This is a genomic window from Fervidobacterium pennivorans (assembly GCF_001644665.1).
GTDB lineage: Bacteria > Thermotogota > Thermotogae > Thermotogales > Fervidobacteriaceae > Fervidobacterium > Fervidobacterium ngatamarikiense.
This window is the reverse complement of record NZ_CP011393.1, coordinates 1-55,102: the sequence shown is the minus strand read 5'-3', so window position 1 is coordinate 55,102 and position 55,102 is coordinate 1. Positions and strand designations below refer to the sequence as shown.

Sequence of the window (55,102 nt, the reverse complement as noted above, 5' to 3'; positions counted from 1 at the left end):
TTATCGACGAGGCGAGAAAGAACGGATTGGAAGTATACGTTGGAATCAACGGTGTTACTGGTATTTTGAAGGAGAAGTTTTTGAATGCAACGGAGCTCGATATAGAATTTTTGAAGTACACACCAGCCGGCGCGTTTGGTTCTTGTAGAAAGAAGTTAAAAAGTGACGCTGATATAGAGAAGCTTTTTGAGATTTTTAGGAAAAATGATATTAGGTATTTCTTCTACAACGGTGGCAACGATTCTATGGATACGGCATGGAGATTGCAGGTCGAAGCACAAAAAAGAGGTTACGAACTGAAAGTTGTTGGGGTTCCCAAGACGATTGATAATGACCTTCCGCATACAGACCATTGTCCCGGCTATGGCTCCGCTGCGAAATATATCGCAACAGCTATGATGGAGGCAGCACTTGATTTAAGAAGCATGTATGTAGACTCCACTCAAGTTTTTGTCATGGAAATCATGGGAAGACATGCTGGTTGGTTAGCAGCTGCCGCTGCATTGGGCTGGGTAAACGGTATCGGTGCAGATATTGTGCTGTTACCAGAAGAGCCGTTTAATAAAGATGAATTTATTTCCGCGGTTGATAATATCGTTTCCAAGAAAGGTTACTGTGCCATCGCTGTTGCGGAGGGTTTGAAATATCCGGACGGGTTCTTTGTTTCCGATATGGGATTCACCGATAGTTTTGGTAATCGCCAACTTGGAGGTGTTGGGTTCACGATTGCCGGTATGGTTAGGTCTGAGTTGGGGTTAAAAACTCACGTAGCAATTCCTGATTATTTGCAAAGAAGTGGAAGACATATTGCAAGTGCGACAGATGTTCAAGAAGCTGAGATGTGCGGAAGAATGGCCGTCAGGTATGCACTGGAAGATAACTATGGTGTAATGGTTACGATGGAGCGCGTTTCAGATGAACCGTATGAAATTAAATATTCTTCAGTTCCGTTAAACTTGGTTGCGGAACAGACAAGGATGCTTCCAAAAGATTATTTCGACAAGTTCATGGTGACAGAAAAGTTCTTCAAATACGCATTACCATTGATACAAGGAGAACCGTATCCACCGTTCAGAAACGGACTGCCGGATTACAAGCTGTTGGATTTAAAATAATTACTTAGGAAAAGAGGGAAAAACCATGTGGATATTCACACTTATAGGTATTTTGGTTGTTGCGTTAATAGTGATTTCGTTACTTCCATTTTTGACACCTTTGCTGGTTTGGATAATAGGTATCGTTATTTTTCTATTAATGCTTGTTCTCTCATCCCTTTTCTTGGCTGCACTTGTACCTATCATAGCCATAGGTTTTTTGGTTTGGATAATCTACAGTGCAGTTAAAGGATGGAAGAAGAAATAGGATAAACAGAATATATACATAAAGCCCAGGGATTAAAAAACCTGGGCTTTTTATTTGTAAATTTCATGTTAACAGCCCATCTGTCGTAGATACATCTCATTGCCTGCGCAGGCAAGAACGTAAATGCAACTTTTAGTAAGCTTTAGTGATAGTGTTAACTTGTAGTGATGAAAGAGTGTAAGTGTGAAAGAATGAGATTGATATTACCATTGTGCGTTTTCCAAAGATTCTTCACTACACAAAATCCTTGAATATATTTCGCTAAGTTCTTCGTATTCTTCAGCCCTCGCTTGAGTCGGAAAAAGTCTTTCAACAATGAAAACTTAGATTCACATTGATTGTTTTTACCGAGCGGTACTACTACGTGATTGATATTTCTAAACAACAGCTTTACTGCACTTTCATATGCACCAAGTCCATCAGTAATAAGTTCAATGTTTTTAGGTTTTGAATCACCAAAGAACTTCTCGAGTAATACTTTGACTTGTCCCATATCACGATACTTTGAGACATGCCAACAAAGGATAAAATTAGTTTCGTGATCAACTAATAGCCAAACATAGTACTTTTGTTCTTTGAACACAAGAACAGTTTCATCAGCATGAACTGAGAAAACATTTTCGATGGTAAATGTTGGGAAAAGTACAGAGAATAAAGTACACAATTTAATAACCCATTTGTATATGGTGACATGAGATACTTTGATATTAAGAGAATGAGCAAGAGAGCGATAAGACATATTGTGTTTCATATACAAAACGAAAGCTTTTAAGATGAAGTAGATAGGAAAACGGAAATATTTAAATTTCTCAGGAATAAGAGTGACTGGTTCAGGAAGGTTAAAAGGAACTCTATCTTTGGTATGACAAGTTCTACAACGGAAGACAACGAAAGAGCGACGGACTTTGTAAATTTGCATAGATTTACCACAAGAAGTGCATTTGGGATAAGGGAAAGGGAAGTTTTTGCGTTTGTGAGAATGGGAGAGTTTGAAAGAATGATGGCAGAGTTTGCAAAGGAATTGTTGGTTACCGTATTTGTCATGACCATTTTTGTACAAGCTGGTGGAACCGCATTTGGGACAAGAGAGCATTGAGTTGTTCATATCGGGGAACCTGCTTTGTCAAGAGATGGTTGGGGGGTGTCCCCTCTTTATAAGGATAATGCGGTTTTTGGAAAGTTTCAATACTTTTAGTTAACATTATCGCTTTAGTAAGCGGAGGTGTATTTATGAAGAGATTGGTTTTGAGATGGGTAGTAGGGTTTGATGAAAACAACGAGCCTATCTATAGAAGGCAAAACATAACAGTTTCGGATGATTTTAGTCCAGAAAATGCGCAAACGGTTGTTTCGATACTTGACAAGTATTCAAAATACATGTGTGAAAGCGCTCAGATTGTCACGACCGAAAGTGTGGGTGATGAGTTATGAAAAGACTCACATTAATGTTTAGGAAAAGTGAAGGAACTCGAACGAGAACTTACAGGTTGAATATTCCAGAACCTATTGACAACATTAATCCTGCAGAACTTGAACAAGACATGCAACAACTTAAGCAAATCGGTGTGATACCTGAGGGATTTGAACCAGATGAAGCAAGACTAACGGAAACCAATGTGCAGGTTTTGGTTAATTTGATTCTCTAAGAGTTTGAAAATAGTGGGTGAGTGGGATGAAGTGGGTATGGGACATTCTTAAACTTTTCATGTATCTTGTTGAAAGACCTGGCGAAGGAGAAAAGAAGAAAGCTGAAGTCATGGAACTTATGGATGAGCTTTACGATGAACTGAACATCCAAATTCCAAGGGAAGTCTACCACTTAATCGTATCTTCTGCAATAGATTACTTGGCGTTGGTGTTATTCTGATAGGTTTTGTACTTGAATTTGTTTGCATTAAACCAAGATTAAAAAAGCCCTGAGGGTGATAAATCCTCAGGGCTTTTTTTCGTTGGATTATTAAAACACCTGTCTCCATTTTTCTTCTTCATTGATATGTATAAATTTGATTCCTACCTTTTCGCAAGCCATGTCAAATTCTGTATCACCTATCATCACACATTCATCTGGCGAGATATTTAGCTTTGTCGTTATCTCTTTGAAGAACATGGGATTTGGTTTAGCATACGTGCTATTTTCCATATGAGCGACATATAAAAACATTTCAGGTTCCAAACCAGCGAACTTTATACGTTTGTAAGTTGCAATCTTTGGGAAGAGCGGGTTAGAAGCGAATATCAACTTTTTATCGGTCTTTCTCATCAGTTCAATTAGTTCTTTCTTAGGTTTAACAATTTTTGAGAGCTGGTCGAATTCGTTTTCATAAAAATCGTAAAAGAGTTTTACCCAATACTCTCGAGATTTTCCTGAACATTGAGAAATCGCTATGCTGAACTTTTCAAAAAGGTTCTTATCATTTGCTGTATTTTTGATACTTCCTTCAACAGAGGACATGATCAATTGCAAGAGCTGATTAAATTCGATACCAGATTTTTTCGAAAGTAAAGTGAAATATTCTTTCAAAAACTCAGATTCAGCGTTTTCTATGATAGTTCCGTCGTAATCCAAGAATATGTATTTTATATAATCGGAGAATTTATTCCCCATTCTTTTTTGATACCTCCTTAATTTCTTAGACAACAGCTTTCTTCCAATTTGAGAACCTGAAAAAGGCGTAAGTTACGAAAAAAACTATCAAATTGCTTATTATCATACCCACAAAAATTCCCTTGAACCCCATAGTTGTTGCAAGCACGGCAATTATCGGAATTCTAATCCCCCACAGCCTTAGTATATCACCTATCATTGTCAGCACGGTCTTGCCGGCACCTACAAGTGCGTTGTTGTATATCATGTAGGATGTGAATATCGGCATTGAGAATGAGATGTACTTAAAAAATATGTCTCCCATCTTTATAACTTCAGGGTCGTTGATAAAAAATTTCGTTACTTGCTTTGCGTAAGCGAATGTGAGGATAGAAAGGAAACCTATAATTATAACATTCCAAAAGAAGGCAGTCCTAACCGTTCTCTCGGCATCTTCAAATCTTCTTGCTCCTATGAATTGCCCAACCATGGTTGATACTGCTCCAGCTAAACCAAAGGAAATCATTGATACAAGGTTAATAACTCTGTTCCCTATACCGTATGCACTTATTACTGCAGGTCCAAACATCGCTACGTATTTCATGATAACCGCAAAACCGGCAGACGTAACAGACATACCTATTGCACTGGGAAGTCCAAGCTTCAAGATTAAAGATATCATCCTCCATTCGGGTTTGAAATCCTTCCTCTCGATTCTTACAACAGCCCTTTCTGAAAAAACGTGATTAACGCTAATTGCTGCTGCCACAAGTCTGCCAATATTCGATGCCCATGCTGCTCCGGCAACACCAAGCCTGGGGAATGGACCTATTCCGAAAATCAAAAGAGGGTCGAAAATCATGTTTATAACGTTCATGTAAAGTATCATGCGCATTCCGAATTGTGAGTCTCCTATCGCACGCATAATGGAAGTAGTCGTGTTGAGTATGAATACAAGGGGCAGACCTATTATGTCAACAACATAATAGCTAATCGCGTATGGAATAACTTGAGGGTTTTTAGAACCGACAATGCCGTAAATAATAGGTTTTGTGAAGGCAAGTCCCAAGACTGTAGATAGAAGCCCCGTTATAATCGTTACTAAATACAATTGACCGGATGATTTCCTTACACCTAAGACATCTTTTTTTCCAGCATATTGGGAGACAATTGCTATGCCTGCCTGTGAAAAACCCATCGCGAGGGAAATGAATGTGAAAATAACAGGCCAAGTGACGGTTGACGCGGAGAATTGGATTGGTCCAAGTTTACCAAGAAAGTAAGAATCTACAATGTTGTAAATAGTTTGAAATGAATTTGAGATTATCAATGGCCAAGCTAAATGAAAAATGGAGTATTCTATTCGTTCGTTCAACACATCAACACGAGCCATTTAAAGAACACGCCCCTTGTATCAAAAATTTTAGATAATTCGTATTACGAACAATGCGTTTTTATTCTAACATAAGTTATGGGAGATGGTAAAGTCCTTTTGATGTTGAAAAGCCAGCAATGACGAAAGATATATCGCTAGAAAATACTATTAAAGCAGTCTAAAAAGCATTTTTCTTGAATTATTGATGAGGACGATATATAATTATTCGGGTTTGAAGAAATGAGTATAATAAAAAGTTCCGAGGGGAGCGGACAGGCGCGGGCAGCCGCACATGGCTGACCTGAGGAAAGTCCGGACTCCGTGGGCAGGATGCTGGCTAACGGCCAGGTGGCGCGAGCCACGGATAGGGCCATAGAAACGGAAACCGCCCTTTTGTAGGGCAAGGGTGGAAAGGTGAGGTAAGAGCTCACCAGCGGTGCAGCGATGCACCGGCTTGGCAACCCCCATCCGGAGCAAGGCCAAGCAGGGGGTCGGGTGGCTCCGCCCATATTCCCCCGGGTAGGCCGCAAAGACAGATGCCTGTCTAAACAGAATCCGGCTTACAGCTCCCCTCGGGTAAGTTAATAATCTTAGGGGTATAAAATAAAAGAGGGTGCCGTACACCCCGCTTCGACTTGTCCAGACCCGGCCGTACACATCCTGCATGGCTCCAGCCGGGCACCCCCACGGCACACACTTACCTACTTAGGGCTGCTTCCTTCCGGACCTGACCCGGTTCGTAGGCAGTTGTTGCGTGGGACCCAACCTTCGTTGCCACCGGATGTGCCGGTACCGAACCCGGACAGCCTCAGTCGGGGAATTCAGCCCCGCTAAGGTGGGTTTCGGGTTACAGGGGACCACCAACCCCCCGCTTAGTACGGCACCCTAATGAATTGTATCACGTTTTTTAGATTTTTCAATTGTACATTTTGTGGTATAATGTTTTTGTATGAAGAAGTCGTTTTTACAGTCACTATCAAAAAAGGAGGGGGCAAGGCTATGGATATTGATATCAGAAAATTAACAGTTGAGGAACTTTGTAATAAAGTGAAGGAAAAAAACCCTGTTCCTGGTGGCGGAGCAGTTGGTGCTGTTGTTGCTGCACTTGGAGCTGCACTAAATTCAATGGTTGCTAATCTTACACTCGGAAAGAAAAAATACGAAAATTACGAGGGGCTTATGCAAGAAGTATTGGAAAACATGGAGCTTGTTCTTGAGAAGACTCTGAGATTGGCTTCTGAAGATGTCAAAGCTTTTGATAAAGTTATGGAAGCTTACAAGTTACCGAAAGAGGACCCCGAGAGAGAATTAAAGATTCAAGAAGCCCTAAAAAAAGCTGTTGAAACACCTTTTGAACTCGTTGAGTGCGCAAGAGATATTCTAAAATACAGTGAAATTGTTGCAAAATGGGGTAACCAAAATGCGGTATCTGATGCGTACAGTGCTGCGGAATTAGCAAGGGCTGCATGTAAAATTGGTGAGTACAATGTAGTAATCAACCTTAAATCAATAACAGATGAAGAATTCAAAAACAAAGTACTTGATGAGATGTACGAAGTTATGGGAGAAGCAAAAGTTTACTACGAAAGAATACAGGAGTTGATAAAAGAAAATGGGTTCACTAAGATTTGAAGTTTTAAAAACTGTTGGTAACGCAAGACGTGGGAGGATGCACCTCCCACATGGTATTGTTGAAACACCTACATTCATGCCGGTTGGTACGAACGCAAATGTGAAGTTGGTAACCCCGCATATATTAAAAGAAAACAACGTTCAAATAATTCTCTCGAATGCATTTCACCTATATTTGAAACCAGGATTAGATGTCATCCGAGAATTTGGCGGACTTCACAACTTCATGAACTGGGACAGACCGATTTTAACCGATAGTGGTGGTTTTCAAGTATTCAGTCTCAAGAAGGGTCAGAAGATTACGGACGATGGCGTATGGATTATGTCTCCAATAGACGGTTCAAGGCATTATATAACCCCAGAGTTATCGATGGAGATACAAGCTACCCTTGGTTCTGATATTGTTATGGCATTTGATTATTGTGCTGACCCAAAGGATGGATACGATGAGGCAAAAAGGTCTGTTAAGCTTACAACAAAATGGGCTAAGCGAAGTTTGGAACATTTGAGACGGATTTCTCATCAAGCGATTTTTGGCATAATCCAAGGTGCTATTTACGAAGACCTCAGAGAGATGAGTTTGAAAGAGATTACCGAATTTGATTTCGATGGATTTGCTATAGGTGGGTTAAGTGTCGGTGAACCTCACGAAGTAACGTTAAAGATGGTTGAGTTTATAGGTCCAAGAATGCCTTCAGATAAACCCAGGTATTTCATGGGCGGTGGTTCTCCGGACTTGTTGGTTGACTTGGTAGCAAATGGCGTTGATATCTTTGACAGTGTCTTTCCAACACGAGTTGCTCGGCATGGACTTGCGGTTACTTGGAATGGAAAGTTCAATATCCGTTCAGCTAGATACAAATACGACAAAACGCCCATAGATGAAAACTGCACATGTTACACATGTCGTAATTTTTCGAAAGGATACATAAGGCATCTCTTTGACAGAGAAGAAGTATTGGGACAGATACTTCTAACAATCCACGATATACATTTCATGATGGAATTTGGAGAAAAGATGCGTGAAAGCATAGAAAACGGAACGTTTTACGAATTTCGAGAGAAGGTGAAGAAGGCGTATGAAAAGCAAGCTTCAGAAGGGTAAGTTTTACCAAAATGTGGTTGTTTTGTCTTTACTAATTTTAGCATCTATTGGATACTCGTACTTTAATGAAAATCCTGTCTATTTCTTATCTGGTAATAGCTCGTTTGCGTTTTCGGTCACAGTGCAGGAACATGCGAGTTGGAATTTAGGAGTTTTTTGGAGACAAATAGAGCGGACGCTTTTTGGAGAGCTTGGCTACACTACGGATTCAACCTATGCGACTGGTGTTGTCAATTACAGACTGGTGGATATTTCAAAATTCTATGCGCTGAATATTAAGTTCAAAATACTTCCACTCGATGCAAAAATGTTGAGTTTGGACGCAGGCGGATTAATCAAGGTGTCGGATTCTTCAATTCTAAGTTTTGCAGTATACAACTTGGTTCTCTATTCTGAAAAGCAAGAGAACTCTTTACCTAGTTTGGAGGCGGTCTTCAACCAGTCCGTAACAAATCAAACTGGCGTGAAGATTGGTGTCAGTAACATCGGGGTTGATTATTTGAGATTCACATTGGGCATAGCCATATCTAAAATAGCACCTTTCAACGAAATAATTTTTTCATACGTGCCAGTGTATTCATTGTCGGGTGGAACGCTATACCACAGTATCTATGGTAAGACTAATGTGATAGTTGATAACTACATATTTGAACTAAGCGGTTTTTACAACCTAAGCGAGAATATTTCAAATTACGAAGAACTGAAATCAAAATACGGACTGAAGATAACCTTTGCATTCAATATGTAAGACATAAGATAAATATGCAGATACGGGAAGTGAGAAAGCATGGTGAAAATACTCGGTGAAGATGATATAAGAAGGTCGTTGATGCGTATATCACACGAGATTTTGGAAAAGAACAAAGGTGCCGAAGATTTGGTCATTATAGGTATCATCACACGCGGATGGTATCTTGCTAAGAGGATAGCTAAAAATATATCGATGATAGAAGGTGCGGAATTACCTGTTGGAGCATTAGATGTTGCACCGTTTAGAGATGATGAAAAGAGAACTTCAAAGGAAGAAGATAAGAGTATCATAAATTTCAGTTTGCAAGGCAAAAAGGTAGTTCTTGTTGATGATGTCCTTTTTACAGGTAGAACGGTTAGGGCGGCAATGGATGCTATTATCTCGCGTGGTAGACCAAAATCCATTCAGCTTGCTGTACTTATCGATAGAGGACATAGGGAGTTTCCAATACGACCAGATTACGTAGGTAAGAATATTCCAAGTTCAAAAGAATTGGAAATTGTCAAAGTCAGGTTGAAAGAGGTTGATGGTGAAGACGGCGTTTATATATTGAAAGTGGGGGAAGATGTATGAGAGGCGAGATAGAATTTAGAGGTAGTTATGCACTCTTGAAAGTATATCTTGGACCTGGTGAACGAGTAAAGGTAGAACCTGGTGCGATGGTTTATATGAAGGGCCCTGTTAATGTTGAAACGTCGACAGGTGGTGTTTGGAAAGCTTTGAAACGAGCTGTTCTTGGTGGGGAAAGCTTTTTCATGAACACGTATTATTCATCCGGTGACGGAGAAATTGGTATAGCTCCAGAATTGCCTGGTGATATAGAGACCGTTCATGTGAATGGTACATTATTTGTTCAGTCAACATCATTTTTGGCTTGTGATGCTCAGGTGGATTTAGATGTTTCATTCGGAGGTTTTAAATCCTTCTTTGCAGGTGAAGGAATATTCTTGCTTAAGCTTCAAGGATACGGTGATGCTGCCATTTCTTCCTTTGGGGCTATCAAGATACTAGAATTGCAAGTTGGGGAAAAGATAACAATTGATACGGGACACGTCGTAGCCTTTGATGGGAGTGTTAACTACAGTGTTAGAACTTTTGGCGGGATAAAGTCTACACTTTTTGGTGGTGAAGGTCTTGTCTGCGATTTTACAGGACCTGGGAGAATATATGTTCAAACAAGAAATTATCCTGCGTTTGTAGAATGGATAAAATCACTAGTTCCTCGCGAGACTGGAAGTAGGTGATACAACAAATGAAAATATGTTCAAGGGAGGACTTCTTATGAAACTGTTTGGGACAGATGGAATAAGGGGAGTTGTTAACGAGGAGCTTACTCCGGAAATAGCGTTCAGGTTGGGGAATGCGCTTGGAAAATACGTTAGCAACAGGATATTTATAGCCAAAGATACAAGGGCAAGTGGGGATATGTTGGAAGCAGCTATTATAGCTGGTGCGACGGCTGCAGGTGCAACAGTTTACCGGTGTGGTGTGCTTCCAACTCCTGCACTGGCGATTATAACCAAACTCGAGGATGCCGTAGGGGTAATGATTTCTGCTTCACACAATCCTCCTGAATTCAATGGATTAAAGGTTATCTCGAAAGGTTTTAAGTTGCCAGATGAGGTAGAGGACAATTTGGAAAAACGGATGAAAGAGCTTCATTATGTTTCTTACAGTGAGATAGGTTGCGTAGTTGACTACAAGCTTGCTTTTGAGGAATATGCAAACTACGTTATTCAACAATTCCCAAATTTAGATTTGTCAGGTTTGAAGATATTGGTTGATGCCGGAAATGGAGCAGCGTATGAAACAACACCTTATGTTTTAAAACAACTCGGAGCAAAAGTAGAAGTGATTAATAATAATCCGGATGGTTATAATATAAACGTAGATTGCGGTTCTACAAACCCGGAACAAGCCATGAAACGGATGACCAATCACAATCTTGCGATACTCCACGATGGGGATGCTGACAGGTGTATCTTGTTAGATGAGAGAAAACAGGAAGTCCATGGGGATAAGATAATGGGAATGTGCGCAGTTCAAATGAAAAACGAAGGTCGATTGAAAAACGACATCGTTGTAGGAACTGTACTTTCCAATATGGGACTCGAGGTCTTCCTTAGAAAACACGGCGTTAAGCTTCTGAGAGCTAAGGTTGGGGACAGATACGTCCTTGAACAAATGCTTGAGCATGGAGCAAATCTTGGTGGTGAAAGAAGCGGGCACATAATCTTCTTGGATAAGTCTACGACAGGTGACGGGTTAATAACTGCGTTGGAGACGATAAGAACTATGGTTTTAAGTGGTAAGGAGCTTTCGGAATTAGCTGATGAGGTTCCAGATTATCCACAAGTAATGCTTAATATCAAATGCAAAAACAAACTCGTCGTGGAACACAAGGATGTGAAAGAACTTATTGAAAAATACAAGCGAGAGGATACCGATATAATTGTCAGACCTTCTGGGACAGAACCACTTGTCAGAGTCTTTGTCCAGGGACCGGACGAAGAATATATCAACAACGTGGCATATGAGATAGCTGGAAAGATAGAGGAACTTGTGAAAGGAGAGGAAAACGCATGACAAAAGAAGAATTGAAAACAGCGGTGTGGAACAAGCTTAAAGAGGTCATTGATTGGGAAATAGGACTTGACGTAGTAACACTTGGTCTTGTTTACGATATCCAGGTCGATGACCAAAACAACGTCAAAGTGCTTATGACGATGACAACCCCTATGTGTCCACTTGCTGGTGGGATTATGAGCGATGCAGAGATGAAAATAAGAACAATCGAAGGCGTGAACAATGTTGAAGTCGAGTTAACATTTGACCCACCATGGACACCAGATAGGATAGACCCTATCATACGAAAACAACTCGGGATTTAGTAAAGCACGCCGTAGACCTGTATTCAAATTCAGAATTTCAAGTGTTGAGAAGTCCCTATGAAATTTTCTCAAATCGTGCAGGCTTACAAAGACAAAGGGCTTCCCGAGCGGGAGGCTCTTCTTTTGATTGCAAAAGTGCTAGGAAAGAAAAAAGAATACGTAATTGCACATTTCTATGACGAATGTCCAGAGGAGTTCCTTGAGTCTGTAATAACACTGTTTGAAAAGCGACTCACAGGATACCCACTCCAATATATCATAGGAGAAGTCGAGTTCTACGGTAGGACTTTCTACATAGAAGAAGGCGTTCTCATTCCCAGGTGGGAAACGGAAGGGCTTGTTGAGTTGAGTTTGGAATACATAAGAAAGTACAAGCTGAGAAAAGTTTTGGATATCGGAGTTGGGAGTGGAGTTATTGCGATAACGATAGCCTTAGAATGCACTAATGACAAAGAGCTTTCCGCACTAGGAGTGGAGGTTTTTGGAACAGATGTAAACGAAAAGGCTATAGCGTTGGCAAGGAAGAATGCAATGCGATACTCAATAAAATGCGATTTTAGATTAGGGGAATACGCAGAACCTTTCAAGGATGATTGGGATAGTATAGATATTATAGTTTCCAATCCACCATATGTGAGAAAAGGTACGCAACTTCAAAAAGAACTTGAATTTGAGCCACAAGAAGCACTTTTCGGTGGTGAAGATGGATTGGAGTTTTACAAAGAATTCTTCAAACGTTACGAAACCTCAGGTAAAATTGTTATAATGGAGATAGGTGAAGACCAAGGCGAGAAGTTGAAAGCACTAACAGGTGGTGAGGTGTTGAAAGACCTCGCAGGGAAAGATAGGTATTTGATAGTGAACAAGAGGGGTTAAGCAAGGTAAGTGACAAGACTAGAAAAAAGGAGGTAAATCGTGTATGAAAATTGTTCTAATGCAGGATGTTCCCAAACTTGGCAAGAAGGGACAAATTGTCAATGTCTCTGATGGATATGCAAGGAACTTCCTTATCCCAAAAGGTTTAGCTAAAGAAGCTACACCAGAGGTTATTAAGGAGTTGGAAAGGCAAAAAGAAGAGGAGAGAAAAAGACAAGAAGAACAAAGAAAGGCAAGTGAAGAACTGCTTTCCGAACTTCAAAAGCATGTTTTCAAAATCAAAGTAAAAGCTGGAGAAGGTGGCAAATTATTTGGCTCACTGACCAATTCAAACATCGCAGAAGAGATAGAAAAGGTGTTAGGAAAGGAATTTGATAAAAGATGGATATCTCTTGAATCTAATATAAAAAGCGTGGGGCTTTATGACGTAGTCGTTAAACTACCAGGCGGTGTTTCTGGAAAGATAAAGGTGGAGGTAGTAAAGAGCGAAGATTAAGAAAGCTCATGCAAAAAGGAGTTGAAGAGTCGAAATATGAATATAATAGCTTTTTCCAAGGCACTCTATTCCACGTGGATTTATTATTCACCTGAGCGCATTCTTTTCGATGCTGGTGAAGGCGTCGCAACGATGCTAACAAACAAAATTTATGCGGTTAGACACGTGTTTTTAACGCATGGACACGTCGACCATATAGCAGGCTTATGGTCAATAATCAATACCAGAAACAACGCAATGGGAGATAGAGAAAAACCTCTGACCGTTTATTATCCTTCTGGTAACAAGGGAATTGAATTATATGCGGACTTCCTTAGGAAAGCAAATAGCGAGCTACGGTTCAAACTTGATTTTGTCCCATTGAAAGATGGAGAAAAGGTGTTTTTGAGAAATTCGACAACAACTAATCGTTACATAAAACCATTCAGTGTCGTTCATACCTACAGTGAAACAGCTTTTGGATATCACCTAATCGAAGTCCGCAGGAGATTGAAGGAAGAATACAGAAACCTTCCGAAAGAAGAAATAACAAGGCTTGTAAAATCATACGGAAGCGAGAGTGTAACGGAAACTTATGAAAAGAAAATTCTCACCATATCTGGTGACACCATTTTACTAAAAAAGGAAGATGTAGCAGATACAGAAATTCTCTTTCATGAGTGTACCTTTTTGAAAAAAGAAGATAGGAAATTCAACAACCATGCCTCTTTGGACGAAGTGATAGAGCTCGTTCAAGATGCAAACGTTCAAACACTCATTTTGTATCACATATCCTCAAGGTACATAAGGAGCATAGAAAAGGTCATTAGGAAAATGCAAATTCCCGGCACAAAGATTTTGTATGTTCATCCTGAAAGAGTGTTTGAGTTTTGAAAAATACACGTGGTGAGTCTTCAAGTGTAAAAGGGGTTGAGGCTGAGCGTTGAGAAACATAATATTCATAAGTGACTTACACATCGGTGATGGGAATAGTAAAGATGATTTCAGCCAAGATGAGCTTTTCAACAATTTCATAAACGAGTGGAATGATTTGGAAAACCCAGAGCTTGTAATCGTAGGTGACGGATTTGAAATTCTCGAATCCGAAATAGTTCGTCATGCAGGTTTAAAACCGTTCTGGGAGATTGTTCATTCACTCGACGGGAAGCTCATAACACTTATAGAACGTGCTCATCCAAAGGTATTCGAAGCCCTATCAAAATTCAAGGGGAAGATTAAATACGTAATTGGTAACCATGATTATTATATTTTGAAAAACCAAAAATTGCAAGAAAACTTGAAAGAACGAATAAAGAATTTGGAAATCGTTCCGTATTACTATGATGAACAAACACACATCCTGGCAGTTCACGGTAACCAATTCGATGCTATCAACAGGTTTTTGGAAGTAAACGGCGAGATAATACCACCGCTTGGGGATTTTATATCAAGGTATATGATGGTAAACTTCGACGATGTCTTGAAAGAATACTTACCTGACGATGTGGTTAGTGATTACGATAATGTTAGACCTACCCTTGACGTTTTCCAATGGCTCGAACAAATCTCAAAGGTGTATGAGACGAGTGTTGACTTGCTTAAATTGTGGATAGACAATTTTATAACAATGATGCGTGAGGAAGAAGCTAAATACTGGATGAAAAAGAATTATCCGTTCTTGAGTAAGTTATCGATACTCTTTTTGAACAAAATTGGTGGTATAAAACTGGGCGAACTATTAGTACGTGCTGTTATGAAGACCAGAAACTTAAAGAAAACCGATTATCTAAAAAAGGCGGCAGTTAAGATATTTGAAGAACCAGGATGGCTTTTCAGGAATATGGATGGGTATTTGGATAAAGGTAACGCAATTGGGACTCAATACCTTAAAGATATACAAGGAATTGTTATGGGACATAACCATAAGCCAGGTTTTGAGCTGATTAAGATAAAAAATGATGTGAAATTCTATGTTAACTGTGGTTCTTGGAAACCAGTAGTTGAGAGAAAATCAAGGAATATCTTTCAAAGATACTTTGAGATATTTTACGCCATAGCACGTGTTGAAAATTCTGGAGAAATAGAGATTATTACAGGCTCTGTTAACAAGCTTAGGAAAAAGGAAGTGATTAGTTGAAGGTTATAACCACCCACAATAATCCTGATTTCGATGGTTTTGCTTCTTGCGTGGGAATGAAAAAACTCCATCCCGATTTTGAAATTGTCATCTCAGGGGTTCCAATGCAAAATCTCAAAGAATACCTCCGATTGTACGAGGATGCGTTCCCTTATTTAACAAGTGAGCAAATTGCGAAAGTTGAGGAGGGAATAGAAGAGTTAATTATCGTCGATACTCCTGGACTGGAGAGAATTGGTGATGAGATAAAAAGAAAACTTAAGCCTGGTGCCAAAATAACGATAGTTGACCACCACCCGGATATCAGAAGTGATGAAGATTCAGAAAGCACAGTTAATAATGCAGCTTACAACGTCACCAAAATTATCCAGCAGTCAGGTGCGGCTACAAGTATAGTAACAAAAATGATGAAGGAACGTGGAATCAAACCAAATAAAATGGAGTCAACGTTACTTGGAATCGGTATATACGAGGACACGGGTAGCTTGTTATTTTCAAGTACTACTTTAGATGATATTGATGCGATAAGGTATTTATTCGAACATGGGTTGGAAGTAGAGATAGTAGCCGAATACGTGAAATTCGACCTGACAATTGACCAGAAGTTACTGCTCCAAAATCTTCTGCAGAATACACAAGTTTATACAATTGACAATCATGTAATCACAATCACGTATGCAGAAACCGAAAAATTCATAGGTGGGCTTTCAGCAGTCGTTGCAAAATACTGGTATGCACAAGAACCAGAAACACTCATCACTGTGGTGAGAATGGGTAAGAAAGTCTTTATTGTAGGAAGGACGAAATCACCTGACGTGGACATAAGAGGATTGGTAAGTGAGTTTGGAGGCGGTGGGCACAGGCAAGCAGCTTCCGCTACTCTTTCGATGGTGGCCGTTGAAGAGGTTATACACAAAGTGTTGAGCCTGCTTCCAAAGTATATTTCCTCAGGCCTCAAGGCAAAAGATATAATGTCTTCTCCTGTTAGAACAGCTTTGGCTTTTGAGACTATAGAACAGGTGAATAAAATAATGGAAGTAACAGGTCATAATGGCATACCGATTGTTGAAGGAGACCGACTTGTTGGAATCGTAACTAAAAAAACAATAGAAAAGGCAATTAACCATGGTCTAGGTAAAAGACCCGTAAAATCGGTGATGACTTCGAAACTTATCACGGCAAAAACAGATACACCCGTGAGTACTCTAAAAAAACTCATGATTGAACACGATGTTGGAAGAATTCCGATTTTGGATGAAAACAATATACTCGTTGGAATAGTTACAAGGTCCGATATCATAAGGGCAAGTCAAAAACAGCTTGTGCAAACGTCTCAAGAACACGAACCCAGCTTTAATTTCAAAAACATTACCGAGATTATCTATGAAAGACTCGATAGAAGGATTATCAATTTATTAAGACTCATCGGTGTGTACGGAAATGAAATAAAAATGCCTGTTTACGTGGTTGGAGGATTTGTTAGGGATTTGCTTTTGAATATTCCAAACTACGACATCGACGTAGTAGTGGAAGGGAACGGAATAGAATTTGCAAAGTACGTTGGGAAGCAGCTCGACGCGATTGTTGTTCCGTACGAGAAATTTTACACAGCAACGCTTGTTTTCAAAGATGGGTTCAAAATAGACGTAGCTACAGCTCGAACAGAATACTATGAGAAACCTGGAGAATTACCACAAGTTGATGTGAGCACGATAAAGAAAGACCTTTACAGAAGAGATTTCACGATAAATGCGATGGCTATAAAATTAAATCCTAATGAGTTCGGTGTACTTTATGACTTCTTCAACTGTCAGAAGGACTTGGAAGAAGGCATCATTAGAATTTTGCACAACCTTAGCTTCATCGAAGATCCAACACGGATGATTCGAGCTGTTAGATTTGAATCAAGGTACAACTTCAAAATAGAAGAGCATACGCTCGAGATTTTGAAAAGAAACTTAGAAGCAAATTACTTAGAAAGGGTATCTGGTGCAAGGATAAGACAGGAGATAGAGAAAATATTGGAAGAAAGGCAGCCTTTAATTGCGATAAGGCGCTTGGCAGAACTTGGCATTTTGAAACATATCTTTCCAAAAACGTACTACACACCCACGATGGACGAGAAGTTGGAAAGAGTTTTCAGATTTTTGCCGTTGGTTAAGCAGAGGTATCAGAATATAAGCGATTTCTATGCGATATCAACTGTGCTCTTGGAATTTTACGACAAGGAAACGTTAGATTTTATGAGAAATCGTTACGGATATCCAAAGAAGTTCATAGAGAGTCTGAAATTCACTGAGAATATGATGTTACCACTGAAATCAATGATTGAATCCCAACTGAGTTTTTCAGATATTTACAAGGTAATTGGCAAGGGCAATCCTTATATATTTATCCATCTTTCGGCATACTTAGACGACGAAGGTCAACAATACCTTCTAAGGTACATCGATGCCATTCTCAATACGAAACTCGAAAAAGTCACCGGAAAATACGTTATGGAGAAATTCAACCTTAAATCAGGTCCGGTTATAAACGAAATTCTTGAAACGTTATATGCGATGAAATTGGATAACCCAAATCTTGATGAAATTTTGACTGTTGAAAAGATATTCGAAGAAACTCAAAATAAAATAAATAAAGCAGAAGTTTCTGAAAATACGAATCGATAAAGGTTACCTTAATTGATGCGGGTGATTACCAATGGCTGGGAGCTCGATGAGGCGATATATACCGTTCTTCATATTCTTTATCATGTTTTTCTACATAATTTTTGGGCTTGTGAAAGTTCAAATAATAGACCAGCCGAAACACGTAGCACTCTTGAACTCCCTACTTGCTCGAAGCTTTTACAACAGAGGACTTCGCGGGACGATATATTCCTCAGATGGGGTCAAACTTGCTTGGAGTGAAAGGATACCAACACTTGTTTTGAAGAAATACACAGAGGAAGATGAGAAACAACTGAGAAAGTACATCGACGACTCTCAAATTGCTGTTTTAAAAAACAGTGGTAGTGTAGAAATTACATGGGAACAAGCGTTTATTTTGCAAAGCAAAGGCTATCAAATAATTCCTGTTGAAAAACGCAAATCATACGGGTTTCTTTATCACATCGTTGGTAGTGTAAATAAGGATGGCGAAGGTATTGCGGGACTTGAGTATGTTTATAATGATGTACTCAAAGGTAAATTGTCAGTATCATACGGTATTAGGTCACCGGGTGGAAAGTATAGCCAAAACATCTTAGAGAATCTTGGAGAAAATGGTCTGGACCTCCAGACTACAATCAATTTTAAGCTTCAGAAGTATGCATATGACTTACTTACGGGACTTGCTACACCCTCTGTTATCATAGTAAGTGATGTCCGAACAGGTGATATTCTTGCAATGGTTTCCTATCCTTCACCGGATGTGGACTTAAACGAGGTTGATACACTTACATGGGAGAAACTGGTTAGTGACCCACTCAACCCCTTGCTTAACAGAGCCATATCAAACGTTTATCCCCCCGGTTCTACTTTTAAGGTAATTACGGCCATTGCTCAGATGCTTTATGGTCATCCATCTACACTTTCTTGTGGGGGAGTTTTTCACTACAGAGATTCAAAAGGAAGGATTACCGCAAGCTATAAAGATTGGCTTACCACAGGGCATGGTGTTGTAGATTTAAGAAAAGCAATACGTGTGTCCTGTAATGTGTATTTCTATAATGCAGCTCTAGATGTTGGGATTGATAAGCTTGTTAGTGTTTCAAGGACATTTTACCTTGACCAGAGAACTGGTATCAGTTTACCAGGAGAAGTTGCCGGGACTCTACCATCACCCGAGTGGAAATTAAAAAAATTCGGTGAAAAATGGTACCCTGGTGACACAGTTCTTTTTGGGATTGGCCAAGGTTTTCTTGATTTTACCCCCATTCAAATTCTCAGTCTTTACAACACAATAGCTAACAAAGGCATGTTTGTCAAACCAAGGCTGGTTTTGAACGAGGAAGTTTCAACTAAGAAAGTAGCACTAAATATTCCTGAATCTGTGTGGGATGCATTAATAGACGGATTAGAACAGGTAACAACTATTCAAGGACCGGCCACCAGTGGTGGAACAGCTGCGAAAAGTTTCAGAGATTTTAAAATCACCGTTGCAGGTAAAACAGGTACAGCCCAAACGCACAGCGGTCCTCCTCATGCTTGGTTTGTAGGGTTTGCACCTTCCAGAAATCCAAAGTATTCTGTTGTTGTGCTGATAGAAAATGGAGAAAGTGGTGGACATAATGCAGCACCGGTGGCTCGTAAAGTATTTGACTTTATGCTGGAAAATGGTTTCTTTGATGAAGAAAAAAACGAAAAACAGGAAAAGTAGGAGGGAAATCTAAAGGTTATGAAAATAAGAGCATGGTATTTCAAAAACGATAAATGTGGTGTATGTGTTGCTTTTTTACCAAAAATGAAGAGAATAGCCGGGGACTACAATCTTGATCTGGAAGTTGTAGATGTGATTGAAAACCCCGAGATAGCTGGTCAGAACATGGTTTTCACAGTGCCAACAATAATATTCGTGGACAGTGAGGGAAATGAGTTGAAAAGATTTGCAAGAAACTTTTCTGAATTTGAAATAAGAGAACACATTCAAAGGATGTATGATATACTTGGTATAGAAGTAGATGAGAAGTAAAACACAACTTATCACTCTTCACAAGGGGGTGTGGTTTATGGAGAAAGTGGTAGGTATCTTGAGATTTGCATTGATGCGAGAAATCGAAGGAAGAGAATTTTACAAAGAAAAGGCGAAAAAGGTATCAAGTAAAGAAATCAAAGACCTTCTGGAAGGACTTGCGTACATGGAGGAGGACCATGTCAGGTTTATTGAGAATTTAATGAAGAAAGTAGAAAACAATGTAGAAGTGACTCTTGACGATGCACAACAAGCAATAGTTCGAACAGACTTCTTTGAAGGAAGAGAAAAATCAGAGATGGTGAATGGCTCATTAGACCAGTTGGCAAATGACCTTGCGATATTGAGAATGGCTTACCTTATTGAAGAAGACTTTGAGAAATTTTACAAAGAGAGCGCAGAGAAAGTATCAGACCCTGAAATGAAAAAGATTTTGAATTTACTTGGAACTTGGGAAAACGGTCACAAAAAAGCTTTAGAAGAAGCTTACGAGGAAGCGAAAAGAAGTTATTGGAACCAGCAAGGTTTTGAACCTCTCTTCTAATTTAAAAAATGAAAAAATGACTCTCGAACAAGAGGCTCAGGTTATCCTGAGCCTCTTGTTTGTGCACTCAGCATGAGCGATAGCTCGGCAGTGAAAGTTTTGTTATGGGCTTGGTAGTGGGAACGTAAAATGTGGCGAGTACATAGGATGAAAGCGGTCGTTCTTACCCCCAGGACGGATACACCTATTGGTAACCCACTCAGTGATGGGTAGCTGAACAGAATGCCATCAACGACAGTTCCAGAAACACAAGCCAGTGCGCAATAGCGCAAGTCAACTAAAGAACCGCTGTATACCGGACGGTACGTACGGTGGTGTGAAAGAATGCTGGGTAAACTAACTAATTACCCAACTTCTACTCTATTTAAACGAGTATATTAGACGTTTAAAGGTTTTGAATTTGTCCTATTGGAATTGAATGTTCTTTTGATTTTAAAATCTGGATTATGATATAATACTATCGAATCTTTTGAGGTCTTTGTTTTTACTCTTCAGAAGCTGATATAAATGCATAATATATGGGGGGAAACTTATGGAGGAGGTTTTGAAAGAGAGAAGAAGGATAGTACTTTTTCTTTTTTTATTGCTTGTGATACTGAATGCTGACCAGATGGTCATGAGCCCTGTGATTGGGATGATAGAAAAAGAATTCAATATCACAGATTCTCACATAGGTCTTATCGGTGGAGTTTTCAGCATAGTTGGTGCTTTGATTAGTCTTATATGGGGTTATCTTACAGACAAATACAGCAGGAAATGGCTCTTGGTTTCTTCCATACTTGTAGGAGAGATTCCCTGTCTTTTGACTGCTATTTCAGGTTCTTACGGTGAATTTTTCTTTTGGAGAGTGCTAACTGGAATTGGGATTGGAGCTTCGTTCCCTATATCTTACTCACTTGTTGGAGACCTTTTTAGCCATAAAGAAAGAGGTAAAGTGGTATCTATATTGGGCCTTGCTGCAACCGTTGGTAGCATAATTGGAATGCTAGTTGCGGGTTACACGGCTAATATTTTTGGTTGGAGGATACCTTTCATCCTCGTATCTGCACCAAATCTTCTTTTAATACCTTTGATAATCAACGTCCTTGAAGAACCAAGACGTGGAGCAAGTGAAGAAGGTTTTTCTGAAGCTGGTGTGGAGTATTCGTACGTGACAAAGCTCTCAGATTACGCGCAGTTGGTCAGGGTGAAAACCAATTTACTCCTGTTTTTGCAAGGTATTGCTGGAACGATACCATGGGGCGCAATTCCATATTTTATGATAGAGTTCTTTAGGCGGGAAAAATCTATGGACTTGAATCAAGCTACTACAATGTTTCTGCTCTTTGCTTTAGGTAGTATTGTTGGAAATATCGTAGGTGGCTTTACCGGTGAGAAAATATATAGACGTTCAAAAAAAATGGTTCCATTCGTATCTGCAATTACAACCATATTAGGAGTTTTCCTAACTGTGAGTGTCTTCAGATATCCTTACACCTCCGGTGTATCTAACGGAGCGTTAGGGTTTTTAACTTTCGGGATGTTAGGATTTATCGCAGCTGCTATGGATTCATACACTGGACCTAACGTGAAAATGATGTTACTAAACGTAAATGAACCAAAAGACAGAGGACGTATCTTCTCAATCTTTAACCTTACCGACTCGGTGGGAACTGGAATTGGCAGGTTTGTTGGAGGTTCCTTGTCCGTAGCGTTAGGAACGCTTGGAGCAGCTTTGGAAGTTACAGCGTATTTTTGGCTCGCCTGTGGATTTTTGCTCATGCTCTCAGCATGGTATTTTGAAATAGAAGTTGAGGCTCTTAACAAAAAGATGAGGGCACTTGCCATGGAAAGAGCTAATCAGGTAGTTAATGCGCAGGCAGGGGATGAACAAAGAGAGTAATAGACAATAAAAAATGGCGGAGGCGGTGGGACTCGAACCCACACGGTGGTTTGACCACCACCGATTTTCAAGACCGGCTCCTTAGCCAGTTCGGACACGCCTCCGTCCAGCACGAAAGATTATACAACAAGTCTTTGGTATCGTCAATAGCTGTGCTATATAAACAAAAACTGCTTGTGGATAAAGGAGGTATAAAAATGAAAGAGCTTAGGGAACTGAGCAAGTATCTCAAAAGAAAAATTACTGGTAAGACACTGTATGCCTTACCGCGTCAGTGGATTATTCCCAATTATTCTGGAAAGCTTTCCATGAAGGATGGAAGGTACTTTGTTGACCCTTATGAATATTACTCGATAATTATCGACACGATATTAGAAAACGACAAAGGTTTAGATTATTCAAAATCACTTGCGATGCTAAACGGCGAAAAGGATGCAACCTGGCTAAGAAAAGCAAAGATGTATGGTGCTCTGCCAAGAGCGACAACAGCTTATAACCACAAGGGATTTGGTGCCTTTGAACCTGAAGACATCTTCGGTTACAAAGAATCTGGAACATTCCTTAAAATGATAGGACTTTTACCCTATCTAAAAGAAATGGGAATAAACGTACTTTACATGCTTCCTATCTCCAAAATGAGCGATGTTTTCAAAAAAGGTGAGGTTGGTTCGCCATACGCTGTAAAAAACCCAATAGAATTAGATGAAAGTTACGCCGATCCACTCCTTGAAGGAATTAAGTTGGAAGAACAATTCAAAGCATTGGTGCAGGCTGCGCATATGCTTGGGATAAGAGTTGTACTGGATTTCATCCCACGCACAGCAGCAAGAGACAGCGATTTAATAAAGTCGCATCCTGATTGGTTTTACTGGATTAAAATTGAAGAAGCGGCGAGTTACAAACCGCCACGCATACCACAGCTTTCGTTTAAAATACCAGACCCCGAAGACTTAGAGGTTATATATTCATCGGAGGAAGTTAAAACACACCTGACCAAATTCACGTTCTCGCCAGATAAGATTGACAAAGAGAAATGGGAAAAAGTTAAGAAAATGGAAGGAGATATACTTTCAAACATAGCTAGAGAATTTGGAATCATAACACCTCCGGGTTTCTCAGACTGGGTCAACGACCCACAACCGACGTGGGACGATGTGACATTCCTTAGACTTTACCTTGACCATCCAGAAGCAAGTGCAAAGTATGTAAGTAAAGACCAACCACCATACGTACTATTTGATGTCATAAAATCAAGTAAATTCCCTGGTAGGAAGCCAAACAAAAAACTTTGGGAATACATAGCGAACATTATACCAACTTATCAGAAAAAATATGGCATCGATGGTGCAAGAATAGACATGGGACATGCACTACCTTCAGAGCTTCAGAATATGATAATCTCAGCTGCCAGAGAAATAGACCCGGCTTTTGGATTCATTGCCGAAGAATTAGAAATGAAAAACGACAAGAAAGCAAGAGCAGAAGGTTACGACTGTATTCTTGGAAATAGTTGGTATGCAGTTGCAAGACCTTCGGAATTCTACAGATTCATTGAAGAAATAATACCTAATCTTGAAGTTCCTTACATAGCTTCATGCGAAACACCTGACACTCCAAGAATCGTTGCAAGAGAAAATGGGAACAAGCTTAAATACCTCGCACCTGCTTTGCTGTATTTGTCACCAAATTCAATAGCTTACATCAACAGTGGTCAGGAAATAGAGGAGATTCAGCCTATGAATCTCGGGCTCGACAACACAATTTATGGAAAAACGCTATTACCACCTGATGACCAATTTTATGGAAAACTTGCCTTCTTTGATTATTACGCTCTGCACTGGGACAAAGCTAAAGAGGATATGTACAACTTTCTAAAATGGGTGTTGCTGATAAGGGATGAGATTTCTGAATTCATGGATTCTGAGTTCAGATACGTCTATTTAAATTACCAAGATGGAACAACTGCCAATTACAGTTATTGGAAAGGTGGTAAGGGAGTCATAGTACTTGGGAACCTTGATTTCGTACACGAAAAATATATAGAGATTCTTGTAAACGAAACAGTTGGTAGAAACGTAGAAGTAAAAAGTGTAACTGTAGTAACAAGACATGGAAAAAGGAAAATGGGTTTTTCATTTGGTAACAACATTCCTGTGAAACTGATGCCCGGCGATTTTGTAGTTCTGCTTGTTAATTGGGAGTAAATGATTATAACAGGTAAATCAGGTAAATGTTGTGAGGCGCACTCATTCGAGTGCGCCTTTTTGTATTTTTATAGATTTTTTATAGATTGTATTTTTATAGATTCCAGGCCAATCTTTAAATTAGATAGCCCTAAGTGACGTAGTGTGATATAATTATAGTAAAGAACAATTATGTAAAATTCTATAACTTTCTGCCCACAGGTGCTGGAGGTGATAAGCATGAAAGTTAGCATATATGGAGCTGGGCGTGTAGGAATTAGCGTAGCATTTTCTTTACTTCATTACGGTATTGTAGATGAACTGGTAATTGTTGATATTGACAAAAACAGGGCTGAAGGCGAGGCTTTAGATTTACTTCACGCATCAGCTGTTTTCAAATATTGCAACATCTACGCTGGAAAGCCGGAGGATACCAAAGATAGTGATTTTATTATCATCACCGCTGGTAGGGCGCAGAGACCAGGCGAAACAAGACTAGAGCTTCTTGCTGATAATGTTAGGATAATTAAAGGAATATCGGAGAATATCGTAAAGTATTCAAAAGATAGCTTGGTTATAAACATAACAAACCCCGTGGATGTTTTAACCTACTTTATTTGGAAATTCTCTGGATTACACTCTTCCAAAGTATTTGGTACTGGCACAACACTTGATACGGCAAGATTGAGAGCTTTGTTGGCAAAGCATTTAGACATTTCCCCGGCCAGTATTCATGCTTATGTTATTGGCGAGCATGGCGATAGTGAATTTATTCCGCTTTCGAACGCTATGGTTGGTGGAGTGCCTCTCACAGACTTTTGTGAAAAGTGCGAGAAAAAAGCAAGTGATACGATTCCATGCATCTCTTTCGAAAAAATAGCAAATGAGGTGAAAACGGCAGCTTATAAAATAATTGAGAAAAAGGGAGCAACAAATCTTGCTATAGGTGCCGTTACCGCAAAACTAATAGATAGCATTTGGAAAAACGAGCGACGAGTCTGGACACCTTCAGTATATATAGAGGATGTATATATTGGGTATCCAGCAGTTTTAGGAAGGAAAGGCGTCGAAAAGGTTATGCATCTAAAGTTAGAAAAAGACGAAAAAGAAAAGCTTGAACACTCAAAGGCGGTTATAAGAAGAGCCATAAAAGAGATAGAAGCTGCGATGTTAATTTAATTTCCGGATTGTCAAAAAATCCCCTTGACAGATTTATAGTGTCATAGTAAAATGTGTATCGCTTGACGAAGTGTGGGTGCGTAGCTCAGTGGGAGAGCGCTTCCTTGACGCGGAAGAGGTCGTAGGTTCAATCCCTGCCGCACCCACCAGTTTTTTATGAGCATTTAAAAACAAAGCGCTGGGGCGTCGTCTAATTGGCAGGACCCTGGACTTTGGCTCCAGTTGTGTAGGTTCGAGTCCTACCGCCCCAGCCAATTTCTCAAATTAAGCTTAGAGATGTTGGGCGCGTTTGCGCCCTTTATTTTGGATTTCTTGTTTTGTAGCCAGATATATTTTATATTCTCGCCAAAAACGCCCGACTTAGTGTTCGAAACAAAAAATTCACACGGGCTTTATTGTATTTTTGAAAATACGTGGTTATAATATCTCACGAATGTAGAGTTTGAAGGGAGGGTTAAGATGCCAACGATTAATCAGTTAGTGAGACACGGTAGGCAGAAAGTTAAGGAAAAATCCAAGTCACCAGCGCTTCAAGGACACCCACAGAAAAGAGGAGTTTGTGTTAGGGTTTCCACAATGACCCCAAAGAAACCAAACTCCGCTTTGAGAAAGATTGCAAAGGTTAGACTTTCAAACGGTATAGAAGTTACTGCATACATTCCCGGTATAGGACACAACCTACAAGAGCACTCTATCGTGCTTGTAAGAGGTGGAAGGGTTAAGGACTTGCCAGGTGTTAGATACAAGATAATCCGTGGAACCCTTGACGCAGCTGGTGTTGAGAACAGGCGCCAAAGCAGAAGTAAGTACGGTGCTAAGAGACCAAAAGCGGGTGCAGCTGCGGCAGCTAAGGGTAAGAAATAAGGAGGGAATTAGATGAGGCGAAGAAGAGCCGAAGTTAGGGTAGTCCCACCAGACCCAGTTTACGGTGAAGTACTTGTAACTAAGATGATTAATAAAGTTATGTGGGATGGAAAGAAGTCAATCGCTCAGAAAATAGTGTACGGTGCTATCGAAATTCTTGAGCAAAAAACAGGAAAGAGTGGTATCGAAGTTTTCAAGCAGGCGGTAGAAAATGTCAAGCCTGTTGTTGAAGTTAGACCAAGAAGGGTTGGCGGTGCAACGTATCAAGTCCCTGTTGAAGTCCAGGAACCAAGAAAGACAGCACTTGCAATTAGATGGATAGTCGAAGCCGCAAGGTCGAAGAAAGGTAAACCAATGAAAGAGAAACTTGCAGAGGAGCTTTTAAACGCTTACAACAATACGGGTGCTGCAATTAAGAAGAGAGACGACGTCCACAAAATGGCGGAAGCTAACAGAGCATTTGCACACTTTAGATGGTAATTTAAAACGAAAAAGAAAGTGCCTTCGAGGAGGAAACTATGGAAGAGATAAAGGCTTTATATGTCGACTTGGATAAGCTTAGAAACATCGGAATAATGGCTCACATTGACGCCGGTAAGACAACAACAACCGAGCGTATTCTCTTTTTCACTGGAAGAAAACACACCATCGGAAGTGTTGATGATGGAACCGCTACGATGGACTGGATGATACAGGAAAAGGAAAGAGGTATAACCATAACATCAGCAGCAACAACGTGTTTCTGGAAAGGTCACAGGATAAACATAATCGATACTCCAGGTCACGTTGACTTTACAATCGAAGTGGAAAGGTCACTAAGGGTTCTGGACGGAGCTATTGCTGTTTTCGACGCGACTGCCGGTGTTGAACCACAGTCTGAAACCGTCTGGAGACAAGCTGATAAGTACAACGTTCCAAGAATCGCGTTCATGAACAAAATGGATAAGACAGGTGCAGATTTCGAAATGGCTGTCCAGACTATGGTTGAAAGGCTCGGAGCTCATCCTATTCCAGTCCAAATACCGATGGGTGCTGAAAGTGATTTCAAGGGTATCATTGACCTGATACAGATGAAAGCCATCAGGTGGTTGAATCCAGAAGGTACGGAATATGTTTATGAAGAGATACCGGAAGAATGGCGTGAAAAAGCAGAAGAAGCCAGGGAAGATATGATTGAAAAAATAGCCGAAGTAGATGACGAAATAATGATGCTCTATCTTGAAGGGGAAGAACCTACGGAAGAGCAGATTCACGACGCCCTAAGAAGAATCACGATAGGGAACCTTGGAACACCTGTGTTTTGTGGTTCTGCCAAGATGAATGTAGGCATTCAGCCACTATTGGATGGTGTTATCAGGTATCTTCCATCTCCACTTGATTTGCCACCTGTTAGAGGCTACGATAAAAACGGAAACGAAGTACAAGTATTTCCAAAAGAAGATGCACCTTTTGTTGCCTATGCATTTAAGATACAGACTGATCCATACGTTGGTAAACTTACATTCTTACGTGTTTACAGTGGACGTTTGGAAAAAGGAAGTTATGTTATCAACACTACAAAAGGTGTAAAAGAACGTGTTTCAAGGTTGATATTCTTACATGCAGATAAGAGAGAAGACGTTGAATATGTCAGGGCTGGAGACATTGTTGGTGTCATCGGAATGAAGAGCACAATCACAGGTGATACTGTGTGTGAAGAAGGAACATACGTGATACTTGAGAAGATGGAATTTCCTGAACCGGTCATTTCCATCGCTATAGAGCCGGAAACTAAAGATGACGAAACAAAGCTTTCAAAAGCACTGCAAGCACTTCTTGAAGAAGATCCTTCGCTTAGAGAATATGTTGACCAAGAGACTGGAGAAACAATTCTTGCAGGCATGGGTGAACTCCACTTAGAAATCATTGTGGATAGGCTCAAAAGAGAATTCAACGTAAACGTCAGGGTTGGTAAACCACAGGTTGCTTACAGGGAAACGATAACCAGACCTGTGAGAGCGGAAGGTAAATACATTAGACAGAGCGGTGGTAGAGGTCAATACGGACACGTTGTTGTTGAATTCGAACCTCTAAGCCTTGACAAGACATTTGAATTTGAAGACAGAACAGTTGGTGGTGTGATACCAAAACAATACATTCCGGCAATTGAAGAAGGCATTAGAGAAGCAATGCAAGTTGGTGTTCTTGCAGGCTATCCAGTAGTTGGAGTAAAAGCTACGCTTGTTGATGGTTCTTACCACGAAGTTGACTCATCAGAAATGGCATTTAAGATAGCAGCAAGCATGGCATTTAAGGAAGCGATGGAAAAAGGTGCACCAGTTCTTTTGGAACCAATAATGAAAGTTGAAGTTACGACACCAGAAGAATACATGGGTAACATCATTGCAGATTTGAATTCCAGAAGAGCGCATATTGATGCACTTGAGAACAGAGGACACTTGAGAGTTATAAGGGCACTTGTACCATTAAGTGAAATGTTTGGTTACGCAACAACACTCAGGTCACTTTCTCAAGGAAGGGCGAACTACGTAATGGTCCTTTCGCACTACGACAAAGTACCTGACAAAGTTGCGGAAAAGATACTGAAGGGTGTTTAATTTACGAACAATTAACAAAAAAACTATACTCCACCATAGGTGAAGAAGGAGGGTCAAAGGTATGGCAAAGGAAAAATTTGTAAGAACCAAGCCTCACATGAACGTCGGTACGATTGGACACATTGACCACGGAAAGACAACACTTACAGCAGCTATCACAAAGTACTGTTCATTCTTTGGATGGGCAGAGTACACACCATACGAAATGATTGACAAGGCACCAGAAGAAAGAGCAAGAGGTATTACCATCAACATAACACACGTTGAATACCAAACAGAGAAGAGACACTACGCACACATCGACTGCCCAGGCCACGCTGACTACATCAAGAACATGATTACAGGTGCAGCTCAGATGGATGGAGCAATTCTTGTTGTTGCAGCAACAGACGGTCCAATGCCACAAACAAGAGAACACGTCCTTCTTGCAAGGCAAGTTAACGTTCCAGCAATGATAGTTTTCATTAACAAAGTTGACATGGTAGACGACCCAGAACTTGTTGACCTTGTTGAAATGGAAGTCAGAGACCTTCTCAGCAAATACGAATTCCCTGGTGACGAAGTTCCTGTAATCAGAGGTTCTGCTCTCAAAGCAGTTGAAGCAAACGATCCAAATGACCCAGCATTCAAACCAATTAAGGAACTTCTCGATGCAATGGACAACTACTTCCCAGAACCAGTTCGTGAAGTTGACAAACCATTCCTTATGCCTGTTGAAGACGTTTTCTCAATCACAGGTAGGGGTACGGTTGTCACAGGAAGAATTGAACGTGGTGTAATTAAACCAGGTGTTGAAGCTGAAATTATCGGTATGAGCTACGAAATCAAGAAGACAGTTATCACAAGCGTTGAAATGTTCAGAAAAGAACTCGATGAAGCAATCGCTGGTGACAACGTCGGATGTCTGCTCAGAGGTATCGACAAGGACGAAGTAGAAAGAGGACAAGTTCTTGCAAAACCAGGTTCCATTACACCACACAAGAAGTTCAAAGCGAACATCTACGTTTTGAAGAAAGAAGAAGGTGGACGCCATACGCCATTTACAAAAGGTTACAAACCACAATTCTACATCAGAACAGCTGATGTTACAGGCGAAATTGTTGACCTCCCAGCTGGTGTAGAAATGGTTATGCCTGGTGATAACGTCGAAATGACAATCGAACTCATTTACCCAGTTGCTATTGAAAAAGGTATGAGGTTTGCAGTTCGTGAAGGTGGAAAAACGGTTGGAGCAGGCGTTGTTTCTGAAATAATTGAATAATCTCATTTTTCAAGACCTGATTATGTAAATAGAGTAATTGGCTCTTTGACAAAACGGTAATCGGGGGGGTTCCCCCCCTTTTCTAAGAAGGAGGGTAAGACATGCCAGGACAGAAAATTAGAATCAGACTCAGGGCATATGACCATAGATTACTAGATGAATCTGCTAAGAAGATAGTGGAAGTAGCTAAGCAAACAAATGCAAAGGTTTCCGGACCAATTCCACTACCAACGGAAAGAACGCTTTACGTTGTTCTCAGGTCACCATTGAAACATAAAGACTCACGTGAGCAATTTGAAAAGAAAATACACAAGAGACTTATAGATATCATTGAACCCAATTCAAAAACGATTGACGCTCTGATGAAGATAAATCTTCCAGCAGGTGTCGACGTTGAAATCAATCTGTGAGTCCTCGGAGGTGTTTTATGATGAAATTTATAATTGCTAGAAAAATCGGAATGACCCGCTTGTGGAAAGATGACAAGGTTGTTCCAGTGACGGTTTTGAAGGCTGGTCCATGCGTTGTTGTTCAGAAGAAAACCGTTGATAAAGATGGTTACAATGCTGTCCAGCTTGGATTTGAAGAAGTCAGTGAGAAGAAACTCACAAAGCCACTTCTTGGAGTTTTCAAGAAAGCAAACGTGAAACCTATGAGAGTATTAAAAGAATTTAGAGTAGACAACGTAGACGAATACTCCGTCGGACAAGAAATCACAGTTGCAATTTTCCAAGAAGGCGATAAAATTGACATTACGGGTTGGACCAAAGGTAGAGGTTTCGCAGGTGCAATGAAGAGATGGAACTTCCAGGGTGGTCCAAAATCACATGGTGCGAAATTCCACAGAGAACTTGGTTCTGTCGGTCAGCACACCGAACCAGCAAGGATTTTCAAAGGTAAGAGGATGCCTGGAAGGTATGGAAATGAAAGGGTCACAATACTCAATTCGGAAGTTGTGAAAGTTGACCCCGAAAATAACCTTATAGCGGTTAAAGGTGGAGTGCCAGGAGCGAGGGGCAGCCTTGTTCTCATCAGAAGCGCTGTGAAAGTGGATAAGTGATTATTCTAAATATTATTAAATATTATTTTGAAGCATGGCGCTTTCTGATAGAGTTCAGGGACGTGCTCCGAAAACGGAGTAAGGGAGGAAGAAGAACATGGCACATGTGGCACTTTGGAACATAAAAGGTGAGAAGATTGGAACAATCGAAGTTAGTGACGAAGTTTTTAACATCGAACCAAACCTTGATGTTATGTGGCGCTACATCGATATGCAGCTTACAAACGCAAGAGCAGGAACAGCATCTACAAAGACTAGAGGAGAAGTTTCCGGTGGTGGAAGGAAACCGTGGCCACAAAAACACACTGGTAGGGCAAGGCAAGGCTCGATAAGGGCTATTCACTGGAGACACGGTGGTGTTGCTCACGGTCCAAAACCAAGAAAATTCTTGAAGAGATTGAACAAGAAGATGAAAAGACTCGCATTGAAGTCAGCACTATCCGTAAGATTCAGAGAAGGGAACCTCATTGTTCTGAGTGATATACGATTTGATAAACCTCAAACGAAACAGATGAGAGAAGTCTTGAAGGCCCTCGGAATCGCTGACGAAAAGGTTCTTTTCGTTCTTCCAAAGAAAGAAGATTCTTACGTAAACGTAAAGCTTTCCGGAAGAAACATTCCAGGTGTGAAGGTTATCATCGCAGATAACCCGAACAACAATGAAGGAAATAACATCGACGGTTTGAACGTTTACGACATTATCAATGCATCAAAGGTTGTCCTTACTGAGGGCACCGTTCGCAAAATTGAGGAGGTGCTCGGAAAATGAGAAAAGATTATTCTGACATTATCATCAGACCGATTATCAGTGAAAAATCAATGAACCTGAGAGCAGAAAGAGAATACGTATTCGAAGTAGACAAAAATGCAAATAAGAAAGAGATAAAAGAAGCAGTTGAAAAACTTTTTAACGTTAAAGTAGAACGAGTCAACACACTTATCGTGAAGCCAAAGCCCAAAAGAGACCTCAGAAGAGGTTATATGGCAAGAGAAGGACATACAAAAGAATGGAAAAAAGCCATAGTCAAATTAGCAGAAGGCTACACGATTAAAGAACTCCAAGCGTAAGGGGTGAATAACAATGGGTCTTAAAAGATTCAAGCCAACAACTCCAGGTAGAAGATTCATGGTCATACCAGACTTTTCGGAAATCACAAAAACAGAACCCGAAAAGTCGTTGGTAGTTCCTCTTAAGAAGACGGGAGGAAGGAACCACCACGGAAGAATCACAGTGAGATTCAGAGGTGGTGGCCACAAGAGGCTTTACAGGATAGTTGACTTCAGAAGATGGGAAAAAGAAAATATTCCCGCGAAAGTTGTTGCAATAGAGTACGATCCTAACAGAACAGCAAGAATTGCTCTGCTTGTTTACGCTGATGGTGAGAAGAGATACATACTTGCTCCAAACGGTTTAAACGTTGGAGACACAGTGATGGCTGGACCAAACGCTGAAATAAAACCAGGTAACGCGCTGCCACTTGAAAACATCCCAGTTGGTACAATTGTTCACAACATAGAGTTCTACCCACGTGGTGGTGCTAAAATAGCAAGAAGTGCTGGTGTTTCTTGTCAGTTAATGGCAAAAGAAGGCGACTATGCACTTCTTAGAATGCCTTCTGGAGAGCTTCGCAAAGTTCACGTAAGATGCTACGCAACAGTTGGCGTTGTAGGGAACGAAGACCACAAAAACGAGGTTTCCGGTAAAGCCGGTAGGGAAAGATGGAAAGGTAGAAGACCACATGTCCGTGGTGTTGTTATGAACCCGGTTGATCACCCACACGGTGGTGGAGAAGGTAGAGGTAAAGGTCACCATCCACAGAGTCCATGGGGCGTTCCAGCAAAGGGTTACAAGACAAGAAGAGGTAAGAGACCAAGTGATAAATTCATTGTAAGAAGAAGGAACGCTTAATAAGCTGATAAGTGTTGAGCAATCAGGAGGTGTAATAAATGAGCCGTTCCAGTAAAAAAGGACCTTACGTAGATCCGAAACTGTTAAAGAAGATAAGAATGCTTAACGAGACTGGTGAAAAGAAGATTATCAAAACATGGAGCAGGGCAAGTACAATCGTTCCCGAAATGGTTGGCCACACAATTGCGGTCTACAACGGTATGAAACACATTCCGGTCTACATAACGGAAAACATGGTTGGTCACAAGCTTGGCGAATTCTCGTTCACCAGGAGATTTGGAGGTCACACGAACAAATCAGCTAAAAAAGGTGAGGTCAAGAAATAAGATTTCCGGTAATAAGTCAAGAGGAGAAAAAATAGAAAAATAAAAAACCTAGTCAACACTTTGACTTTCAATAACTTAATATTTCACTTTCATTCTTCACATACTTGATTTCGTTCTTTTTACCTATTTCATCGGTACATACGGTACGTTGTTCTTTAGTAAATAATACACTAAATTTACTAATTTCCTTGCAGTTAATATTAGCGCTCTCATGTGTTTGTGTGTTGTTGCTTCTGCGTACTTTTTGCGATAATATTCTTTGTATACAGGATCGTATGTCTTTACTCCGTTCGCTGCCATTACTAGGTATGTTCTTAGATACTTGTTCCCTTTTTTCGTTAGTTGGTTGTTTTCTGATTTGTAATTTCCACTTTGATTGATTGTCCATACAAGCCCTGCGTATGATGCTAACGCTGAGGCTTTTTCGAAACGATTGATGTCTCCTATTTCGGCTATAATTCCAGCTGCAGTTATTTCTCCTATCCCTTTGACTGTTGTTAGTGTGTTCGAAATTACTTTAAGTAATTTACTTATTTCTTTCTTTACTAGTTCGATTTGTTTTTCATAGTGCTGTATCAAATCGATAGTGGAAACAATAGATATTCTCAGAGTGTTTGAAGGATTAACAGACAACCTCAAGGCATCTTTAGCAAGAGTTTGGAGTTTTTCTGCTAAGACTTGTGAAGAGACATTGTGTCTGGAAATTTTCGCAATATATTCAAATAACTCTTCAATTGGCATGTTTGCGATTTCTTCGATTGTATAATCTTTAAGCAGGCATTCGAAAGTCTTATTTAGTTTAAAGTCAAGTTTAGGGAAATAAAGAGAAACATACGAATAGAGCCTAAGTTTCAATCGAGCGATATCTTCGTTGAACTTTAAATAAAGTCTGGTGAGATTACGAAGCTCAGAGATGATATATGAGTTATTGACAAAAGGGACTAAAGACTCAGGAAATTTAGAAGCGATAGAGAAAATAAGTTCAGCATCGATTTTGTCAGTTTTAGGACGATTGAGAATTTTGCGATAGAGCTTAATGTTATCAGTTTTAACCCAAAAGACAGGTACGTTGTTTTGAAAGAAGAAGTTAGCGACATTAAAAGAAAAAACACCAGTTGATTCAAGGACAAGAGAAAAATCGGAAGAAGAAGCAAAAGCTTTGTTAAAAAGTTCAACAATACCTTGAGGAGAGTTCTCAACAGTCCCACTACCGATGAAATCAGAAAAGAAAGAAAGATAGTTCTTTGAGACATCAATAGCTAAAATAGCCAAAGGAATCACCTCCGGATTGAGTACAGCCTTACAACCTCGCGGTACATAAGAAAACGAGGCAAAACATTTTCCGGCAAGTAAAAAGCTGTACTCTAGTTAGGCAATCTTATTTAAGAGAACAAAGTCTCAAGGAGGGGCAACCTGAAACTATTTTACCAGAGGTGTTAAAAAATATGCATTCAATTTTCAAAGACCAATTTTAATTTTTACCGAACTTATTATACGAGGAGGGAGTATATAATGCAACCCATCGTCAAACGAGAAGGACTCAAAAGGTCCAAGTTCCATGCGAAACGTAAAGAGGTTCTCGCAACGTTACCAAAATATGAAGCACGTGCTGTTGCAAGGTTCGTGCGCATATCTCCTAGGAAGGCAAGAGCTGTTGTTAACTCCATAAGGGGTAAAAATGTTTCAGAAGCGTATACAATTCTTGAATTTTCGCCTAAAAAGGCTGCACGAATCGTGTACAATGTGCTAAAATCTGCAGTAGCGAATGCAACGAATAACTTTGGACTTTCCGAAGACAACCTTTATGTTGCCGAATGCTACGTAAACGACGGACCAAGAATGAAGAGAGTTTGGCCACGCGGTAGAGGAAGAGCGGACATCATTCAGAAAAGGATGTCCCATATAACTGTTGTTGTTAGAGACAGGGAAAAAGAAAAAGAATACAAAGAAAATGCAAAATAATACAAAAACATGCTTGTGAGGTGATATAGGTGGGTCAAAAAGTTCATCCAAAGGGTTTTAGGCTCGGATTAACGGCAGAATGGGACGCACAGTGGTTCAATGAGAAAAAATACAGTGAATACTTACTCGAAGACGAAGCCATCAGGGACTTCATAAAGAAAACATACAACCAAGCAGGTATTGCAAGAGTATTTATCCAAAGACCAGATGCTGAAAGAGTATTGGTCACTATCCATGCAGCAAGACCTGGAATTCTCATCGGAAGAAAAGGTGCTGGCATAACAGAACTCAGACAATCACTCGAGAGCAAATTTAACAGGAAGTTTGGTGTTGACATAGTCGAAGTAAAAACGCCTGAGACTGAGGCAACACTCGTAGCAGAATCCATTGCACAGAAAATTGAGAAGAGGGCTTCCTACAAGATTGTCATGAAAAGAGCAATCGCTGCTGCAATGAGAAGAGGAGCAAAGGGAATAAAGATAATGGTCTCTGGTAGGTTGGCAGGTGCTGAAATTGCAAGAACTGAGTGGTATTTGAAGGGAAGACTCCCACTCCAGACGCTTAGAGCTATTATAGATTACTCTACAGCCAGAGCGGAAACAAAATATGGAACCATAGGTGTGAAAGTTTGGATATACAAAGGCGACGCGAATATATAACGCAAAAATGATTTTTTAGAACTTATCGACTCGAGAACGTGACACGATAGTGTAAAAGGAGGTTAGCAAAACCATGTTGATGCCGAAAAGAGTAAAATACAGAAAACAGCAAAGAGGCCGAACAAAAGGCGATGCAAAAGGTGGAGCATTGGTTGTTTTTGGTGAATACGGCCTTAAAGCATTAGAACCAGCTTGGATTACAGCACAACAGATAGAAGCTTGCAGGTTGGCGATAACAAGGACTCTCAAAAAGGAAGGAAAACTGTGGATAAAGATATTCCCAGACAAGTCCTACACGAAACATCCACCTGAAACAAAACTCGGAAAAGGTAAGGGTAACGTTGAAGGTTGGGTTGCTGTAGTAAAACCGGGAAAGGTAATGTTTGAAATCGGTGGTGTGGACGAAGAAACAGCTATCAAAGCGCTCGAATACGCGGCAACAAAACTTCCGATAAAGACAAAGATAGTTACGAGACATCACATAGGTGGTGAAGCAGTATGAAGCCTGTGGAAATTAGAAATATGAGCAATGAAGAATTGTTAAAGCTTTTAGAGGAAAAGAAAAGAACACTTATGAACTTGAGATTCCAAAACGCGATGGGAGAACTTAGGGACTTCAGCTTGATTCAAAAAACCAAAAGGGACATTGCACGAATCAAAACAATCCTTCGCGAACGTGAACTTGGTATAAGGAGGTAATCCACATGCCTAAGAAAAGATTCATCGGAGTTGTTGTTAGCGATAAAATGGATAAGACTGTAACTGTTAAAGTGGAAAGACTTGTTAAACATCCAAAGTTTGGAAAATATGTGAAAAGATCTAAGAAATTCTACGCTCACGATGAGAACAACGCTTGTAGGATTGGAGACATTGTCGAAATTGAAGAATCAAGACCTCTCAGCAAATTGAAAAGATGGGTCGTTGTAAGAATCGTTGAACGTTCAAGACTTGGAGAAACGCCTGAGGCAGAGGTATTAGACACGGAACTACTTGAAGGGGGTAGTGAACAATGATACAGAACGAAAGCTACCTCGTAGCAGCGGACAATTCTGGTGCTAAGGTTTTAAGAGTTATAAGAGTGCTTGGAGGTTCTCACAAGAAGTATGGAACAGTTGGTGACATTGTGGTTTGCAGCGTTAGGGAAGCTGTACCAAACACAGATATTAAGAAGGGCGATGTTGTAAAAGCAGTTATCGTGAGGACAAGAAAAGAAATTAGAAGACCAGATGGAAGTTACATAAGATTTGATGACAATGCAGCTGTAGTGCTTGATAAGTTTAATCAACCAAAGGGAACACGTGTCTTTGGACCAGTGGCAAGGGAACTGAGAGAAAAAGGATTCATGAAAATCGTATCTCTTGCTCCAGAAGTATGGTAAGGGGTGGTAATCGATGGCACAGAAGATTAAAAAAGGTGATACAGTTCAAGTTATTTCTGGAAGAGACAAAGGTAAAAGAGGAGAAGTTATACAAGTTCTCCCAAAGGAACAGAAGATTCTTGTCAGAGGAGTAAACGTTGTAAAGAGACACCAAAGACCTACCGGACAACTGAGACAGGGCGGAATTATCGAGAAAGAATCCCCGCTTTACTGGTCAAAAGTTATGCTCGTATGTCCAAGCTGCGATAAACCAACAAGAGTTGGGTTTAAAGTGCTCGAAGACGGTTCAAAGGTGAGATTTTGCAAGAAATGCGGAGAAATCATAGATAAGAAGTAAGGAGGAGTAAAAAATGGCCTACGAATACGTACCGCTGAAAGATAAATACCTTAATGAAGTGGTACCGACATTAATGAAAGAATTTGGTTACAAAAATATCCATGAGGTTCCAAGACTAGTTAAAGTTGTAATTAACATGGGTGTTGGAGAAGGTGCGAGAAATAAAGAAATCATTGAAGCGCACGCAAGAGAGCTTGCATTGATTACAGGTCAAAAGCCTCTCATTACGAGGGCAAAGAAAAGTATATCCAACTTCAAAATCAGAAAAGGCATGACAATTGGTGTTAAGGTAACGCTCAGGGGACCAAGGATGTACAATTTTGTTTACAAGCTCGTCAACCTTGTTCTTCCAAAAGTTAGGGACTTCAGAGGACTTAATCCAAATTCGTTTGACGGAAAAGGAAATTACAGCTTTGGTTTAACAGAACAACTCGTCTTCCCGGAAATTTCACCAGACCAGATTAAAAGAATCCAAGGTATGGATATCATAATTGTTACAACGGCGAAGAGAGACGAGGAAGCAAGAAGGCTTTTGGAATTGCTTGGCTTCCCATTCAGAAAGCAGTAAGATAATCATGAGGAGGGAATATTAAATGGCAAAAAAATCAATGGTTGAAAGATGGAAGAAGCCAAAAAAGTACAAAGTTAGAGAATACACAAGATGCCATATCTGTGGAAGGGTTCACTCAGTTTACAGAGAATTCGGAATATGCAGAGTTTGCTTTAGAAGACTCGCTAACGAGGGAAAACTCCCGGGCGTTAGGAAAGCAAGTTGGTAATCATGGAGGTGTTAACCGTGTGGAGCGACCCAATAGCTGACATGCTTACAAGAATAAGAAATGCGAACCTTGTTTTCAAAGACCAAGTAGATGTTCCTGCTTCTAACCTCAAAAAAGCGATAGCTGATATTCTTGTAAGAGAGGGATTCATAAAAGGGTACACGTATATTGAAGACGGTAAACAAGGGATACTCAGAATTCAAATGAAATACAAAGGTTCAAGAAAGAACAGAGAAAGAGTAATTCACGGGATTGTGCGTGTTTCTAAACCTGGGAGAAGGATTTACGTTGGTAAAGCAAACCTCCCAAGAGTTAAGAATGGATTAGGAATAGCTATTCTCTCAACATCCAAAGGTGTGCTCACCGACAAGGAAGCGGCTGAACTTGGAGTCGGTGGAGAAGTTATCGCCTACATCTGGTAAGGAGGTGCAACCACATGTCTCGTATTGCGAAAAAACCTGTCGTACTTCCATCGAACGTTCAGTTAACAATCACCGACTCTGAAATAAAGGTTAAGGGTCCAAAAGGCGAGTTGAAACTTGCTACTCATCCATATGTGAATATCAAGGTAGAAGGTAACGAAGTGTGGTTTTCCCCAAACCTTGATGTTGCAAAAAGAAAAGCAGACGAAAAGAAATTTAAAGCTATGGTTGGAACATACTGGAGACTAGTAAGAAACATGGTAATTGGCGTTACAGAAGGATTCAAGAAAGAACTTGAAATCGTTGGTGTTGGATACAGGGCACAACTCCAAGGTAACAAGCTTATCATGAACCTTGGATATGCTCATCCAGTTGAAATGGATATACCAGCAGATGTAAAAGTAGAAGTGCCAGCACCGAACAAAATCATCGTTAGTGGAATCGACAAGCAAAGGGTAGGACAATTCGCAGCGGATATTAGAAGATGGAGAGAACCCAACCCATACAGTGGAAAAGGTATTAAATACGTAGACGAAGTTATCAGACTCAAAGAAGGAAAGAAAGCATAAGGGGGTATAAAACGTGATTAAGAGAGAAGACCGCAAGAAATTGAGGCTTGTCAGGCATAGAAGAATAAGGAAAAAAATATTTGGAACACCTGAGAGACCGAGACTCGCCGTCTACAGAAGCGAAAAGCACATCTACGCACAGATAATAGATGACACTGTTGGAAGAACACTTGTCGCAGCATCCACGGTTGAAAAAGACATAAAAGAAAGAGTTAAAAAGACTTGGAATGTTGCAGCAGCTAAAGAGGTAGGAAAAATCATTGCAGAAAGAGCATTGGCAAAGGGTATCACTACCGTTGTTTTTGACCGTGGCGGATTTAAATACCACGGAAGAATTAAAGCTCTTGCGGATGCTGCAAGAGAAGCTGGACTGAAATTCTAATTGTGTAGGTTAGGAGGTGCTTACAGTGTCAGAAATTACAGAAAAGATAAAACAGTCTGCCGAAACATTTGAGGAAAGGATAATAGAGATTAGAAGGACAACAAAGGTTACAAAAGGTGGTAAAAACCTTTCGTTCAGAGTCCTCGCTGTTGTTGGCAACAGGGACGGTAAAGTTGGCGTTGGGGTTGGAAAGGCAAGAGAAGTGCCCGATGCTATTAGAAAAGCCCTTGTAAGTGCAAGAAGAAACATGATAGAAGTACCTGTTGTAAAAGGAACAATACCACACGAAGTCGTTGGCAAGCAGGATGCAGCAAAGATACTCATGAAACCCGCTGCACCTGGTACCGGTATCATCGCAAATGGTACAGTTCGTGCTATTCTTGAATTAGCAGGTGTTCAAAACGTTCTAACCAAAGCAATGGGGTCAACAAACCCAGTTGTAATGGCTCAGGCAACTATAAACGGAATAAAGAACCTCTATCCAATTGAAAAGATAGCAGCACTAAGAGATATAACCCCTGCTCAAGTAGTTCGTGGAGTCAAAAAGGAGGGCTAAGATATGAAGAAATTGAAGATTACGCTAGTAAGAAGTCCAATTGGATACAAATACGACCAAAAAGATACTGTCAGAAGACTTGGTCTGAGGAAGATGCACCAGACTGTAATTAAGAACGACACACCACAGATTAGAGGTATGGTCGAAAAAGTAAAGCACCTTCTTAAGGTTGAAGAGATTGAAGAATAATAATAAGGAGGGAATTAGAAATGCCTGAAATTCTTACTATAGACCAGCTTAGACCAACTCCTGGTTCAAACAAAAAGTTCAAACGGGTTGGAAGAGGTCAAGGTTCCGGAAAAGGAAAAACTGCAGGTAGAGGTCACAAAGGACAAAAAGCAAGAGGAACAGGTAAGGTCAGTCCATGGATGGAAGGTGGACAGACACCATTACACAGAAGACTTCCAAAATTCGGATTTAAGAACTTCACAAAGAAAATCTATGCTGTCGTTAACCTTGATACACTTGAGGAAAAATTCGAAAGCAACGATGTAGTGACTCCAGAAGTTCTTTTGGAGAAAGGTATAATTAACAAAATTTATGATGGTGTTAAGATACTTGCCAGAGGAGAAATAACAAAGCCACTCGTAGTTAAGGCGCACAAATTTAGTGAAAAGGCGAAAGAGAAGATAGAAAAAGTCGGCGGTAAAATAGAGGTGATTTAATAATGTGGAAAGCGCTGCGCAATGCGATGAAGATTCCAGAGGTGCGGGATAGGGTTATCTTTACATTTTTAATGTTACTTGTCTTTAGGTTGGGAATTTACGTTCCAGTTCCGGGTATAAACATCAAAGCTTGGGGGGAGGCGCTTTCCAAGCAGGGCACCGGCCTTGCCGGTGGTGTTCTTAGTTTTTATGACGTCTTTACCGGAGGTGCATTTAGCAGATTCTCCGTATTCTCAATGAGTGTTACGCCATACATTAATGCATCAATTATTATGCAACTTCTTGCTTCTATTATTCCTTCTCTCAAGGAGCTTCTCAAAGAAGGAGAGGAAGGTAGGAAAAAATTCCAGCATTATACGAAGAATCTAACAATCGGTCTTGCAGCACTCCAGTCATTTGTTGTTTCGTTTGGCTTGGCTAATAGCTATCAAGGAATAATAGCAGTTAACAAATGGTTGTTCTCATTTGTCTCGACGGTATCTCTTGTTGCTGGAACGATGTTCCTACTTTGGATAGGTGATAGGATTACCGAAAAAGGTATTGGCAACGGTGTAAGTATCCTTATTTTTGCAGGTATAGTTGCAAGATATCCAGCATACTTTAGGAATGCGGTTCTTGGAAATCTCAACATATTCGGTTGGATTTTCCTTATCGCAGTTGCGGTATTCATGGTTGTTGCTATAATTTACGTCCAACAAGCTGAAAGAAGAATCAAAATTGAATACGCTACAAGAATGGTTGGAAGAAGGATATACGGTGGAACGAGCACGTATCTGCCAATAAAAGTCAACCACTCTGGAGTTATCCCAATAATCTTTGCATGGGCGATAGTTAGTATTCCAGAAGCAATTGCACAAATCACAGGCGCACAGTGGGCAATCAAACTTTTTAGCATGCAGAGCCCACTTATGATAATAACTTACGCACTGCTTATATTCTTCTTCACTTACTTCTACAGCGTTGTAGTCATCGACCCAAAGGACATTTCAGAAAATATCAAACGCTACGGCGGATTTATCCCTGGTATCAGAGCTGGAAGACCTACAGAAGAGTACATTACATACGTGCTTAACAGAGTAACGTTTATAGGTGCTATCTTCTTGGTCGGTATTTCCTTGCTTCCATATCTTGTTGAAGGCATAACAAGAGTCAATATCTGGCTGGGCGGAACGAGTGCACTTATCGCTGTTGGTGTGGCACTTGATATAGCTCAGCAAATAGAAGCTCATCTCATAATGAGAAATTACGAAGGTTTTGTGAAGAAAGGGAAAATTTCCGGTAGAAGATAAGAAAAATAAGAAGGTGGAGATATGAACCTGGTATTCTTGGGACCTCCGGGGGCTGGAAAAGGAACGTATGCAAAAAGGTTAGTTGAAAAATACAATATACCACACATCTCAACAGGTGATATATTCAGAGAAGCGATAGCAAAAGGCACAGAACTCGGAAAGAAAGTGCAGAATATTGTGAATTCCGGAAATCTAGTGCCAGACGAACTAACGAATGCATTGGTTGAGGAGCGATTAAAGCAACCAGACTGTGCAAATGGTTTTATTCTGGACGGATATCCGAGAACGCTAAACCAGGCTCAAGCATTAGACAGTATGCTTTCTGCTATGGGTAAAACATTGGATGGAGCTATATACTTTGAAGTTGATGAAGAAACTGTTGTCCAAAGGATTTCAACCAGAAGAGTGTGCTCTAAATGTGGTAAGGTTTATAATTTGATTACACTACCACCAAAGCAAGATGGAATTTGCGATGATTGTGGTGGACAACTAATTCAAAGGGAAGACGATAAGGAAGAGGTTGTTAGAAGCCGATACAGAGTCTATATCGAAAAAACATCACCGTTAATCGAATATTATAGAAATCAAAACAAACTTTTTACTTTAGATGGCAGAAAGAGTGTAGAAGAAGTAATGAAAATGTTGTTTAATATATTGGGTGGTATCGAAACGAAATGATAAGAATTAAGACCAAACAAGAGATAGAAAAAATGAGAGTCGCAGGACGTGCAGTTGCTGCTGTTCTCGAAGAAGCAAAGAAGATAGTATTTGAGGGAGCAACTGCACTTGATATAGAAATGATGGCAGAAAAGGTTATCAAAGAACATCGTTGTAAACCAGCTTTTAAAGGCTACGGAGGATATCCCTACATTACGACTGTTTCAGTAAACAAAGAGGTTATACACGGGTTTCCTTTGAAAAGTAAAGTTTTCAAAAAAGGTGACATTGTTTCGGTAGATGTTGGGGCAATATACGAAGGATACTATGGAGACGGTGCTGCTACGTTTATTGTAGGTGTAACAGATGAAACTGGGCAAAAGCTTGTTGAAGTTACTAAACAATCCCTGATGCGTGCGATAGAATTAATAAAACCAGGAATGAGGTTGGGAGATTTATCTTACGAAATACAAAGCTATGTGGAAAGCCATGGATTCAACGTTGTTAGGGACTTTGTTGGTCATGGCATAGGAAAACAGCTCCACGAAGACCCACAAGTTCCAAACTATGGTAAACCGGGAACGGGTTTAGTTTTAAAGGCGGGAATGACACTTGCTATAGAACCTATGGTTACTGAAGGCGGCTGGCACGTAGTTGTTTTGGAAGATGGTTGGACGGTAGTTACCGTTGATGGTAAACGAGCGGCACATTTTGAACACACTGTTGTGATTACCGAGAACGGCTGTGAGGTATTGACAACTCTGTAAATCTGTAAATTGTTTAACAACCGTGGGAAGTTTCGTAAGGCTGAGAGGTGATTTTTCTGAAAAACAAGGAAGACGTCATACGAATGGAAGGAACAATAGTTGAAGCACTACCTAACGCTATGTTCAGAGTACAACTCGACAACGGGTTCAAAGTATTAGCACACGTATCCGGAAAAATGCGAAAAAACTTCATCAGACTTGTACCAGGAGACCGTGTAGTTGTCGAGCTAACAGTTTACGACCTTACACGTGGTCGGATAGTCTATCGAAAGAAGATAGACGCTAAAGGCGAAGAAGAGATACTTGATGACGAAGAATAAATAACAATAAAACAGAAAAATTTTTCCGAAAGGAGAGGTAACTATGAAGGTGAAAGCATCCGTTGGAAAAAGATGCGAGTACTGTAAGATTATCAGAAGAAAAGGAAGAGTTTATGTTATTTGTAAGGTAAACCCCAAACACAACCAAAGACAGGGATAAGATTGTGGAAAATTTACTGAGGAGGGAGATTAATGGCTCGTATCGTTGGTGTTGAAATACCGAGCAACAAAAAGGTTCACATCGCACTTAGATATATATACGGGATAGGACCGACCAGGGCACTTGAAATATGCAAGAACACAGGTGTGGATCCAGAAAAGAGAGTTAAAGACCTTACAGAAGACGAAATCAGCAAGATTTCATCTTTCATTCAGCAGAACTACAAGGTCGAAGGTGAATTGAGAACAGAAATTATGAGAAATATCAAGAGGCTTATAGATATCGGATGTTACCGCGGCTTAAGGCACAAACTGGGGCTCCCAGTAAGAGGTCAAAGAACCAGGTCAAATGCAAGGACACGAAAAGGTCCAAGACCAAGCAGGATTAAGAAAAAAGGTAAATAAGTTTTGACGAACTGAAGGGGTAAGAAGGATAGTTATACTTTTTGGGACCGAAAGAACCGAAGGAGGGAAAGCTAAATGGCGAAAGGTCGAACAAGAGCAAAAGCTAAGAAAAAGGTAACCGTTGACCACGGTGTAGTTCACATCAAGTCTACGTACAATAACACAATAGTCACATTAACAGACCCCAACGGAAACGTTTTAACATGGGGTAGCGGTGGCACAGCAGGTTTTGAAGGAACAAGAAAAGGGACACCATACGCAGCTCAACTTGCAGCTGATAAGGTAGCAAAAGAAGCTCTCAAGATGGGAATTAAGAGGGTCGATGTTATCGTCAAAGGACCTGGTGCAGGTAGAGAAACAGCTATCAGAACACTCCAAGCAGCAGGACTGGAAATTGAAAACATAAGAGATGCCACACCAATTCCATTCAACGGATGTAGACCACCGAAAAGAAGAAGAGTCTAATTTACGAATTTGGTGTCTGAGTGATAAGGAGGGAAAATAATGGCACGATATACAGGTGCTCTTTGCAGGCTTTGTAGAAGAGAAGGAATGAAGCTTTATTTGAAAGGCGAAAGGTGTTTCAGTGAAAAATGTCCTTTTGACAAAAGACCTTTTGCACCCGGGCAACACGGTAGGGAAAAGAAGAAGTTGACACAATACGGTTTGCAATTAAGGGCAAAGCAAACGATGAAGAGGATATACGGTGTGCTTGAAAAGCAGTTCAGAATCTACTACGAAAGAGCTGCAAAACAAGCGGGCGATACCCGTGAAAACTTGGTTGCACAAGTTGAAAGAAGACTTGATAACGTGGTATATAGACTTGGATTTGCCATCAACAGGAGAACTGCAAGGCAACTTGTTTCCCACGGTCATATTCTTGTAAACGGCAAAAAGGTTGACATACCATCATATCAGGTAAGACCTGGCGATGTTATTTCCATAAAAGAAAGCAGTAGAGGAATTCAACCGATAAAGCAAGCGCTCGAACTTAACAAAGGTAGAGCAGTTGCTCCATGGCTTGAGGTGGATTACGACCAATTCACAGGAAAATACGTCAGGAATCCAAAACTCGAAGAAGTTACAGACCTTCCAGTCAATGTTCAGGCTATCGTTGAATTCTACTCGAGGTGATGTTAATGCTTCAAACCTTTGGAAGGAAGTTCAGACTCGAAGAGCAAGCGGAATACGAAGACCATTACTACGCGAAGTACTCCATGTCGCCGCTTGAAAAGGGTTACGCAGTCACGATAGGAAATACGTTGAGAAGGGTTCTGCTCTCTTCGATTCCCAGTTTTGCAATCACGGATGTCAGGTTCGTAAAGCCTGAGAAGTACCACGAGTTTGATACAATAGAAGGTGTTAAAGAAGATATAATGGATATCTTGTTAAATTTGAAAAAGGTCCAGCTGCGCGTAGAGGCATACGTTGAATCACCCGTTAAGCTAATTATTGAAAAGAAAGGACCAGCTATATTAACAGCAAAAGATATCCAATGCCCAGCTGGAGTCGTGGTGGTAAATCCAAATCATTACATAGCCACGCTTAACGAAGATGCAGATATTGAAGTTGAACTCTATGCAACATTTGGAAAGGGTTTTGTGCCAGCAAGTGAAAGAAATGAAAGACCAGAAATTGGCTGGATCGTCATGGATGGTGTTTACAGCCCCGTTTTGAAAGTGAATTGGCTTGTGGAAAACGTGCGTGTTGACAAAAGAACAGACTTTGAAAAATTGATACTCGAAATCTGGACGAAAAAGAGCATTAAACCAGCTGAGGCGTTGAAACATTCATTAAAAATCATACTGGAGCACTTCAGCTTCATTGAACAAAGTCTCAGTGACGTTGAAGAACTGCCTATTCCAGCGTATCAAGAAACGTATTCCGTAGTTGAAGAAAGCGTATCCACAGAAGATGTTGCTTCAAAGAAAATAGAAGAGCTTGAACTCTCCGCAAGGTCACTGAACTGCTTGAAAAGAGACAAAATAGAAACGATAGGTGACCTGCTTGAAAGAACAGAGGAAGATTTGCTCAAAATCAAGAATTTTGGAGTTAAATCACTTGAAGAAGTGAAGGAAAAGCTCAAAGAAAAATTTGGTCTTTCGCTAAGAAAGGGGGACAAATGAGATGAGACATCGAATGAAGAGAAACAAAATCAATAGATACGGTTCTCACAGAACATCTCTCATGAGAAACCTTGCAAAAGAAATAATCGAGCACGGAACAATTATGACAACAACAGTGAAAGCAAAAGTTGGAAAGACATACATAGAAAAACTTATAACAAAGGCAGTAAAGGCATACAAAATTAAAGATGAAAACAAAGCAGAAAGCGTTGCTCTCAGAAGACAGATATTTGCAGAACTTGGTGACAGAAGACTTGTGAACAAACTTGTCGATGAAATAGCACCAAAATACGCTTCCAGAAACGGAGGTTACACAAGAGTTATTAAGGTTGGTCAAAGAAGAGGCGACGGAGCAGAACTTTCCGTGCTTCAGCTTGTTGAAGAATAAGGCTTAAGCAAAAATGGTGAACTGATTATTTACAGCAAACGAGGGGGCGTAATGCCCCTTTTTAAAGTGGTAAAGGATTTTCAAATAAACTAGGAGGTGCAAAGATGGAAGTCAAAGAAGTTTCAAAAGATAAGAACATGATAATACGTGAATACCTTTTCGACAAAAATGATATAGCAAAATTGGAAGACAAAGCGGTTGCTGAATTGAATAGAAAAAACTACCACATAGAAGGTTTCAGACCCGGAAGGGTCCCAAAGGAAGTTTACAAGCTAAGATTAAAAGATGCCTTCTATGAAATCTACGTCGCAAACGAGGCAATTAAAGAAATAGAGAATAGACTTGACAAAGAAGAACTTCAACTGCTCCTCCCACCAGTAATTGCAGATGCCAAGTTCTCTGCCGAAAATGGAAAAGTTGTTGTTGAACTCCATACAGAACCAGAGGTTAAGTTTGAGCCCACAAAACTCAAATTGAGAAAGGCAAAAGAAGAAGAAGTCCTCGATGGTTACGTAGATATGAGGGTAAAATATATCATAGAGGAAAATGCCATACTTGAGCCAAAAGATGGACAGGCTGAGGAAGGCGACCTGGTCAAAGTAAAAGAAACAGTTATGCTCGGAGAAAAGAAACTCAGAGATGCAGAAGAAAGAGAATACGTTCTTTCGAAGGATGATGAAAGAGAAGTTGTAAAGCAACTCTTTGGTAGGAAAAAAGGCGATGTTGTAAAATTCGAAAGAACTTTCGAAAAAGGCGATGACAAAATTGTTTACAAATACATCCTTGAGGTAGAGGAAGTTTACAAGAGAATTCTTCCAGAGTTTACAGACGAGTTCGTAAAATCCTTAGCAATCGAGAATGTAGAAACAACTGAGCAACTCAAAGAAAAGTTCAGAACCGAAGGCAAGGAGATATACGATAGAGAATTAGCGGAATCCTACCGTGCACAAATAATAGCTCAAATTCCGGAAATTACTGAGATAGAAATCAGTGAGAAGACAATAGAAAGGGCTGTTGAGAACATCATAGATAATCTAAAAGAAGACGGAAAATACGAATCATATGTTCAGAACTACGGCAGTGAGGAGAAGCTTATCGAAGAGCTCAGAAATTACTATTTGAATATGATAAAGAAAGATTTAGTTGTAAAGAAAATTGCTGAAGAGAACAATATCAAAGTCGATACGGAAGATATAAAAACTTATGCAGAAAGAGTTTCAGTTGAATGGGGAGTAAGTCCCGACAGAGCGGAAGCGATAATTAAGAGCAGACAGGATATAAGAAACGAAGTAGTTATGGAGATAGTAGAGTCAAAGGTTGCAAAAATCCTTGCAGAAAAAGCACAAATAGAGGAAGTATCATTTAAAGAGCAAGAAAATAAGTAAGAAGTTGAAAAGGAACAATCAGAATAATCCAGTAACACCTTTAAGACCTTTGGGGAGATGAGAACTTATGGATATGGATAAAGAAATGAAAAAAATACTTGACCAATATGTTCCAATAGTTATCGAAACAACCGGTAGATATGAACGTGCTTACGATATTTATTCAAGGTTACTAAAAGATAGGATTATATTCCTTGGTAGCGCTATAGACGACCATGTAGCGAATTTGGTTGTAGCACAATTATTATTCTTGGAGGCAGAGAACCCAGACAAAGATATACAACTTTACATCAACTCACCGGGAGGCTTAGTAACAGCTGGGCTTGCAATATACGATACGATGCAATATGTAAAATGTGATGTTGCAACTATCTGTATTGGTCAGGCGGCATCGATGGCTGCGGTGCTTTTGGCGGCGGGTACAAAAGGAAAGAGATTTTCGCTTCCAAATAGTCGTATAATGATTCACCAACCACTCGGTGGTGCTGAGGGAACTGCCAAGGATGTAGAAATACTGACAAAAGAGCTTTTAAGAATTAAACATCTCATAAACGAAATTCTCAGCAAACACACTGGACAACCCATAGAAAAGATAGAAAAAGACACCGATAGAGATTTCTTCATGAGTGCACAAGAGGCACAGGAATATGGTATAATAGACAAGGTGATTATGCCTGGAGAAAGATAGAAAACAAAAGTCAATTCGTTAGCGTTTAAAAAACGAGAAATCTAAGTAGGGAGGAAGAGAGTATGTCAGGTCACAATAAGTGGGCAAACATTAAGCACAGGAAGGCTGCCCAGGATGCGAAGAGGTCTAAGATATTTACGAAGATTATCAGGGAAATCATTGTTGCTGCAAGAGAAGGTGGCGGAAATCCAGAAACAAACCCAAGACTAAGAGCAGTTCTTGAAAAAGCAAGAGAAGCAAACATGCCAAAAGATACAATTGAAAGATCCATTAAGAAAGGTACCGGAGAGTTAGAAGGTGAAAAGTACGAAGAAGTTATCTACGAAGCATACGCGCCAGGTGGAGTTGCACTTTACATATTAGCTTTGACAGATAACAAAAATAGGACCGCTCAAGAATTGAGACACATACTCAGCAAAAATGGTGGTTCACTTGCAGAAAGCGGTTCCGTTGCTTGGATATTTGAAAGAAAAGGTGTTGTAGAAATTCCCAGAGAAAAAATAGCTGATATGGATGAGTTTACATTGTTGGCTATTGATGCTGGTGCGGAAGACATTGAAGAGGGAGACCCAGTTCTTGTTTACACTGCTCCTGAAAACTTGACGACATTGAGAGAAAATCTAGCAAAGAACGGTTTCGAAGGAACTGCGAAAATCACGTACAAGCCAAAGAACAGTGTCAAAGTCAGCGGTTCTGATGCGGAAAAAGTGCTGAAACTTATAGATGCACTTGAAGATAACGACGATGTTCAAGAAGTATTTGGCAACTTCGACATCGATGATGCAGAACTTGAAGCGATAATGGCAAAATTGGAAGGGTAAGTAGTTGAGAAGCTCGATGTTCGTATTGATTGACAGAAAGTATAAATTTTGAGAATGGAGCTGAAAACATTGGAGAACAGAGCTCCAACTTTTAGGATACATCTGCTACTCGCAACTGTTTTTATTCTCACCATCAATACACTTTTAATGGGAGAGACGCTCTTTTTTGGCGTCTCTCCATTTGATACTACGTACAAACTATCAACCCGATATGATTTTTCATTTTGGAAATTCAAAACCAAGTTCAAAGTCGATGTTGAACTCGCACAGAAGCAAGGTTTTATAAAAATCACTCCCAAATTTGCTGATGTCTTTGAGTATTTTGAGTTTATAAATGACCCCTACAGAGTCACCTATTCTGATTTAAACATCGACATTCCGTTTACAACATTTGCCAATCCGGCTAAAAAGGGTTGGTATGCAACATGGGTTAACACAGGCTATTTCTCAAATGGGTATATACACAAAAACGACTATTTTTCAATCCTCAGTGATGTGTCACGTACCAACCTAACGTTCAAAATGTATGGTTTGGACATCTTTTTTGAAAATTCACCAAATGGAATTACTTTAGGAGCTGGCAATAAAACATACTTGTTTATTGGTGAAAAGACAGGACTCGGAGTTTTACTGAGTGACAACTCGTTCATTGTATACACACTTGTTTTTTATGAAAACGGTAGCCTTTCATCAAAGTTTGGTTTCACTCTCAAGGCCGATAATCTGGAAATCAATTTGATAAACGATGAAATAGATGGTCAGAAGACTATTGCAGGTAAAATTACCTTGAAAGTGGGTGATTTATATGTCGTTGGACGACTTCAAGGAAAAGAAGTTCGCTTGGATTTCGAATTTCCAATCTGGTGATATTCAAGAGCTTCCTTGGGACCAATTCGAATGGTTTGTTGAAAAAATAAAAGAGACTATGGGATTAGACCTTTCCGGATACAAACCGGAAAGGATGAAAAGGCGCATAGAGATGCTTATAAGAAAATACAATTGCAAAAGCTATAAAGAATACTTAGACCTTATTTCAAAAGACACCAAAAAGCGTGATGAGTTCTTAGATAAGCTCACTATCAATGTCACAGAGTTCTTCAGAAATCCAGAAAAATGGGAAGAGCTCAAAAAGGTATTTCTTCCACAACTTCTCCAAGAAAGTGGACCAAGGTTTAAAGCTTGGAGTGCTGGGTGTTCTTCGGGAGAAGAGCCATACTCGTTAGCGATACTACTTGAAGAGCTCAAAGCGCCTCCAACAGCTAAAATTTTAGCTACCGACATAGATATTGGCGTACTCACAAGAGCACAGATAGGTGAGTATGAACAGCGCTCAATGGCTAGCACACCACCTGAATACATCAAAAAATACTTCATCGTTCGAGATGGAAAATACATAGTAAAGCCAAATGTAAAAGCACGTGTCCAGTTTAAAAGGCACAACCTACTGCAAGACCCGTTTGAAAAGGGCTTTGACTTAATATTGTGCCGCAATGTTGTTATTTACTTTGAGATGGAAGCAAAAGAACAACTTTACAAAAAGTTCGCTGAAAGTCTTCGCGTTGGTGGGTTACTCTTTGTAGGAAACACGGAAAGAATATTCAACTACAGAAACCTTGGATTAGAAGTTGCTTCACCGTTTATCTATAAGAAGGTCAAGTAAAAACTGATAAGGAATGATAAGATGTTCTGGATAGTTCTTTCACTAACGTTGGACCAGATTACAAAACATTTAGCGACGTTATACCTTCGTTTTGGAGAGATAAAAAACCTATTTGGATTCTTCCATTTTACGTATGCAACTAACAGGGGAATTGCTTTTGGACTGTTTCCAGGAGTCAAAGAAGCGGTTATTTACCTCACCTTGCTAATTATTGTTATCACTTCCTTGGTGCCTTTGCTGTTCAAAGTTAGCAAGCTGACAGAGATGTTTATTGGTTTCATCGTTGGTGGAGCCTTAGGAAACTTGGTTGACCGTATAAGATACGGTTATGTTGTTGACTTCCTTACGTTCGACTACTGGCCGACGATAATAAACGTTGCGGACATCTTTATCTTCATTGGTAGCATAGGGATTATGATTCAAATGCTTATCGCTGAATCGAAAGCCAAGAAACAAATAGAAAAATGATGAAAATATAGACAACCGGAGGGAAAATAAAGGAATATATGAGGGAATTTATGGAAGAGTTCGAGAATATGGAAGAGATGGAAGAGATAGAAGAGATGGAGGAATTAGAACAACCAACTCCTCAACTGGAAAAAATGGATATACAGGTAACGAACAGGGAAGATGGCTGGCGCCTGGACAAATTCGTCATGGAAAAGACTCCAGACTGGATTTCAAGAACATTCATCCAGAAAGCAATAAAGAATGGCGAGGTTCTGGTGAATGGAACTTTGAAGAAGCCGAGCTACAAGGTGAAGTCTGGGGATACAATTACCTTGATGGTACCTCAGAAGCCCCAGATTCCGGAAATCCTGCCTGAGAACATACCGCTGGACATAATATACGAAGACCGTGATATATTGGTAATCAACAAACAACCAGGAATAATAACCCACCCCATTCCATCCCACACCTCGGGAACCATTGTCAACGCAGTCTTGTATCATTGTAAAGATTTACAAGGTGTTGGCGGGGTGCTGAGACCTGGTATTGTCCATAGGCTTGATAAAGATACAAGTGGTGTGATGGTAATTGCAAAGAATGACTTAGCACATCAATCGCTCACTAAACAGTTCAAAGACAGGGTCACAGAAAAACTGTATGTATGCTTAGTTAAAGGTGTGCCTGAAAAAAACGAAGGAGATATCGATGTAAGCATCGCCAGAAATCCTGTGCTCAGAGTTAAGATGACAGTAACTCAGAGTACATATGGCAAACCAGCACTCACACATTACAAAGTCATAAGAAAGTTTGGGAACTTGGCTTCCTTAGTTTTTGCGTGGCCCAAAACTGGAAGAACGCACCAGATTAGGGTTCATATGAAATACATCGGTCATCCACTTATGGGTGATGAAGTTTACGGAAAAGCTAAAGAAGATGAGAAATTTGATATTCACAGACAGATGCTCCATGCACTCAGCCTTTCATTTTTCCATCCAAGAACTGGTGAACGTGTAAAATTCATAGCAAGACTACCAGAAGATTTTGCCAGAGCGATAAAAAACATCCAAGATTTCTTGGAGGCAAAACCATAAGATTCGAAAATTCTCAAACTTCTTCGCTATAGTTGGATTTCACTATAGCAATCATGTCTTTTAAGTGTTTGTTGAACGCATCAATCACCATTGGGTCGAATTGCCTGCCTTTCATATCGTTCATGTATTCAACTGCCTTTTCAACGGACCAGGCGGGACGATAGCACCTATCGTGTGTTAAAGCTTCAAAAACATCGGCGACTTGAACTATTCGTGCTTCTACTGCTATCTCCTCGCCTTGAAGGCCATAGGGATAGCCACTTCCGTCCCACCTTTCGTGGTGTTCCAGAGCGACGACCGCACCTATCTCAAAGATGTTTAACGTAGAATTCCTAAGAATTTCGAAACCGATTAAGGTATGCTCTTTTATAATTGAAAATTCCTTCTCATCGAGTTTCCCCGGTTTGTTTAATATGTAATCAGGCACTCCGACTTTTCCAATGTCGTGTAATGCTGAGGCTTTCTTGATTAACTTTGCATCACTGGAGCTAAAACCGAGGTATTCTGCCAAATAACAAGATAGTTCGGCAACGCGATTCACATGGTCTCCGGTGTCTGCTGATCTTGCCTCAATAACTTTAGAAAGCATGATAACAAATTCTTCCTCAATATCTGAACGTTTTGTGGAAATAAGGGACGTTTGAAGGTTTTTCAAAAGGCTTCTTATGTATGATGTTTCAAGTGAGTTCAGTTGTTTTGGTGAATAGACCACAAAAAGAATATTGTCCTTTTGAACTTTTGTGTGAAAATCGTATCTATATTCCAAATGTTCGCTGTTCATAAACTTTGGTGGGAAAATACGCTCGTTGTTCACGAAGATTTCTCCGGTGAGTTTAATATCCGGAAGTTTTAAGCACAAAAACGTGCGCACCTGGAGAAAGGTATTTATAAGCAGCTCTGGAAGACTCATTTCGGAAGCGTTTGCTGCAACATTTTCTAAGGTAACGATTGCTTGTTCAAGTGACGTTATATCTTGGTAAGTTTTGAGAAGCGACAAAACTGTGAGTTTTGTTGAAAATGGGGAAAGACTTTCCTTCTCTATATAAGCATTTATATCGTAGTCTCTTGTAAGCAAATCAGTTGGAATTTTCTCAGGATTCGCAGTCATCAAGATTATCCTCGTTTTTTTATCATTGCACGTGTGTCTGATGTGGTTTATAACTTTAATTCCCGCGTCATCGCTCTCCATTACTAAATCGGTTATCACAAGCGCGTATTTTTCGGGGACAAAGATTTTTTTGAACTCCTCGTATCCGTAAGTGTGTTCAATATCTAAATCTTTACCATTCCAAATGAGCTCGCTTAATATTGATGAAAGTTCTGCATGGACTGTTTTGGAATCATCAACAATCATAACTTTTGTTCTTTCCATACGCAGACCTCCAAAAGTGATAGTTGGCAACAGATAACAAAAAGTCCAATCGCTTTTAAAAGATTTCACAAGAAAGAGACGTTAACTTCACAAACATATCATATCATAGAAGTTATTGAACTGAAATTTCTATTTAGGACATTTCCGA

Annotated in this window: 70 protein-coding genes, 3 tRNA genes and 2 other RNA genes (1 of these 75 cut by a window edge); 68 read left to right on the top strand and 7 right to left on the bottom strand. The window is 40.1% G+C overall.

Annotation, left to right across the window (positions count from 1 at the left end; translation table 11 throughout):
* Both JM64_RS00375 and JM64_RS00370 read left to right on the top strand, forming a co-directional pair.
* Positions 1-1,115, top strand: the 3' portion of a protein-coding gene (locus JM64_RS00375) for a 6-phosphofructokinase (protein WP_064011033.1). The gene continues 64 nt to the left of window position 1, outside the view; only the last 1,115 of its 1,179 coding nucleotides appear in the window; the start codon falls outside the window, past its left edge; its stop codon occupies positions 1,113-1,115.
* Between the two features lie 25 nt (positions 1,116-1,140).
* Positions 1,141-1,362 (top strand): hypothetical protein, encoded by a 222-nt coding sequence (locus JM64_RS00370; protein WP_064011032.1) that lies wholly within the window; start codon positions 1,141-1,143, stop codon positions 1,360-1,362.
* Positions 1,363-1,516: 154 nt separating this feature from the next.
* Here the strand turns inward: JM64_RS00370 and JM64_RS09895 are convergent, their stop codons facing one another.
* Positions 1,517-2,467: a DDE-type integrase/transposase/recombinase gene (locus tag JM64_RS09895; protein ID WP_064011031.1), complete on the bottom strand. Its 951-nt coding sequence runs from the start codon at positions 2,465-2,467 to the stop codon at positions 1,517-1,519.
* A 125-nt stretch (positions 2,468-2,592) separates the two neighbouring features.
* On the opposite strand from JM64_RS09895, the gene JM64_RS00360 reads away from it, so the two are divergent.
* From JM64_RS00360 to JM64_RS00350, 3 genes are read left to right on the top strand one after another with little or no spacing between them, the layout of a single operon-like run.
* Entirely contained in the window at positions 2,593-2,793 is a 201-nt protein-coding gene (locus JM64_RS00360; RefSeq protein WP_064011030.1) for a DUF1659 domain-containing protein, read from the top strand.
* Complete coding sequence (locus tag JM64_RS00355) at positions 2,790-3,008, top strand: DUF2922 domain-containing protein (RefSeq protein ID WP_064011029.1); 219 nt, start codon at positions 2,790-2,792, stop codon at positions 3,006-3,008. Before JM64_RS00360 ends, JM64_RS00355 begins: the two co-directional genes overlap by 4 nt.
* 26 nt (positions 3,009-3,034) lie before the next feature.
* Positions 3,035-3,229, top strand: coding sequence for a hypothetical protein (locus JM64_RS00350; protein ID WP_014451954.1), 195 nt, complete (start codon positions 3,035-3,037; stop codon positions 3,227-3,229).
* A 90-nt stretch (positions 3,230-3,319) separates the two neighbouring features.
* Here the strand turns inward: JM64_RS00350 and JM64_RS00345 are convergent, their stop codons facing one another.
* Positions 3,320-3,967, bottom strand: coding sequence for an HAD family hydrolase (locus JM64_RS00345; protein ID WP_064011028.1), 648 nt, complete (start codon positions 3,965-3,967; stop codon positions 3,320-3,322).
* A gap of 25 nt (positions 3,968-3,992) precedes the next feature.
* A complete protein-coding gene (locus JM64_RS00340) occupies positions 3,993-5,339 on the bottom strand; it encodes an MATE family efflux transporter (protein ID WP_064011027.1) in 1,347 nt (448 codons plus the stop codon).
* Positions 5,340-5,581: 242 nt separating this feature from the next.
* On the opposite strand from JM64_RS00340, the gene rnpB reads away from it, so the two are divergent.
* An RNA gene (rnpB, locus tag JM64_RS00335) (RNase P RNA component class A) lies at positions 5,582-5,900 on the top strand.
* Between the two features lie 37 nt (positions 5,901-5,937).
* Here the strand turns inward: rnpB and ffs are convergent.
* Positions 5,938-6,202: signal recognition particle sRNA large type (ffs, locus tag JM64_RS00330), an RNA gene on the bottom strand.
* A gap of 118 nt (positions 6,203-6,320) precedes the next feature.
* Between ffs and JM64_RS00325 the strand changes: the two genes are divergently transcribed.
* The 16 genes from JM64_RS00325 (at position 6,321) to JM64_RS00250 (ending at position 22,288) form a co-directional block, all read left to right on the top strand.
* On the top strand, positions 6,321-6,953 hold the full coding sequence (locus JM64_RS00325) for a cyclodeaminase/cyclohydrolase family protein (protein WP_014451951.1): 633 nt from the start codon (positions 6,321-6,323) through the stop codon (positions 6,951-6,953).
* Complete coding sequence (gene tgt / locus JM64_RS00320) at positions 6,934-8,058, top strand: tRNA guanosine(34) transglycosylase Tgt (protein WP_064011026.1); 1,125 nt, start codon at positions 6,934-6,936, stop codon at positions 8,056-8,058. The genes JM64_RS00325 and tgt overlap by 20 nt, the downstream gene beginning before the upstream one ends.
* A complete protein-coding gene (locus tag JM64_RS00315) occupies positions 8,033-8,806 on the top strand; it encodes a hypothetical protein (protein WP_064011025.1) in 774 nt (257 codons plus the stop codon). Before tgt ends, JM64_RS00315 begins: the two co-directional genes overlap by 26 nt.
* Before the next feature lie 39 nt (positions 8,807-8,845).
* The gene (pyrR, locus tag JM64_RS00310; RefSeq protein ID WP_064011024.1) at positions 8,846-9,382 is read left to right on the top strand and encodes a bifunctional pyr operon transcriptional regulator/uracil phosphoribosyltransferase PyrR; all 537 of its coding nucleotides are present in this window, start codon (positions 8,846-8,848) and stop codon (positions 9,380-9,382) included.
* A complete protein-coding gene (locus tag JM64_RS00305; RefSeq protein WP_014451947.1) occupies positions 9,379-10,053 on the top strand; it encodes a TIGR00266 family protein in 675 nt (224 codons plus the stop codon). The genes pyrR and JM64_RS00305 overlap by 4 nt, the downstream gene beginning before the upstream one ends.
* A gap of 37 nt (positions 10,054-10,090) precedes the next feature.
* Positions 10,091-11,395 carry a phosphoglucosamine mutase gene (glmM, locus tag JM64_RS00300; RefSeq protein ID WP_014451946.1) on the top strand — a complete coding sequence of 435 codons (1,305 nt, stop codon included), beginning with the start codon at positions 10,091-10,093 and terminating at the stop codon, positions 11,393-11,395.
* Entirely contained in the window at positions 11,392-11,700 is a 309-nt protein-coding gene (locus JM64_RS00295) for a metal-sulfur cluster assembly factor (RefSeq protein ID WP_014451945.1), read from the top strand. The genes glmM and JM64_RS00295 overlap by 4 nt, the downstream gene beginning before the upstream one ends.
* Positions 11,701-11,757: 57 nt before the next feature.
* A complete protein-coding gene (gene prmC / locus JM64_RS00290) occupies positions 11,758-12,576 on the top strand; it encodes a peptide chain release factor N(5)-glutamine methyltransferase (protein ID WP_014451944.1) in 819 nt (272 codons plus the stop codon).
* Positions 12,577-12,619: 43 nt separating this feature from the next.
* Positions 12,620-13,072, top strand: a complete 453-nt coding sequence (rplI, locus tag JM64_RS00285; RefSeq protein ID WP_014451943.1) for a 50S ribosomal protein L9 — start codon at positions 12,620-12,622, stop codon at positions 13,070-13,072.
* 36 nt (positions 13,073-13,108) lie between these two features.
* Positions 13,109-13,945, top strand: a complete 837-nt coding sequence (locus tag JM64_RS00280; RefSeq protein ID WP_064011023.1) for an MBL fold metallo-hydrolase — start codon at positions 13,109-13,111, stop codon at positions 13,943-13,945.
* A gap of 49 nt (positions 13,946-13,994) precedes the next feature.
* On the top strand, positions 13,995-15,188 hold the full coding sequence (locus JM64_RS00275; RefSeq protein ID WP_082868217.1) for a metallophosphoesterase: 1,194 nt from the start codon (positions 13,995-13,997) through the stop codon (positions 15,186-15,188).
* Positions 15,185-17,860, top strand: a complete 2,676-nt coding sequence (locus JM64_RS00270) for a CBS domain-containing protein (protein WP_064011022.1) — start codon at positions 15,185-15,187, stop codon at positions 17,858-17,860. Before JM64_RS00275 ends, JM64_RS00270 begins: the two co-directional genes overlap by 4 nt.
* Positions 17,861-17,906: 46 nt before the next feature.
* Positions 17,907-19,550: a penicillin-binding transpeptidase domain-containing protein gene (locus tag JM64_RS00265; RefSeq protein ID WP_064012428.1), complete on the top strand. Its 1,644-nt coding sequence runs from the start codon at positions 17,907-17,909 to the stop codon at positions 19,548-19,550.
* Between the two features lie 18 nt (positions 19,551-19,568).
* Positions 19,569-19,862 carry a thioredoxin family protein gene (locus JM64_RS00260; protein WP_064011021.1) on the top strand — a complete coding sequence of 98 codons (294 nt, stop codon included), beginning with the start codon at positions 19,569-19,571 and terminating at the stop codon, positions 19,860-19,862.
* A 37-nt stretch (positions 19,863-19,899) separates the two neighbouring features.
* Positions 19,900-20,406 carry a ferritin-like domain-containing protein gene (locus JM64_RS00255; protein ID WP_064011020.1) on the top strand — a complete coding sequence of 169 codons (507 nt, stop codon included), beginning with the start codon at positions 19,900-19,902 and terminating at the stop codon, positions 20,404-20,406.
* Between the two features lie 532 nt (positions 20,407-20,938).
* A complete protein-coding gene (locus tag JM64_RS00250) occupies positions 20,939-22,288 on the top strand; it encodes an MFS transporter (protein WP_064011019.1) in 1,350 nt (449 codons plus the stop codon).
* A 14-nt stretch (positions 22,289-22,302) separates the two neighbouring features.
* On the opposite strand, the gene JM64_RS00245 is transcribed toward JM64_RS00250, so the two are convergent.
* Positions 22,303-22,392 (bottom strand) — tRNA-Ser (locus JM64_RS00245).
* A gap of 93 nt (positions 22,393-22,485) precedes the next feature.
* Here JM64_RS00245 and JM64_RS00240 point away from each other — a divergent pair.
* The 14 genes from JM64_RS00240 (at position 22,486) to rpsS (ending at position 33,667) form a co-directional block, all read left to right on the top strand.
* A complete protein-coding gene (locus tag JM64_RS00240; protein WP_064011018.1) occupies positions 22,486-24,492 on the top strand; it encodes an alpha-amylase family glycosyl hydrolase in 2,007 nt (668 codons plus the stop codon).
* 219 nt (positions 24,493-24,711) lie between these two features.
* Positions 24,712-25,650, top strand: a complete 939-nt coding sequence (locus JM64_RS00235) for an L-lactate dehydrogenase (RefSeq protein WP_064011017.1) — start codon at positions 24,712-24,714, stop codon at positions 25,648-25,650.
* A 74-nt stretch (positions 25,651-25,724) separates the two neighbouring features.
* Positions 25,725-25,799, top strand: a tRNA-Val gene (locus JM64_RS00230).
* Positions 25,800-25,829: 30 nt separating this feature from the next.
* Positions 25,830-25,904, top strand: a tRNA-Gln gene (locus JM64_RS00225).
* 205 nt (positions 25,905-26,109) lie between these two features.
* Positions 26,110-26,514, top strand: coding sequence for a 30S ribosomal protein S12 (gene rpsL, locus JM64_RS00220; RefSeq protein WP_064011016.1), 405 nt, complete (start codon positions 26,110-26,112; stop codon positions 26,512-26,514).
* 12 nt (positions 26,515-26,526) lie between these two features.
* Positions 26,527-26,994 carry a 30S ribosomal protein S7 gene (rpsG, locus tag JM64_RS00215; protein WP_029683956.1) on the top strand — a complete coding sequence of 156 codons (468 nt, stop codon included), beginning with the start codon at positions 26,527-26,529 and terminating at the stop codon, positions 26,992-26,994.
* Between the two features lie 38 nt (positions 26,995-27,032).
* Positions 27,033-29,111 (top strand): elongation factor G, encoded by a 2,079-nt coding sequence (fusA, locus tag JM64_RS00210; protein WP_064011015.1) that lies wholly within the window; start codon positions 27,033-27,035, stop codon positions 29,109-29,111.
* A 61-nt stretch (positions 29,112-29,172) separates the two neighbouring features.
* Complete coding sequence (gene tuf, locus JM64_RS00205; RefSeq protein ID WP_064011014.1) at positions 29,173-30,372, top strand: elongation factor Tu; 1,200 nt, start codon at positions 29,173-29,175, stop codon at positions 30,370-30,372.
* Between the two features lie 101 nt (positions 30,373-30,473).
* A complete protein-coding gene (gene rpsJ, locus JM64_RS00200) occupies positions 30,474-30,782 on the top strand; it encodes a 30S ribosomal protein S10 (RefSeq protein ID WP_014451929.1) in 309 nt (102 codons plus the stop codon).
* Positions 30,783-30,802: 20 nt separating this feature from the next.
* Positions 30,803-31,432, top strand: a complete 630-nt coding sequence (rplC, locus tag JM64_RS00195) for a 50S ribosomal protein L3 (protein ID WP_041262863.1) — start codon at positions 30,803-30,805, stop codon at positions 31,430-31,432.
* A 97-nt stretch (positions 31,433-31,529) separates the two neighbouring features.
* The gene (gene rplD, locus JM64_RS00190; protein ID WP_014451927.1) at positions 31,530-32,201 is read left to right on the top strand and encodes a 50S ribosomal protein L4; all 672 of its coding nucleotides are present in this window, start codon (positions 31,530-31,532) and stop codon (positions 32,199-32,201) included.
* Positions 32,198-32,500, top strand: a complete 303-nt coding sequence (rplW, locus tag JM64_RS00185) for a 50S ribosomal protein L23 (protein ID WP_014451926.1) — start codon at positions 32,198-32,200, stop codon at positions 32,498-32,500. Before rplD ends, rplW begins: the two co-directional genes overlap by 4 nt.
* 13 nt (positions 32,501-32,513) lie before the next feature.
* Positions 32,514-33,341, top strand: a complete 828-nt coding sequence (gene rplB / locus JM64_RS00180) for a 50S ribosomal protein L2 (RefSeq protein WP_064011013.1) — start codon at positions 32,514-32,516, stop codon at positions 33,339-33,341.
* A 38-nt stretch (positions 33,342-33,379) separates the two neighbouring features.
* Positions 33,380-33,667 carry a 30S ribosomal protein S19 gene (rpsS, locus tag JM64_RS00175; protein WP_014451924.1) on the top strand — a complete coding sequence of 96 codons (288 nt, stop codon included), beginning with the start codon at positions 33,380-33,382 and terminating at the stop codon, positions 33,665-33,667.
* A gap of 123 nt (positions 33,668-33,790) precedes the next feature.
* Here the strand turns inward: rpsS and JM64_RS00170 are convergent, their stop codons facing one another.
* The gene (locus tag JM64_RS00170; protein ID WP_011994508.1) at positions 33,791-34,939 is read right to left on the bottom strand and encodes an IS110 family RNA-guided transposase; all 1,149 of its coding nucleotides are present in this window, start codon (positions 34,937-34,939) and stop codon (positions 33,791-33,793) included.
* Positions 34,940-35,179: 240 nt separating this feature from the next.
* Between JM64_RS00170 and rplV the strand changes: the two genes are divergently transcribed.
* The 32 genes from rplV to JM64_RS00010 all read left to right on the top strand — a co-directional run bounded on the left by rplV (position 35,180) and on the right by JM64_RS00010 (position 53,582).
* Entirely contained in the window at positions 35,180-35,629 is a 450-nt protein-coding gene (gene rplV / locus JM64_RS00165; RefSeq protein ID WP_014451923.1) for a 50S ribosomal protein L22, read from the top strand.
* Positions 35,630-35,658: 29 nt separating this feature from the next.
* Entirely contained in the window at positions 35,659-36,288 is a 630-nt protein-coding gene (gene rpsC, locus JM64_RS00160) for a 30S ribosomal protein S3 (RefSeq protein WP_014451922.1), read from the top strand.
* 73 nt (positions 36,289-36,361) lie between these two features.
* A complete protein-coding gene (rplP, locus tag JM64_RS00155; RefSeq protein ID WP_014451921.1) occupies positions 36,362-36,790 on the top strand; it encodes a 50S ribosomal protein L16 in 429 nt (142 codons plus the stop codon).
* A complete protein-coding gene (gene rpmC / locus JM64_RS00150) occupies positions 36,787-36,987 on the top strand; it encodes a 50S ribosomal protein L29 (protein ID WP_014451920.1) in 201 nt (66 codons plus the stop codon). The genes rplP and rpmC overlap by 4 nt, the downstream gene beginning before the upstream one ends.
* Before the next feature lie 5 nt (positions 36,988-36,992).
* Positions 36,993-37,301, top strand: coding sequence for a 30S ribosomal protein S17 (gene rpsQ, locus JM64_RS00145; protein ID WP_014451919.1), 309 nt, complete (start codon positions 36,993-36,995; stop codon positions 37,299-37,301).
* On the top strand, positions 37,298-37,666 hold the full coding sequence (gene rplN, locus JM64_RS00140) for a 50S ribosomal protein L14 (protein WP_014451918.1): 369 nt from the start codon (positions 37,298-37,300) through the stop codon (positions 37,664-37,666). Before rpsQ ends, rplN begins: the two co-directional genes overlap by 4 nt.
* A 13-nt stretch (positions 37,667-37,679) precedes the next feature.
* The gene (rplX, locus tag JM64_RS00135; RefSeq protein ID WP_014451917.1) at positions 37,680-38,003 is read left to right on the top strand and encodes a 50S ribosomal protein L24; all 324 of its coding nucleotides are present in this window, start codon (positions 37,680-37,682) and stop codon (positions 38,001-38,003) included.
* A gap of 13 nt (positions 38,004-38,016) precedes the next feature.
* Positions 38,017-38,571, top strand: coding sequence for a 50S ribosomal protein L5 (rplE, locus tag JM64_RS00130; RefSeq protein ID WP_064011012.1), 555 nt, complete (start codon positions 38,017-38,019; stop codon positions 38,569-38,571).
* Between the two features lie 25 nt (positions 38,572-38,596).
* A complete protein-coding gene (locus JM64_RS00125; protein ID WP_029683944.1) occupies positions 38,597-38,782 on the top strand; it encodes a type Z 30S ribosomal protein S14 in 186 nt (61 codons plus the stop codon).
* 17 nt (positions 38,783-38,799) lie between these two features.
* Positions 38,800-39,204 (top strand): 30S ribosomal protein S8, encoded by a 405-nt coding sequence (gene rpsH, locus JM64_RS00120; protein WP_014451914.1) that lies wholly within the window; start codon positions 38,800-38,802, stop codon positions 39,202-39,204.
* 14 nt (positions 39,205-39,218) lie between these two features.
* The gene (gene rplF / locus JM64_RS00115) at positions 39,219-39,773 is read left to right on the top strand and encodes a 50S ribosomal protein L6 (protein WP_064011011.1); all 555 of its coding nucleotides are present in this window, start codon (positions 39,219-39,221) and stop codon (positions 39,771-39,773) included.
* 13 nt (positions 39,774-39,786) lie between these two features.
* Positions 39,787-40,155, top strand: coding sequence for a 50S ribosomal protein L18 (gene rplR / locus JM64_RS00110; protein ID WP_064011010.1), 369 nt, complete (start codon positions 39,787-39,789; stop codon positions 40,153-40,155).
* A gap of 25 nt (positions 40,156-40,180) precedes the next feature.
* The gene (gene rpsE / locus JM64_RS00105) at positions 40,181-40,711 is read left to right on the top strand and encodes a 30S ribosomal protein S5 (protein WP_064011009.1); all 531 of its coding nucleotides are present in this window, start codon (positions 40,181-40,183) and stop codon (positions 40,709-40,711) included.
* A gap of 3 nt (positions 40,712-40,714) precedes the next feature.
* Complete coding sequence (rpmD, locus tag JM64_RS00100) at positions 40,715-40,900, top strand: 50S ribosomal protein L30 (RefSeq protein WP_064011008.1); 186 nt, start codon at positions 40,715-40,717, stop codon at positions 40,898-40,900.
* 20 nt (positions 40,901-40,920) lie between these two features.
* Positions 40,921-41,376 (top strand): 50S ribosomal protein L15, encoded by a 456-nt coding sequence (gene rplO, locus JM64_RS00095; RefSeq protein WP_064011007.1) that lies wholly within the window; start codon positions 40,921-40,923, stop codon positions 41,374-41,376.
* A 2-nt stretch (positions 41,377-41,378) separates the two neighbouring features.
* The gene (gene secY, locus JM64_RS00090; protein WP_064011006.1) at positions 41,379-42,665 is read left to right on the top strand and encodes a preprotein translocase subunit SecY; all 1,287 of its coding nucleotides are present in this window, start codon (positions 41,379-41,381) and stop codon (positions 42,663-42,665) included.
* A gap of 21 nt (positions 42,666-42,686) precedes the next feature.
* Positions 42,687-43,343, top strand: a complete 657-nt coding sequence (locus tag JM64_RS00085; protein ID WP_064011005.1) for an adenylate kinase — start codon at positions 42,687-42,689, stop codon at positions 43,341-43,343.
* On the top strand, positions 43,340-44,089 hold the full coding sequence (map, locus tag JM64_RS00080) for a type I methionyl aminopeptidase (protein ID WP_064011004.1): 750 nt from the start codon (positions 43,340-43,342) through the stop codon (positions 44,087-44,089). Before JM64_RS00085 ends, map begins: the two co-directional genes overlap by 4 nt.
* Positions 44,090-44,145: 56 nt before the next feature.
* Positions 44,146-44,409: a translation initiation factor IF-1 gene (infA, locus tag JM64_RS00075; RefSeq protein ID WP_082204773.1), complete on the top strand. Its 264-nt coding sequence runs from the start codon at positions 44,146-44,148 to the stop codon at positions 44,407-44,409.
* A gap of 43 nt (positions 44,410-44,452) precedes the next feature.
* The gene (rpmJ, locus tag JM64_RS00070; protein ID WP_064011003.1) at positions 44,453-44,569 is read left to right on the top strand and encodes a 50S ribosomal protein L36; all 117 of its coding nucleotides are present in this window, start codon (positions 44,453-44,455) and stop codon (positions 44,567-44,569) included.
* Positions 44,570-44,601: 32 nt separating this feature from the next.
* Positions 44,602-44,973: a 30S ribosomal protein S13 gene (gene rpsM, locus JM64_RS00065; protein WP_064011002.1), complete on the top strand. Its 372-nt coding sequence runs from the start codon at positions 44,602-44,604 to the stop codon at positions 44,971-44,973.
* A 75-nt stretch (positions 44,974-45,048) separates the two neighbouring features.
* Entirely contained in the window at positions 45,049-45,438 is a 390-nt protein-coding gene (gene rpsK / locus JM64_RS00060; RefSeq protein WP_064011001.1) for a 30S ribosomal protein S11, read from the top strand.
* Positions 45,439-45,477: 39 nt separating this feature from the next.
* A complete protein-coding gene (rpsD, locus tag JM64_RS00055) occupies positions 45,478-46,107 on the top strand; it encodes a 30S ribosomal protein S4 (protein WP_064011000.1) in 630 nt (209 codons plus the stop codon).
* Positions 46,108-46,112: 5 nt separating this feature from the next.
* Positions 46,113-47,099, top strand: coding sequence for a DNA-directed RNA polymerase subunit alpha (locus JM64_RS00050; RefSeq protein ID WP_064010999.1), 987 nt, complete (start codon positions 46,113-46,115; stop codon positions 47,097-47,099).
* 1 nt (position 47,100) lies between these two features.
* Complete coding sequence (gene rplQ / locus JM64_RS00045) at positions 47,101-47,487, top strand: 50S ribosomal protein L17 (RefSeq protein ID WP_064010998.1); 387 nt, start codon at positions 47,101-47,103, stop codon at positions 47,485-47,487.
* A gap of 104 nt (positions 47,488-47,591) precedes the next feature.
* A complete protein-coding gene (locus tag JM64_RS00040; protein WP_064010997.1) occupies positions 47,592-48,872 on the top strand; it encodes a trigger factor in 1,281 nt (426 codons plus the stop codon).
* Positions 48,873-48,945: 73 nt separating this feature from the next.
* Positions 48,946-49,560 (top strand): ATP-dependent Clp endopeptidase proteolytic subunit ClpP, encoded by a 615-nt coding sequence (gene clpP / locus JM64_RS00035; RefSeq protein ID WP_064012427.1) that lies wholly within the window; start codon positions 48,946-48,948, stop codon positions 49,558-49,560.
* Between the two features lie 62 nt (positions 49,561-49,622).
* Positions 49,623-50,381 (top strand): YebC/PmpR family DNA-binding transcriptional regulator, encoded by a 759-nt coding sequence (locus JM64_RS00030; protein WP_064010996.1) that lies wholly within the window; start codon positions 49,623-49,625, stop codon positions 50,379-50,381.
* Between the two features lie 69 nt (positions 50,382-50,450).
* The gene (locus JM64_RS00025) at positions 50,451-51,248 is read left to right on the top strand and encodes a hypothetical protein (RefSeq protein ID WP_064010995.1); all 798 of its coding nucleotides are present in this window, start codon (positions 50,451-50,453) and stop codon (positions 51,246-51,248) included.
* On the top strand, positions 51,187-52,041 hold the full coding sequence (locus tag JM64_RS00020) for a CheR family methyltransferase (RefSeq protein WP_064010994.1): 855 nt from the start codon (positions 51,187-51,189) through the stop codon (positions 52,039-52,041). Before JM64_RS00025 ends, JM64_RS00020 begins: the two co-directional genes overlap by 62 nt.
* A 21-nt stretch (positions 52,042-52,062) precedes the next feature.
* A complete protein-coding gene (lspA, locus tag JM64_RS00015) occupies positions 52,063-52,509 on the top strand; it encodes a signal peptidase II (RefSeq protein WP_064010993.1) in 447 nt (148 codons plus the stop codon).
* Positions 52,510-52,643: 134 nt separating this feature from the next.
* The gene (locus JM64_RS00010; protein ID WP_064012426.1) at positions 52,644-53,582 is read left to right on the top strand and encodes an RluA family pseudouridine synthase; all 939 of its coding nucleotides are present in this window, start codon (positions 52,644-52,646) and stop codon (positions 53,580-53,582) included.
* Between the two features lie 13 nt (positions 53,583-53,595).
* Here the strand turns inward: JM64_RS00010 and JM64_RS00005 are convergent, their stop codons facing one another.
* Complete coding sequence (locus JM64_RS00005; RefSeq protein WP_064010992.1) at positions 53,596-54,954, bottom strand: response regulator; 1,359 nt, start codon at positions 54,952-54,954, stop codon at positions 53,596-53,598.
* Between the last annotated feature and the right edge of the window lie 148 nt (positions 54,955-55,102).

Coding starts and splice junctions, on each gene's coding strand:
- JM64_RS00370 (WP_064011032.1), top strand. CDS start 1,141: ATGTGGATATTCACACTTATAGGTATTTTGGTTGTTGCGTTAATAGTG.
- JM64_RS09895 (WP_064011031.1), bottom strand. CDS start 2,467: ATGAACAACTCAATGCTCTCTTGTCCCAAATGCGGTTCCACCAGCTTG.
- JM64_RS00360 (WP_064011030.1), top strand. CDS start 2,593: ATGAAGAGATTGGTTTTGAGATGGGTAGTAGGGTTTGATGAAAACAAC.
- JM64_RS00355 (WP_064011029.1), top strand. CDS start 2,790: ATGAAAAGACTCACATTAATGTTTAGGAAAAGTGAAGGAACTCGAACG.
- JM64_RS00350 (WP_014451954.1), top strand. CDS start 3,035: ATGAAGTGGGTATGGGACATTCTTAAACTTTTCATGTATCTTGTTGAA.
- JM64_RS00345 (WP_064011028.1), bottom strand. CDS start 3,967: ATGGGGAATAAATTCTCCGATTATATAAAATACATATTCTTGGATTAC.
- JM64_RS00340 (WP_064011027.1), bottom strand. CDS start 5,339: ATGGCTCGTGTTGATGTGTTGAACGAACGAATAGAATACTCCATTTTT.
- JM64_RS00325 (WP_014451951.1), top strand. CDS start 6,321: ATGGATATTGATATCAGAAAATTAACAGTTGAGGAACTTTGTAATAAA.
- tgt (WP_064011026.1), top strand. CDS start 6,934: ATGGGTTCACTAAGATTTGAAGTTTTAAAAACTGTTGGTAACGCAAGA.
- JM64_RS00315 (WP_064011025.1), top strand. CDS start 8,033: ATGAAAAGCAAGCTTCAGAAGGGTAAGTTTTACCAAAATGTGGTTGTT.
- pyrR (WP_064011024.1), top strand. CDS start 8,846: ATGGTGAAAATACTCGGTGAAGATGATATAAGAAGGTCGTTGATGCGT.
- JM64_RS00305 (WP_014451947.1), top strand. CDS start 9,379: ATGAGAGGCGAGATAGAATTTAGAGGTAGTTATGCACTCTTGAAAGTA.
- glmM (WP_014451946.1), top strand. CDS start 10,091: ATGAAACTGTTTGGGACAGATGGAATAAGGGGAGTTGTTAACGAGGAG.
- JM64_RS00295 (WP_014451945.1), top strand. CDS start 11,392: ATGACAAAAGAAGAATTGAAAACAGCGGTGTGGAACAAGCTTAAAGAG.
- prmC (WP_014451944.1), top strand. CDS start 11,758: ATGAAATTTTCTCAAATCGTGCAGGCTTACAAAGACAAAGGGCTTCCC.
- rplI (WP_014451943.1), top strand. CDS start 12,620: ATGAAAATTGTTCTAATGCAGGATGTTCCCAAACTTGGCAAGAAGGGA.
- JM64_RS00280 (WP_064011023.1), top strand. CDS start 13,109: ATGAATATAATAGCTTTTTCCAAGGCACTCTATTCCACGTGGATTTAT.
- JM64_RS00265 (WP_064012428.1), top strand. CDS start 17,907: ATGAGGCGATATATACCGTTCTTCATATTCTTTATCATGTTTTTCTAC.
- JM64_RS00260 (WP_064011021.1), top strand. CDS start 19,569: ATGAAAATAAGAGCATGGTATTTCAAAAACGATAAATGTGGTGTATGT.
- JM64_RS00255 (WP_064011020.1), top strand. CDS start 19,900: ATGGAGAAAGTGGTAGGTATCTTGAGATTTGCATTGATGCGAGAAATC.
- JM64_RS00250 (WP_064011019.1), top strand. CDS start 20,939: ATGGAGGAGGTTTTGAAAGAGAGAAGAAGGATAGTACTTTTTCTTTTT.
- JM64_RS00240 (WP_064011018.1), top strand. CDS start 22,486: ATGAAAGAGCTTAGGGAACTGAGCAAGTATCTCAAAAGAAAAATTACT.
- JM64_RS00235 (WP_064011017.1), top strand. CDS start 24,712: ATGAAAGTTAGCATATATGGAGCTGGGCGTGTAGGAATTAGCGTAGCA.
- rpsL (WP_064011016.1), top strand. CDS start 26,110: ATGCCAACGATTAATCAGTTAGTGAGACACGGTAGGCAGAAAGTTAAG.
- rpsG (WP_029683956.1), top strand. CDS start 26,527: ATGAGGCGAAGAAGAGCCGAAGTTAGGGTAGTCCCACCAGACCCAGTT.
- fusA (WP_064011015.1), top strand. CDS start 27,033: ATGGAAGAGATAAAGGCTTTATATGTCGACTTGGATAAGCTTAGAAAC.
- tuf (WP_064011014.1), top strand. CDS start 29,173: ATGGCAAAGGAAAAATTTGTAAGAACCAAGCCTCACATGAACGTCGGT.
- rpsJ (WP_014451929.1), top strand. CDS start 30,474: ATGCCAGGACAGAAAATTAGAATCAGACTCAGGGCATATGACCATAGA.
- rplC (WP_041262863.1), top strand. CDS start 30,803: ATGAAATTTATAATTGCTAGAAAAATCGGAATGACCCGCTTGTGGAAA.
- rplD (WP_014451927.1), top strand. CDS start 31,530: ATGGCACATGTGGCACTTTGGAACATAAAAGGTGAGAAGATTGGAACA.
- rplW (WP_014451926.1), top strand. CDS start 32,198: ATGAGAAAAGATTATTCTGACATTATCATCAGACCGATTATCAGTGAA.
- rplB (WP_064011013.1), top strand. CDS start 32,514: ATGGGTCTTAAAAGATTCAAGCCAACAACTCCAGGTAGAAGATTCATG.
- rpsS (WP_014451924.1), top strand. CDS start 33,380: ATGAGCCGTTCCAGTAAAAAAGGACCTTACGTAGATCCGAAACTGTTA.
- rplV (WP_014451923.1), top strand. CDS start 35,180: ATGCAACCCATCGTCAAACGAGAAGGACTCAAAAGGTCCAAGTTCCAT.
- rplP (WP_014451921.1), top strand. CDS start 36,362: ATGTTGATGCCGAAAAGAGTAAAATACAGAAAACAGCAAAGAGGCCGA.
- rpmC (WP_014451920.1), top strand. CDS start 36,787: ATGAAGCCTGTGGAAATTAGAAATATGAGCAATGAAGAATTGTTAAAG.
- rpsQ (WP_014451919.1), top strand. CDS start 36,993: ATGCCTAAGAAAAGATTCATCGGAGTTGTTGTTAGCGATAAAATGGAT.
- rplN (WP_014451918.1), top strand. CDS start 37,298: ATGATACAGAACGAAAGCTACCTCGTAGCAGCGGACAATTCTGGTGCT.
- rplX (WP_014451917.1), top strand. CDS start 37,680: ATGGCACAGAAGATTAAAAAAGGTGATACAGTTCAAGTTATTTCTGGA.
- rplE (WP_064011012.1), top strand. CDS start 38,017: ATGGCCTACGAATACGTACCGCTGAAAGATAAATACCTTAATGAAGTG.
- JM64_RS00125 (WP_029683944.1), top strand. CDS start 38,597: ATGGCAAAAAAATCAATGGTTGAAAGATGGAAGAAGCCAAAAAAGTAC.
- rplF (WP_064011011.1), top strand. CDS start 39,219: ATGTCTCGTATTGCGAAAAAACCTGTCGTACTTCCATCGAACGTTCAG.
- rpmD (WP_064011008.1), top strand. CDS start 40,715: ATGAAGAAATTGAAGATTACGCTAGTAAGAAGTCCAATTGGATACAAA.
- rplO (WP_064011007.1), top strand. CDS start 40,921: ATGCCTGAAATTCTTACTATAGACCAGCTTAGACCAACTCCTGGTTCA.
- secY (WP_064011006.1), top strand. CDS start 41,379: ATGTGGAAAGCGCTGCGCAATGCGATGAAGATTCCAGAGGTGCGGGAT.
- JM64_RS00085 (WP_064011005.1), top strand. CDS start 42,687: ATGAACCTGGTATTCTTGGGACCTCCGGGGGCTGGAAAAGGAACGTAT.
- map (WP_064011004.1), top strand. CDS start 43,340: ATGATAAGAATTAAGACCAAACAAGAGATAGAAAAAATGAGAGTCGCA.
- rpmJ (WP_064011003.1), top strand. CDS start 44,453: ATGAAGGTGAAAGCATCCGTTGGAAAAAGATGCGAGTACTGTAAGATT.
- rpsM (WP_064011002.1), top strand. CDS start 44,602: ATGGCTCGTATCGTTGGTGTTGAAATACCGAGCAACAAAAAGGTTCAC.
- rpsK (WP_064011001.1), top strand. CDS start 45,049: ATGGCGAAAGGTCGAACAAGAGCAAAAGCTAAGAAAAAGGTAACCGTT.
- rpsD (WP_064011000.1), top strand. CDS start 45,478: ATGGCACGATATACAGGTGCTCTTTGCAGGCTTTGTAGAAGAGAAGGA.
- JM64_RS00050 (WP_064010999.1), top strand. CDS start 46,113: ATGCTTCAAACCTTTGGAAGGAAGTTCAGACTCGAAGAGCAAGCGGAA.
- rplQ (WP_064010998.1), top strand. CDS start 47,101: ATGAGACATCGAATGAAGAGAAACAAAATCAATAGATACGGTTCTCAC.
- JM64_RS00040 (WP_064010997.1), top strand. CDS start 47,592: ATGGAAGTCAAAGAAGTTTCAAAAGATAAGAACATGATAATACGTGAA.
- clpP (WP_064012427.1), top strand. CDS start 48,946: ATGGATAAAGAAATGAAAAAAATACTTGACCAATATGTTCCAATAGTT.
- JM64_RS00030 (WP_064010996.1), top strand. CDS start 49,623: ATGTCAGGTCACAATAAGTGGGCAAACATTAAGCACAGGAAGGCTGCC.
- JM64_RS00020 (WP_064010994.1), top strand. CDS start 51,187: ATGTCGTTGGACGACTTCAAGGAAAAGAAGTTCGCTTGGATTTCGAAT.
- lspA (WP_064010993.1), top strand. CDS start 52,063: ATGTTCTGGATAGTTCTTTCACTAACGTTGGACCAGATTACAAAACAT.
- JM64_RS00010 (WP_064012426.1), top strand. CDS start 52,644: ATGGATATACAGGTAACGAACAGGGAAGATGGCTGGCGCCTGGACAAA.
- JM64_RS00005 (WP_064010992.1), bottom strand. CDS start 54,954: ATGGAAAGAACAAAAGTTATGATTGTTGATGATTCCAAAACAGTCCAT.